Below are 56,495 nucleotides of genomic sequence, written 5' to 3'. Positions count from 1 at the left end.
GAGTGAAGCGCTCTTCCTATCATCGGCCTTGCATTCCAGTCCATACCCAAACCTAGAGGAGACAAGATCATGGAAGCCAAGTACAACAAGGCAGACCTCCCGGCGACGTCGAGCCAGCGCCGCCAACTGCTCAAGACCGGCGCCCTCATGGCCGGCACGGCTGCGCTGGGCATGCCCGCCTGGGTGGGCGCGCAAGCGGGCCCGATCAAGATCGGCCACCTCACGCCCATGACGGGCTTCCTCGGCGCGCTGGGCGAGTACGCCGCGCAGGGCATCAAGATGGCCGCGGAAGAGATCAACGCCGCCGGCGGCGTGATGGGCCGCCCGCTCGATGTGTTGAGCGAAGACTCGGTCAACCCGCAGACCGCCGCCACCAAGGCGCAGCGCATGATCGAGCGCGACAATGTCACGGTGCTGATGGGCGAGATCAACTCCGGCTCGGCGCTGACCATCTCGCAGGTGGCCGCGCGCAACAAGAAGCTGTTCATGAGCATCGGCGCGCGCTCTGACGCGCTGCGCGGCAAGGACTGCAACCGCTACACCTTCCACGTCGACATCCCGGTCACGGTGATGGTGAATGCTGCCGGCGAAGCGCTGGTGCGTGAAGGCCTGGTCAAGGGCAAGAAGATTTTTGCCCTGACGGCCGACTACCTCTTCGGCCACGACCTCTCGCGCCAGGCCAAGCGTTTCTTCGCCGCCAACGGCGGCACGGTGATCGGCGACGAGCTGGTGGCCACCGACGTGACCGACTTCAGCCCCTATCTGCTCAAGATCCGCCAGGCCCGCCCGGATCTGGTCGCCACCAACCTGGCCGGCAACCAGGTGACCAACTTCGTCAAACAGTATTCGGAGTTCGGCCTGCCCTACCCGGTGGCCGGTTTCAACCTGAACACGGCCGACGCCTGGGCTGCCGGCGAAGGCAACCTGGGCGGCATCTGGCCCACCGTGTGGCACCACGAGCTCAAGACCCCGGGCTCCCAGGCTTTCGTGGCCAACTTCACCAAGAAGTACGGCCGCATCCCGGAGAACCACGCCTGGATCGAGTACGTCTCGCTCAAGATGCTGGCGCAGGCCATGAACGCCACCAAGTCCACCGACACCGAGAAGCTGATCGCCTATTTCGAGTCGGAGGCGCAGTTCGACATCCTGAAGGCGCGCAAGGCCTACTTCCGCAGCTGGGACCACCAGCTCATGCAGGAAGCCTACCCCTTCACCGTCAAGCCCAAGGGCCAGGCCAAGAACAAGCAGGACTTCCTGCTGTTTGGTGAAGCCGTGCCCGCCGCGAACCAGCCGCTGGACCTGCTGGCGCCCCCGAAGGCGGAGAGCGCCTGCAAGATGTAAGCGAAACCTGAGCTGAGCGAGCCGGCACCGCACTCTGGGTGCCGGCGCCTTTTTCACTCTCCCGGATCCCCATGGAAATCTTGTTCTTGCTCGAGCAGGTCGTCAACGGCCTGGTGCTCGGTGGTTATTACCTGCTGCTGGCCCTGGGCCTCTCGCTGATCTTCAGCGTGGGCGGCATCGTCAACCTGGCACACGGCGCCTTCTACGCGCTGGGCGCCTACGTCTCCCTGGAAGTGATCAAGCACGCAGGTTTCACCGGCAGCATCTTCATCACGCCCGCCCTCGTCGGCCTGCTGGGCATCCTGTTCGAGCGCTACCTGCTGCGCCGTTTCTACACGGCCGACCCCATCCTGAGCCTGCTGGTGACCTTTGGCCTGGCGCTGGTGGCCGAGCAGGCCCTGCGCATGGCCTGGGGCTCGGCGCCGCTGGCCTCCACCATGCCGCCCGAATTCAAGGGCCAGCTCATCATGGGCGACATGATGTTCTCCAAGTACCGGCTCTTCATCCTGGGCGTGGTGACCGTGGTGATGGTCGGCATCTGGCTGCTGCTGCACAAGACCTCCTTCGGCCGGGTGGTGCGCGCCGGCGTGCAGAAGCCCGACATGGTGGCCGTGCTGGGCATCAAGCTGCAGCCCTATATGACGGCCATCGTCATGCTGGGCGTGGCCACGGCCGCGCTGGGTGGTGTGCTCTTCGGCCCCATCACCATCGTGCACCCGGCCATGGGCACAGAGATCATGACCGTGGCCTTTGTCGTCGTGGTGATCGGCGGCCTGGGCAGCTTCTGGGGTGTGGTGCTCGCGGCCCTGCTGGTGGGGGTGGTGCGCGGCATCACCATCCATTTCCAGCCGGCGGCCGGCGAGGCCTCCATGTACGTGCTGATGTTCCTGGTGCTGATGTTCCGGCCGCGCGGCCTGCTGGGTGAGCGCATCGAGCGTTTCGAGTGAGTACAAGAACAATGAATGCTCTGTTGAATTCCAAGTACCGGCCCCTGTGGGTCGGCCTGGCGGCCCTGGTGCTGCTGCCCCTCGTGTTCCAGGCCATCGGCCTGACGCTGGACGCCGCCACCGTGGTGGTCATCCTGGCCATAGCCGCCATGGGCCTGAACCTGCTGGTGGGCACCACGGGCCTGGTGTCCTTCGGCCACAGCGCCTGGTTCGGCATCGGCGGCTACGCGGCCGCGCTGGCCCAGCTGCACTGGTTCAAGGACCAGACCGTGCTGCCCTTCGCCTTCTCCATCGTCTTCACGGCCACGCTGGCGCTGGCGGTGGGTTTCCTGATCCTGCGCCGGCGCGGGGTCTATTTCTCGCTGCTGACACTGGCGTTGTGCGCGCTGACCTTCGCCATCGCCTTCCGCTGGACGGCGCTGACGGGAGGTGAGGGCGGGCTGGGCGGCATCGAGCGGGGCTCCATCGGCCCGATCGACCTCAACGGCCACCTGACCTATTACGTGTTCACGGCCCTGATCGCCTTCGCCGTGCTCTACGGCCTGCTGCGTGTGGTGCGCTCGCCTTTTGGTCATGTGCTGGTGGCCATCCGCGAGAACGAGCAGCGCGCCACCTTCCAGGGCTACGACATCGACAAGTACAAGCTGCTGGCCTTCGTGCTCTCGGCCACCATCACCGGCCTGGCCGGCGCGCTGGTGGTCTTCCTGCACCGCCTGGCGGCCGCCGAGTCGACCACGGTGGCCTTCTCGGGTGAGCTGCTGGCCATGGTGGTGATCGGCGGCATGCGCAGCTTCCTGGGCCCGGCCCTGGGCGCGCTGTTCTTCCTGCTGTTTCGCGAACTCTTCTCCATCTACACCGACAACTGGCTGCTCTACTTCGGCCTGATCTTTGTCGCTTTCATCATCTTCTCGCCCGCGGGCCTGACCGGCATCTGGGCCCAGCTCCAGCGCCGTTTCCGCCCCGCGCCCGAAGATGGCGCAGCCATGAGCAAGCGCAAGATCTACGAAGGCCTGCCCCTGCCCGAGTTCCTGCGCCCCAAGCGCGTGGAAGGCGCTGTACTCGAAGCCCAGGGCATCAGCAAGCGCTTTGGCGGCATCCAGGCCGTGCGCGAGAACAGCCTCACTGTGCAGGCCGGGCAGATCCACGCGCTGATCGGCCCCAACGGCGCCGGCAAGACCACCACCTTCAACCTGATCTCGGGCATGTTCATGCCCGACACCGGCACGGTGCGCCTGCACGGCCAGGCTGTGCAGCATCTGGCGCCGGACCGCATCTGCCAGCAGGGCCTGGCGCGCTCTTTCCAGATCACCAACCTCTTCAAGGGCCTGAGCATCTACGAGAACCTGCGCCTCTCGCTGCAGGCGCGGCACAGCGCGCGCTTCAATTTCTGGCGCGACATCGACAGCTACCCCGAGATCCACGCCGAGGCCGCCGAACTCATGAAGTTCCTGGGCCTGCAGGGCATGGAGCAGGTGGGCGGGGGTGACCTGTCCTACGGCGGCCAGCGCCTGGTCGACTTAGGCATCGCCCTGGGCTCCAAGCCTCAGGTGCTGCTGATGGACGAGCCCCTGGCTGGCCTGGCCGCAGCCGAGCGCGAGCGTGTGTCCAACCTGGTGAAGACCATCGCCAGCAACATCCCCGTGCTCATCGTCGAGCACGACATCGACCGTGTGCTGTCCTTCTCGCACCGCGTGACCGTGATGAACCAGGGCGAGGTGCTCATGAGCGGCACACCCGACGAGGTGCGCTGCGACCAGCGCGTGCAGGAGATCTACACCGGCACCGGCACGCCGCCGGTCACGGGCCGCACCGGCATCGCCACCGGCGACCGCCCCCTGGTGCTGGACTTCGACAAGGTCAACGCCTTCTACGGCAAGAGCCACATCCTCAACGACGCCAGCCTGCAGGTGCGCGAGGGCGAGATCGTGGCGCTGCTCGGGCGTAACGGCGCAGGGAAATCAACGTTGCTGAAAAGCCTGGTGGGCCTGCTGCCGCCGGCCAGCGGGCGTGTGGTCTTCAACGGCCGCGACATCGCCGGCCAAAGCGCACCCGACATCGCGCGTCTCGGTATCGGCTACGTGCCGCAAGGCCGCGGCCTGTTTGCCGGCATGACGGTGAGCGAGAACCTGGCCCTGGGCAGGCTGGCCCGGCCCACCGACGGCAAGACCGGTGTGGTCTGGGACGAGGCGCAGATCCTCGAATACTTCCCGCGCCTCAAGCAACGCATGAACGTGGCGGCCGACTACCTCTCGGGTGGCGAGCAGCAGATGGTGGCCGTGGCGCGCGCGCTGTCGGGCAACGTCAAGCTTCTGCTGCTGGACGAGCCCTTCGAAGGCCTGGCGCCCACCGTGGTGCAGGAGCTGTTCACCGTGTTCGACCAGCTGCGCCAGCACGTGTCCATCGTCATCGTCGAGCACAACCTCGACCTGGTGCTGGCCCTGGCTGACCGCGCCTATGCCCTGGAGCGCGGCGCCGTCTTCCACGAAGGCCCGGCCGAGCCGCTGCTGACCGATCTCGACTACCGCAAGAAGATTCTCTGGCTCTGAGTCGCTGCAACACACAAGGAAGGAATGACCATGAACAAGAAACCCGAGCTGCGGCTCCTGCTGGAAAAGATGGCCAACATGCCCTGGAAGGAATACCCGGGCCACTTCGGCGGCGCCCTGTCCAAGGAGCTGGCCGGCCCCACCACCACCGGCAGCTCGCGTGTGGACTTCCGCATCTCGCGCTACGCACCCGCCGCCTATGTGGGTGAGCACGTGCACAAGGTGCAGGAGCAGGTCTATTACGTGCTCGAAGGCGAGGGCATCCTCACGCTGGACGACACGAAGAACCTGATGCGCCCGCACGACTACGTCTACGTGCCGCCGGGCGTACGCCACAGCTTCACCAACACCGGCACCGATGGCCTGGTGTTCCTGGTCATCACCACCCCGGCCGACGACGAAGAGGAGACGCGCTGATGGACCGCAAGGTATCTGCCGTGATCGACACGGCCACGTCCGCCGCTCCGGCTGTCTACGGCCTGCTGGTCAACGGCCAGTGGATCGCCGGCACGGGCCCGCGCGTCGCCGTGCGCGACAAGTATAAATTGCAGCCCTGCGCGACGGTCACCACCGCCGATGCGGCACAGGTAAGACTGGCCGTGGAGGTGGCGCACGCCGCCTTCCGCCAGGGCGCGCCCGTGGCCTACGAGCGCGGTGTGGTGCTGGACCGCGCCGCCCAGCTGCTGGAGGCGCGCAGCGAGGAGTTCGTGCGCGCCATGCAGCTGGAAGCCGGTTTCACGCAGAGTGATGCGGCGGGCGAAGTGCGTCGCTGCATCCAGACGCTGCGGCTCTCGGCCGAGGAAGCGCGCCGCCTGGCCGGCGACGTGATCCCGCTGGCCGGCGCCCCCGGCGCGGCCGGCCGCCTGGGCTTCACCCTGCGCGTGCCCCTGGGTGTGGTGGCCGCCATCACGCCCTTCAACTCGCCGCTCAACACGGTCACGCACAAGGTGGCACCGGCCTTTGCCGCCGGCAATGCCGTCATCCTCAAGCCCTCGTCCTTCACACCCATCACGGCCTGCCTGCTGGCCGAGGTGCTGCTGGACGCCGGGATCCCCAAGGGTTTTCTCAGCGTGCTGCATGGCAGTGCCGAGGTGGTGCAGGCCCTGCAGGCCGACGAGCGCGTGCGCTTTTTCGCCTTCACGGGCAGCACCGAAGTGGGCCGCAAGATCCAGCAGGCCGCCGGCCTGCGCCGCACGCAGATGGAGCTGGGCTCGATCGCCTGCACCATCGTCTGTGACGACGCCAAACTGGACGCCGCCCTGCCCAAGATCGTCAATGCCGGTTACCGCAAGGCCGGCCAGGTCTGTACCTCGGTGCAACTGCTGCTGGTGCACGAGTCGCTGCTGGCCGAGGTGGAGACCCGCCTGGCGCAACTGGTCAAGGCGCTGTCCTATGGCGACCCGCAGGACTCCACCACCTTTGTCGGGCCCGTGATCAGCGAAGACAACGCCATCCGCATCGAGGCCTGGATCGACGAGGCGGTGGCGGCCGGCGCGAAACGCCTGGCCGGAGGCCCAAGACGGGGTGCCGTGGTGCCGCCCACGCTGCTGACCAATATCCGCGACGACATGCGCGTGGGCTGCAACGAGATCTTCGGCCCCGTGGTCTGCATCGTGCCCTTCAAGACCCTGGCCCAGGCCATCGCGCGTGTGAACGCCACACCCTTCGGCCTGGCCACGGGCCTGTTCACCAACCGCCTGGGCGATGCGCTGGCCGCGGCCCAGCAGCTGGAGGTGGGCGGGGTGCACATCAACGAGACCTCGAGCTCGCGCGTGGACCTGATGCCTTACGGCGGCTCCAAAGACAGCGGCTTCGGCCGCGAAGGCCCGCATTACGCGGTCCACGAAATGACCGAAGAGCGTATCGTGACGTTCACCGCGGTCTGACACCTGCTACCCGAGATTAGAAAGAACTGAACATGGCCAAGATGAAAGGTGGCGAACTGATCGCCCAATACCTGGTCCAGGAGAAAGTGCCGTACATCTTCGGCATCTGCGGCCACGGCAACGTGGGCATCCTGGACGCGCTGTACGACGTGAAGGACGAGCTCAAGCTCATCTCGCCGCGCCACGAGCAGTGTGCCGGCCACATGGCCGATGCCTACTTCCGCGTCAAGCACCAGCCGGTGGCCACGCTGACCTCCACCGGCCCGGGCTCGGCCAATATGGTGATGTCCTGCGCCACCGCGCTGTCGGATTCGTCCGCCTTCCTGTGCATCACGTCCAACGTGCCGACTTCGCAGCACAACCGCGCGCCGTTTCAGGAGCTGTACAAACACAACCAGGCCGACTTCGCGCAGGTGATGCGCCCGGTGGTCAAGCGCGCCTTCCAGCCCACGCGCGTGGACATGCTGCCCCTGGCCCTGCGCCAGGCCATGGACACCATGGTCACGGGCCGCCCCGGCCCGGTGAACCTGGACATCCCCTACAACGTCTACCAGGAAGAGGCAGACGTCGAGTTGCCGCCGGCCTCCCACATCCACCGCGCGCACCGCCCCGGTGCCAATGACCTGGACGTGGCCGCCGCGCTGGACCTGCTCGCCGCAGCGCACCAGCCGGTGCTCTTCATCGGCCACGGCGCCACCCTGTCCGAGGCCGGCCCCGAGATCACCGAACTGGCCGAGCGCTTAAGCATCCCCGTCATCACCTCGCCCAATGGCATGGGGGCGATCCGCGGCGACCACCCGCTGGCGTTGGGTTTCATCGGCCGCAACGGTGCCTACCCGGCCAACGAGGCCGGCCGCCGTGCGGACCTGGTGATCACGCTGGGCACGCGTTTCGATGATCGCAGCTCCTCGAGCTGGTTTGAGGGCTATTCCTGGAACTTTCCCAAGACCCAGCTGGTGCACGTGGACATCGACCCGCAGGAGCTGGGGCGCAACTACGCCCCCACGCTGGGGGTGATCGCCGACGTGAAGGTCTTCACGCGCCAACTGCTCAATGCGCTGCCGGCTCGCAAGGACATCACGGCCCCGCGTTACGCGCCCTGGCTGGCCCAGGTGCAGGGCTGGCAGGCGCAGTGGGAAGCCTTTGTGCGCCCGCACTTCGGCGACTCCACCAGCCCGCTGCGCCCCGAGTTCGTGGTGGGCACGCTGCAGAAGGTGCTGCCCGACGACGTGATCCTCGCGCTGGACTCGGGCGTGCACCACAACTGGTTCATGCAGTTCTGGCAAGCCAAACGGCCGCAGAGCATGCTCAACAGCTGGGGTTACTCCAGCATGGGCTTCGGCGTCTGCGGCGTCATGGGCGCGGCACTGGCCGCGCCCGATCGGCCCTGCGTGGCCGTGGTCGGCGACGGCGGTTTCACCATGGCGCCCTATGTGCTGTGCACCGCGGTGGAATACAACCTGCCGGTCGTCTGGATCATCTGGAACAACTTTGCCTGGGGGGCGATCCGTGACCTGCAGTACGGCTTGTTCGACGGCCGCGAGATCGGCACGGCCTTCTACCACGGTGAAACCGGCGCACGCTACAACCCGGACTTCGCGGCCTGGGCTCGCGCCTGCGGCGCCGACGGCTACACCGTCACGCGCCCGCAGGACCTGGGTGCCACGGTGCAGCAGGCGCTGAAGAACAAGCGTCCCTGTGTGATCGACGTGCACGTGGACGCCGAGGTGCGCCCACCGTCGACGGGCACCTGGCAGCTCCCCCCGATCCCCTACAAGGAACCCATTTACGGCAAGCCGTACAAGGCCTGACCTTTCACTCGAATCAATCAAGGATTTCCCATGAGCAAGAAGATCGCCCTCGTTTTCGGTGGCACGCGCGGTATCGGCGCGGCCACGGTGCAAAAGCTGGCCGAAGGTGGCTACGACGTGGCCTACACCTATGTGAGCAGCGCACCCAATGTGCCGGCCAGGATAGGCAGCGCCAGCACCAAGGGCTACAAGGTCGACATCCGCGAGCCGGCCCAGGTCGCGCAGGTGTTCACCGATGTGGCCAAGGACTTCGGCAGCATGCCCCATTGCGTGGTGGCCAATGCCGGCATCAACGTGCCGCCGGGCCCCATCGCCACGTACGACCCGGATAACTTCCGCAAGGTCGTGGAGGTGAACCTCATCGGCGCCTTCAACGTGCTGAGCGCGGCCGCCAAGAACGTGGTGGACGGCGGCAACATCATCGGCCTGACCACCTCCATGGTGCGTGTGGCCGTGCCCGGCGGCGGGGCCTACACGGCCACCAAGGCCGGTGTCGAAAGCCTGCTGCGCTCCATGTCCAAGGAGCTGGCGCCGCGCAAGATCCGGGTCAACGGCGTGGCCCCGGGCCCGGTGGACACCGACCTGTTCCGCGCCGGCAAGGACGAGGCCGCCATCGCCCGCTCGGCCGGCATGAGCCCTTTCAACCGCGTGGGCCAGCCCGAGGAAGTGGCCGAGGTCGTGGCCTTCCTGGCTTCGGACAAGGCGTCGTGGGTGCACGGCCAGATCATCCAGCCGAATGGCGGCATGGTCTGAAGCATGTGGCCCCCACGGTTGCTCACTGCGTGTAGCTCCCTATGGGGCCGCGCCGGAGGCTGCGGCTCTTCGGCCCGTCCAAGTCTGCGCAGGCAGACTTGGAGCCGCGGGCCTCAGCCCCCCGAGGGGGCCGCGTTTTACCTTTCGGTGCTGGCCGCCAAGCGGCCCAGAGGCCTTGGGGCAGCCCGGCGGCAAAACATGCTGATCACGCAAGCTGAATCATGAGACTCGCGGTCTTCACCAAGAACTACACGAACCCGGCGTATGGCGCGGCGCGCCTGGGCGCGGAGCGCGCTGCGACCGTGTTTGGTGACGAGGTGCTGCACTTCGTGCCCGGCAAAGGTGACGACCCGGTGGAGCAGAGCGCGCTGATCGCGCAGGCGCTGGCATTGAACCCGCGCCCCGATGCCTTCGTTTTTTCGCCTGTGCATGCGAGCAAGGTGGATGCAGCGATCGGCCAGGTGGTGGCCGCTGGCATTCCCATGATCGGCTTCGTCAACCCGATCGCGGCCGCGCCCATGGTGAGTTATGTCAGCTCGGACGATGAGCAGCTGGCGCGGGCGATCGCAAGCTACCTGTTCAGACATCTGCAAGGCAAGGGCCGGGTGCTCGTGGTGACGGGCCCCGAGGAGTCCTACACCAGCCTGGAACGCCTGCGCGGTTTCCGCGAAGCCGCGCGCGCCCTGCCCGGCATCGTGCTGGCAGGTCAGATCGCGGGTGACTATGTGCGCGAGACCGCACGGGACCGCACGGCGGCCTGGCTGCAGGCGAACGCCGCACCCGACGCGGTGCTCGTCGCCAACGACATCATGGCCATCGGCGTGCTGGATGCACTGGACGCCGCGGGCCAGACCGCGGCCGTGGTGGGCGTGAACGCCATCCCCCAGGCCATCGAAGCCATAACCGCCGGCCGCATGCTGGCCACGGCCGATTTCAACGCCATGCAGATGGCCTATCTGGCGGCCGAATGCGCGGCGCGCCACCTGCGCGGCGAGAGCGTGCCGGCCACGGTGGAGTTGCCCGTGCAGATCGTGGACCGAGGCAATTGCGCGCAGTGGAACCTGCCGTACGAGCAGCGCCCCGTCATCACCTTGGAACAACTGAGGAGCAGAAAATGAAACGCAACTTCCTGAAGCAGGTCCTGGGCGGACTGCTGCTGGCCACACTGGCCGGCGGTGCCATCGCGCAGGACTACCCGAACAAGCCCATCCGCCTGGTGGCGCCGTTCGCGCCGGGCGGCGCGGTCGACATCCTGGCGCGCATCATCGGGGAGCGCCTGAGCACCCAGTACGGCCACAACGTGATCGTCGACAACAAGCCCGGCGCCAGCGGCCACCTGGGCGCGCAGATCGTGGCCAAGGCGCCCGGCGACGGCTACACCCTGATGGTGGGCACCATCGGCATCCACGCCGCCTACGCCAGCTACAGCAAGCTGACCTACAAGCCGGCCGAGGAGTTGCGGCCCGTGCTGATCATCGGCGAGTCGCCCAATATCGTGGTGGTGCCGGCGAACTCCAGGTACAAGACCTTTGCCGACTTCCTGGCCGATGCGAAAGCGAATGCCGGCAAGATCAACTACGCCACGGCCGGTGCGGGTTCCTCGGTGCACATGGTCACCGAACTGTTCCAGCTGGCCATCGGCCAGCGCATGAACCACGTGCCCTACAAGGGCAGCGGCCCGGCCCTGATCGACCTCATCAGCGGCCAGGTCGACGTGATGTTCGACAACATGTCCTCCGGCATACCGCACGTGCAAAGCGGCAAGCTGCGCGTGCTGGCCGTGACCGGTTCCAAGCGCGACCCTCGCCTGCCGGAGGTGCCCACCATCGCCGAGGCCGGCGTGCCCGGCTACAGCGGCACCTCCTGGTTCTCGCTGGCTGCGCCGGCCAGCATGCCGGCCGCGCTGGTGGCCAAGCTCAACCAGGACGTGCAGCGTGTGCTGGCCAGCCCCGAGGTGGTGGCGCGTTACGACAAGTTGGGCATGAACTACACACCCAACAGCCCTGCTGAAGCGACCGCATTTTTCAAGAGCGAAACCGAGAAGTGGACCCGCGTGATCGAAGCGGCCAGGATTCAACTCGACTGACCCCGGGAGACCAACATGCTGAAGCAACTGATCCATCCGCTGCTGGTGACCGGCCTGCTGGCCGCCAGTCTCTGTGTCCAGGCCCAGGACGTTTTTCCCTCCCGGCCGGTCAAGATCGTCGTGCCCTACGCGGCCGGTGGCCCGGCCGACCTGCTGGCCCGCGGCGTGGCCGAGAAGCTGGGCCCGCGCCTGGGCCAGCCCGTGGTGGTGGAGAACAAACCCGGGGCCGGCGGTCACACCGGTGGCGAGCAGGTGGCCAAGGGCCCGGCCGACGGCTACACCCTGGTGCTGGCCACCATCGCGCACAACGGCGCGGTGGCCCTGTATCCCAAGCTGCGTTACGACCCCCTGAAGGAGCTCACGCCGGTGATCCTGCTGGCCGAGGCGCCCAGCATCCTGATCGTCAAGCAGGACCTGCCGGCCAGGTCGGTGCAGGAGCTGCTGGTTTTGGCCCGGGCCCAGCCCGGCAGGCTGACCTACGGCTCGGCCGGCAATGGCTCGGCCATGCACATGGCGGCCGAGCTGTTTCGTTACATGAGCAAGGTGGACTACGTGCACGTGCCCTACCGCGGCGGCGCGCCGGCCATGGCCGATCTGCTGGGCGGCCAGATCGACATGCTGTTCGAGAGCCTGGGCACGGCCCATCCGCAGCTCAAGAGCGGCAAGGTGCGCGCCCTGGCCGTGACCGGCACGGCACGCAGCCCCAGCCTGCCCGATGTGCCCACGGTGGCCGAAGCCGGTGTGCCCGGCTACGCCTCGGTGCCCTGGTACACGCTCTCGGTGGCCAGCGCCACGCCGGCGGCCATCGTCGACAAGCTCAATGCCGAGCTCAACGTCGTGCTCAAGGACAAGGACCTGGTGCAGCGCTGGGACGGCCTGGGCATCATGGCCCTGGGCGGCACACCGGCCGATGCGCAAAAGCGCAACGAGGCCGAGACGAGCAAGTGGACGGCCGTGATCAATGCGGCCAACATCAAGCTGGATTGAGAACTCATGAATAAATCTACTGTGCGACCCGATCGCGGCGTTGGGCGGTGCTCGGAGTCCTCACGTACAGGAAGTACGTTCCGGCTCCTGCGCTCCGTCCGCCTTGCGCTCGGGCCGCTTGCTACGATTTCCTCACAAGTTCTGAGGAGTGGTGATTGACGCGGCAAGAGGAAATCTTTGACGTGGTGGTGGTCGGCGGTGGTGGTGCCGGCCTGGCCGCGGCCATCGAGGCGCGCGAGAGCGGGCGCAGTGTGCTGCTGCTGGAGAAGAACCCGGCCCTGGGCGGCTCCACCGCCTGGTCCATCGGTTCGGTGACGTCCAGCGGCACGCCGCACCAGAAGAAACGCGGCATCGTCGACAACCCGGCGGACCATTGGGCCGACATGCCGGGTTTTGCCGGTGAACTCGATGCCCGCGACAACCCCGAGCTGCGCCGCATCCTCTGCAACGAGATGCCCGCCACCTTCCAGTGGCTGCTGGATTCCGGCGTGCGTTTCATGGGCCCCATGCCTGAGCCGCCGCACCGCCAGCCGCGCATGCACAACGTGCTGCCCAATTCACGCGCCTTCATCTACCACCTGGGCCGGCGCGCGCGCCGCGCCGGTGTGGAGATCCGCACCGGCCTGCGCGTGACCGCCCTGGTGCAGGAGGGCGGGCGCGTGACCGGCGTCGACGCCGAGGGCGACATCGGCCTGATGCGCTACAGCGCGCGCGGTGGCGTGGTGCTGGCCGCGGGGGACTTCACCAACGGCCCCGAGTTCAAGGCCCGTTTCATGGGCCCGCAGGAGGCCAAGGTGGAAGGCGTGAACCTCACGGCCACCGGCGACGGCCAGCGCCTGGGCGAGACCCTGGGCGCGCGCATCGTCAATGGCGACCTGGCGCTGGGCCCCGAGATCCGTTTCATCGCCCCGGCCACCGAGACCTTCGTGCGGCGCCTGCCGCCCTGGCGCTGGCTGGCAGTCTTCATGCAGTGGTCGCTGGACCACCTGCCCCAGGCCCTGCTGCGGCCCTTCATGATGAAGTTCCTGACCACGGCGCTGGCACCGTCGACCACGCTGTTCGAGCAGGGGGCTATCCTGGTCAACCAGCGCGGCGAGCGTTTCGGCAACGAACTCGACAAGCCGGCCTGGCGCCTGCCCGACCAGCCCGGCAAGGTGGGCTACATCGTGATCGACCAGGCGCTGGCCCAACAGTTCTCGGCCTGGCCGCACTTCGTGTCGACGGCGCCGGGCATCGCCTATGCCTACATTCCCGACTACCGCCAGAACCGGCCCGACGTCTACGCCGAGGCCCCCACGCTGCCGGAGCTGGCGCGCCAGCTGGGCATGGACGCGGCGGTGCTGGCGAGCAGCGTGGCGGCGGCCCCGGTGCGCCCCCTGGGTGCAGGGCCCTACGTGGCGCTGGGCCCGGTGCGTTCGGTTTTCGTGCACAGCGAGGGCGGCCTGATGGTGGACCACCAGCACCGCGTACTGGACGCCCACGGCCTGCCCTGGCCAGGCCTGTATGCCGCAGGCTCCACGGGCCAGGGCGGCCTGCTGCTCAAGGGCCATGGCCACCACCTGGCCTGGGCCTTTGTCTCGGGCCGGCGCGCGGGCCGTATGGCGGCGCAGGCCGTGCGCTGACCCGCCGGCCATCACAACTTGTGATACCCCCTTGCGCCGCGGGGGCTCGCCCGGGCCGCATGCCCGGTATACAGTTCACATCCTCAGTTTTGTGGACACCCCCAACCATGGATTTGCAACTCAAGGACAAGACCGCCCTGGTCACCGGCGCCAGCGCCGGCATCGGCCGCGGCATCGCCAAGACCCTGGCCGCCGAAGGCGTGCGTCTGGCCATCACGGCGCGCCGCGTGGACAAGCTCAAGGAAGTCGCCGCCGAGATCGTGGCCGCCGGCGGCCACGCCCCGGTGCTGATCGAGCAGGACATGTACGCGGCCGATGCCGCCCAGAACCTGGCCCGGGCCGCCATCCAGGGCCTGGGGCACGTGGACATCCTGGTCAACAACGCCGGCGGTTCGCGCAGCTTCAAGGACCTGCATGTGAGCGAAGAACAGTGGCAGGAGGCGATCACGCTGAACTTCCACCGTCCGCGCCAGCTGGGCGACGCCCTGATCGACCAGATGATCGAGCGCAAGTGGGGTCGCATCGTCTGCATCACCGGCAAGAGCGAGCCCGAGCACATCAACGGCGCCTTCTGCGCCAAGGCCGGCATCCACAGCTGGGCCAAGGGCCTGTCGCGCATGGTGGGCCAGCACGGCATCACGGTGAACTGCGTGCCGCCCGGGCGCATCATTTCCGAGCAGATCATGCGCAACTACTCGCCCGAGTTCCAGAAATGGCAGTGCGAGAACGAGATCCCCGTGGGCCGCTACGGTGAGCCCGAAGAGCTGGCCAATCTGGTGACCTTCCTGGCCTCGCCGCGTGCCGGCTACATCACGGGCGCCGTCATCCCCGTGGACGGCGGCCTGCGCAAATACCAGTTTTGAAGCGCCCCCTTAGGCGGCCCGAAGGCCGCCTAAGGGGGCAACGCCAGCGGCCCGGCCAAGCCGGTCCCACGGCGTTCCACGAAAAGACCCGTTTCATGCGTCGCGGGTCGCGTACAACGCAATAAGGCAACTGATATGAGCCTGGATGTTCTGGTGATCGGCGGCGGCAATGCCGCGCTCTGTGCCGCCCTGATGGCCCGCGAGGCCGGGGCCAGCGTGATGCTGCTGGAGTCCGCGCCCAGGGAGTGGCGCGGCGGCAATTCCATCCACACGCGCAACCTGCGCTGCATGCACGATGCGCCGCAGGACGTGCTGCAGGAAGCCTACCCCGAAGAAGAGTTCTGGCAGGACCTGCTCAAGGTCACCGGCGGCCTGACCAACGAGCACCTGGCGCGCCTGACCATCCGCGCCTCCTCCACCTGCCGGCCCTGGATGATCAAGCATGGCGTGCGTTTCCAGCCTTCGCTCTCGGGCACGCTGAGCCTGTCGCGCACCAACGCCTTTTTCATGGGCGGCGGCAAGGCCCTGGTCAACGCCTACTACCGCAGCGCCGAGAAGCTGGGCGTGCAGATCCGCTACAACGCGGCCGTGGATCGCCTGGACATCCAGGACGGGAAGTTCCAGGCGGCCTACATCGGTGACGAGCGCATCGAGGCCAAGGCCTGCGTGCTGGCCGCCGGCGGCTTCGAGTCCAATCGCGAATGGCTGCGCGAGGCCTGGGGCCAGAACGAGCGCGGCGAGTGGCCGGCTGACAACTTCCTGATCCGCGGCACGCGCTACAACCAGGGCGTGCTGATCAAGGACATGATGAAGCATGGTGCCGACATGATCGGCGACCCCTCGCAGTCGCATTGCGTGGCCATCGATGCACGTGCGCCCGAGTACGACGGCGGCATCTGTACCCGCATCGACTGTGTGTCCCTGGGGGTGGTGGTCAACCGCGATGGCCAGCGTTTCTACGACGAGGGCGAGGACTTCTGGCCCAAGCGTTATGCCATCTGGGGCCGCCTGGTGGCGCAGCAGCCGGGGCAGATCGGTTATTCCATCATCGACAGCAAGGCCGTGGGCCGGTTCATGCCGCCGGTGTTCCCGGGCGTGAAGGCCGACAGCCTGCCCGAGCTGGCCCGCAAGCTGGGCCTGAACGAGGCGGCCTTCATGCAGACCCTGAACGCCTACAACGCGGCCTGCCGTGTCGGCACCTTCGACCACACGGTGATGGACGACTGCCACACCGAGGGCATCACGCCGGCCAAGACGCACTGGGCGCTGCCCCTGGACACAGCGCCCTACACCGCCTACGCCGTGCGCCCGGGCATCACCTTCACCTACCTCGGCCTCAAGGTCGACGAGCGCGCCGCCGTGCACTTTGGCGGCGTGCCCAGCGACAACCTCTACGTCGCGGGCGAGATGATGGCTGGCAATGTGCTGGGCAAGGGTTACACGGCCGGCGTGGGCATGTCCATCGGCACGGCCTTCGGCCGGATCGCCGGTACCGAGGCGGCGCGTGCCGCCCTGAACCTGAAAAAGACGGAGCAAGAACGTGTTGCAGCTTGAGACTCTGACCCGCGAAGCGCGCGCCCTGGCCAACGGAGAAGCGGTGCCCGGCAGCCCGGAAGCCGAGGTGGCGCGCCAGCTGCAGATCTGCAACGGCTGCCGTTACTGCGAGGGTTTCTGCGCCGTCTTCCCGGCCATGACACGCCGGCTGGAATTCAACCCGGCCGACATCCACTACCTGGCCAACCTCTGCCACAACTGCGGCGCCTGCCTGCACGCCTGCCAGTACGCGCCGCCGCACGAATTCGCCATCAACGTGCCGCAGGCCATGGCCAAGGTGCGCCTGCAGACCTACACGGACTTTGCCTGGCCCCGTGCGCTGGGCAAGCTCTACCAGCGCAATGGCCTCACGCTCTCCCTGGCCACGGCGGGGGCCCTGGCCTTTTTCATGATGCTGACCCTGTGGCTCAAGGACACGCTGTGGCGCGTGCCGGCCTCGGCCGACTTCTACGGCATCTTCCCGCACAACCTGCTGGTGAGCCTGTTCGCCCCGGTCTTCCTGTTCGCCGTGCTGGCCCTGTCCTTGGGGTTGCGCCGCTTCTGGCGCGAGGTGACGCCGGGCCGCGACTATGAGGCTCCGGTCATCGCGGCCGTGCAGGGCGGTGCGGCGCTGGAGGCCACGCACGACGTGCTGCGCCTGAAGTACCTGGACGGCGGCCACGGCGAGGGCTGCCACAACGAGGACGACGCCTGGACGAAAAAGCGCCGTGCCTTCCACCACGCCACCTTCTACGGCTTCATGCTGTGTTTCGCCGCCACCAGCGTGGCCACGCTTTACCACTACCTCTGGGGCTGGGTCGCGCCCTATGACCTGCCCAGCCTGCCCAAGGTCCTGGGCGCCATCGGCGGCGTGCTGCTGCTGATCGGCACGGCGGGGCTGTACCGGCTCAACCTGCGGCGCCACCCGCAGCATGGCGACGCGGCACAAAAACCCATGGACCGCGGCTTCATCGCCCTGCTGTTCTTCACCTCGCTCACGGGCCTGGGCCTGTGGGCTGCGCGTGGCACGGCGTTCATGCCGGCCACGCTGGCCCTGCACCTGGGGTTCGTGATGGCCCTGTTCCTCACGCTGCCCTATGGCAAGTTCGCGCACGGTTTCTTCCGCAGCGCGGCCCTGCTCAAGTGGGCCATCGAAAAACGCCTGCCGAGCAAGCTCAAGGTGGGTGACGAGTAAGCGCTCGACGCCAAAAATTAACGATGCATTGCCACGGCCTTGCATCGGCTGTCATCAGACATCAACAGGAGAGTATTGCCATGGTGCAAGAGACGACCGGCCCGACCGGCGAAACCTGGGACGAGACCCTGGTCCGCGTCTTCAAGGCGAACGAGATCAAGCTCATCACCTATGTGCCCGACAAGGTGCTGGCGCCCCTGATCAAGCGCCTGCATGCCGACGACTACTTCACCGTGGTCTGCCCGGCGCGCGAGGAAGAGGCCGTGGGCATCGTGACCGGCGCCTATATGGGCGGCCTGCGCGGCATCGTGCTGATGCAGACCAGCGGTTTTGCCACCCTGCCCAATGCCCTGGCCTCGCTGACCGTGCCCTACCAGATCCCGCTGCTGATGCTGATCTCCGAACGCGGTACGCTGGGCGACTTCCAGCTCGGCCAGGTCATCGTCTGCCGCACCATGCGCCCCATCCTGAATTCGCTCAACATCGAGAACTACGCCATCGAGCGCCAGGACGATGTGGAGTTCATCGCCGACCGTATGATCAAACAGGCCTACGCCACCCAGGCGGCCGCGGCCATGATCCTGTCGCCGCTGCTGACCGCACGTGTGAAGAAGAACTGAGGTGTATGTCATGAACGCACAACTGCTCGAATCCGTGGGCCGCGAAACGGCCAAGGTCATGAACCGCTCCGACCTGACGCGTCGCCTCGTGGCCAGACTCAAACACGAGGAAGCCGTGGTCGGCGGTATCGGCCACACCCATTTCGACCTCTGGGCCGCCGGCCAGCGCCCGCAGAACTTCTACATGCTGGGCACCATGGGCCTGGCCGCACCCATCGCCGTGGGCGTGGCCCTGGCCCAGCCGCAGCGCAAGGTGTTTGCGCTGGAAGGCGACGGCTCCCTGCTGATGCAGCTGGGCACCCTGGGCACCATCGCCAACCTCAAGCTCAAGAACCTCGTCGTCATCGTCTGGGACAATGGCTCCTACCAGATCACCGGCGGCCAGCCCACGCTGACGGCCACCCATGTGGACCTGATCGCGATCGGCAAGGGCTCGGGCCTGGTGCAGAGCGTCTGGGCGCGAGACGAAGCCCACTTCGAAGCCCTGGTCGAGGCGGCGCTCACAAGCGACGGCCCGCTCTTCATCTGCGCGCGCACCGACAACGCGCCGCCAGCCGGCGTGACCGAACGCGACGCGGCCAAGATCCGCAACAAGTTCATGGAAGGCCTGAAGGTCAACACCCGCGGCAACCAGCAGACCTACGCCGGAGCCGCATGATGAAACAGCTGCTGATCGGCGGGCAGTGGGTGGCCGGTGTGTCCAGCCAGGCCCTGCGCGACAAGTACGACGGCCAGGTCTACGGCGAGATGGCCGTGGCCTCGTCCGAGCAGGTGACGGCCGCCGTGGCCGGCGCCGTGGCGGGTCAGCAGCAGTCCACGCTCACGCCCTACCAGCGCTACAAGATCCTGCTGGCCGCAGCGCGCATCGTTGAGAGCCGCATGGAGCCGCTGATCGAGCTCATGCGCCACGAGGCCGGTTTCACCCGCGCCGACGGCGACAACGAGGTGCGCCGCTGTGTGCAGACCCTCGAGCTGTGCGCCGAGGAAGCCAAGCGCCTGAACGGCGAGATGGTGCCCATGCAGGCGGCGGACGGCGTGAAGAACCGCGTGGGTTTCACTCTGCGTTCGCCGCGCGGCGTGGTGTGCGTGATCACGCCCTTCAACTCACCGCTCAACGTGCTCATGCACAAGGTGGGTCCGGCCCTGGCCGGCGGCAACGCCGTGGTGATCAAGCCTTCGGAGTTCACGCCGCTGACCGCGGTGGAGCTCTGCAAGATCCTGATCGAGGCCGGCCTGCCGCCCACGCTGCTGGCCCTGGTGCACGGCGACGGTGCCGTGGTCGGCCCGCAGCTCTGTGCCGACCAGCGCATCGCCTTCTACGCCTTCACCGGCAGCACCCGTGTGGGCCGCGAGATCCAGCGCGCGGCCGGCCTGCGCCGCACGCAGATGGAGCTCGGAAGCATCGCCAGCACCATCGTCTGCCATGACGCCGATATGGACCTGGCCATTCCCAAGATTCTCAACGCGGGTTTCCGCAAGGCGGGCCAGGTCTGCACCTCGGTGCAGCGCCTGTATGTGGACCGCCGCATCGCCGCAGCCTTCGTGCCCAAGTTGGTAGCCGCCGCGCAGAAAATGAAGGCCGGCGACCCGGCCGATGCGGCCACCATCATCGGCCCCATGATCAGCGAACACCATGCGAAGCGTGCACTGTCCTGGGTGGACGAGGCCGTGGCGGCGGGCGCACGCCTGCTGACCGGCGGCCAGCGTGTCGGTAATGTGATTCCCCCCACCATCCTGAGCGGTGTGAATCCGGAAATGAAGGTGGTGTGCGAGGAGATCTTCGCGCCCGTGATGTCGGTGATCGAGTTCGACGGCATTGATGACGCGGTGGCCCAGGCCAATGCCCAGCCCTTCGGCCTCTCGGTGGGCCTGTTCACGGCCGACCTGCACACGGCGTTCATGGCAGCCAAGGCCCTGCGTTTTGGCGGCGTGCACGTGAACGAGGCATCGAGCGCGCGCATCGACGCCATGCCCTTCGGCGGCGTCAAGGATAGCGGCTTCGGCTGGGAAGGACCGGCCTACGCCATCCGCGAGATGACCGAAGAACGCCTGATGACCATCAGCTACTGAAGCTCGATAAGCAAACACCATGATCGTCGACCAACTCGCCGAGTACGCCCAGCGCGAGTCGGCCCGCCCCCTGCCCGCCGAAGTCACGCACCATGCCAAGCGCGCGCTGATCGACTGGTTCTCGGCCCTGTTCCCGGGCATCGCCCTGGCACCGGGCCCGCAGCTCATGCGCACCCACGCGGACGAGCTGGGGCACGGCAAGTCCAGCCTGCCCGGCCAGCGCACCACGGCCTTTGCGGCCACGGCGGCCTGGATCAACGGGAGCATCTCGCACGCGGCCGAGTTCGACGACATCTTCCGCGATGCGGTCTACCACCCGGGCTGCCCGACCATCGGTGCCGCCCTGGCCGTGGCCGAGGAGCGGGGCAGCAGCGGTGCTGACCTGCTCAAGGCCATCACCATCGGCTACGAGATCTCCACCCGCATCGGTGTGGCCGTGCAGCCTTCGCACTACCGCTATTTCCACACCACGGGCACCATCGGCTGTTTCGGCGGCGCGGCGGCCACGGCTGCCCTGGTCGACGGGACCAAGCCGGACGTGATGCGCCATGCGCTGGCGACCGCGGCCACCTTTGCCTCGGGTCTGCAGCAGGCCTTCCGGTCGGACGCCATGACCAAGTGCCTGCACGCGGGCCACGCGGCCTGGGTGGGTGTGACCGCCGGCAAGGGCGCGGCCCAGGGCATCACGGGCGCGCTGGACATCCTCGAAGGCGCCGCAGGTTTCGGCGCCGCGCTGTCGCTCAACCCGAACTGGGCCGAGGCCACGCGGGACCTGGGCACGCGCTACAACATCCAGGTCATCACGCAGAAAAACCATGGCTGCTGCGGCCACACCTTCGCGGCCATCGACGCCATGCTGGACATCCGCCAGCTGCAGACCGTGGACCCGGCGCAGATCGCGTCCATCCGCATCGACACCTACCAGACCGCCCTGGACGTGACCGGCAACTTCGAGCCGCGCACCGCCTTCGAGGCCAAGTTCAGCCTGCCCTATGTGGTCGCCCATGCGTTGCTGTACGGCGCGGTGCGCCTGAACGCCTTCGAGCCGCAGCGCCTGGCCGACACCGGCCTCCGCGCCCTGATGGCCAAGACGACACTCGTGGCCGACCCGCGCTTAAGCGCCGGTTTCCCGGCCCTGCGCGCCGCGCGCATCGTCATCACCCTGACGGATGGCCGCGTGATCGAGCAGTACGCGCCCTGCCGCAAGGGTGACCCGGAAGCGCCGCTGAGCGACGCGGACATCAACGACAAGTTCACCGAGCTGGCCGTGCCCGTCATCGGCGCCGAGGCGGCAGCCCGGCTGCTGGCGCAGCTCTGGCAGATGGAGCGGCTGCAGGTCGCGGACCTGCGCCTCACCAGCCTCTGAGCATGAGCGCCAGCCTCCTGATCTCCCGGCAGATGGCCGTCGAGCACGCGGCGGCCCTGGCGCAGATCCTGGCAGCGGCGCCACGCCGGCTGGAGCTGCTGCACTTCGAGCCGGACGCGGACTACACGGCGCAGCAGATCGCCAGCATCGAGGTGGCCTTTTATTCGCGCGACATCTGGGAAGGCACGCCGGCCAAGCACCGCAGCCCGCAGGGGCAGGCCTTCTGGTCCCTGGTCGACGCGGCACCTGGCCTCAAGTGGTTGCAGCTGGTGTCCGCCGGGCTGGACCATGCGGTCTACCAGCCTTCAAAACAGCGCGGCATCCGCATCAGCACCGCCGCGGGCACCAACGCCGAGCCGGTGGCCCTGAACGCGCTGACCGGCCTCCTGATGCTCGCGCGCGGCTTCCCGCACTGGCTGCGGGCGCAGCAGCAGCGCGAGTGGGCGCCCATCCGGGACCAGGACCTGGCGCCGGACCTGGGCGGGCAGACCGCCGTGATCGTGGGTGTGGGCCACATCGGCACGCGGATTGCCCGCGGGCTGCAGGCCTTGGGGGTGCGCACCATCGGCTTGCGTCGGCAGGCGCAGCCGGCGGAGTTTTTCGACGAGGTGCTGGGCCTGGACGCGCTCGACGGCCTGTTGCCGCGCTGCGACTGGCTGGTGCTGGCCTGCCCGCTCACCGAGCAGACGCGCCGCCTGGTCGACGCGCGCCGCCTGGCCTTGTTGCCGCGGGGTGCGGGCCTGGTGAACATCGCACGTGGGGAGATCGTCGACGAAGCGGCGCTGATCGAGGCGCTCACGCGTGGCCATCTGTTGGGGGCCTACCTGGATGTGTACGCCAGGGAGCCGCTGCCGCCCGAGTCCCCGTTGTGGACGATGCCCCATGTGCTGATGACACCGCACAGCGCCTCCGCCTCTCTGGGAACGCGCCGGCGCGGGGCAGAACTGTTCCTGCGCAATCTGCGCGCCTGGCTGCAGGGCGCGCCGCTGGAAAGCGAAGTCCCGCGCAGCTGAGGGTGGGGGTCCCTCAGCGCTGCAGCAGCTGGACCGTGGGGTCGGTGTAGACCGACGCCAGCGGATAACGCTGGCCGCGCAGGTGGTCTTCCATGCAGCGCACGAGCAAGGGGCTGCGATGGCGCGCGCCGCTGGCGCGGATTTCGTCCGGCGTCAGCCAGAGCGTGCGCACGATGCCTGTGTCCAGCTGGCGGCCCGCCACCACCTCACCCAGCTCGCCGGTGTAGGCAAAACGCAGGTAGGTGATGTCCTCCACGCCGCCGTCGGGCTGCGGGCGCTGGAAACGCGACAGGTAGATGCCCAGCAGATGCGTGGGTTTGAAGCGGTGCGTGGTTTCCTCCAGCGCCTCGCGCGCGCAGCCGTCGGCGGGGGACTCGCCCGGGTCCAGGTGACCCGCCGGGTTGTTGAGTTTCAGGCCTTCAGGGGTCTCTTCCTCGACCAGCAGAAAGCGGCCTTCGCGCTCGATGACGGCGGCCACGGTGACACTCGGTTTCCAGCGCATATTCATGGACATGGATTATGAATCGGCCCCCAAATAGTTATACGGCTTATTCCTGGGCGGAATGGATTTCTCAGTTAAGCTTTCGTGATGTGCGGGCAGCGCCCTGGGGTAGGGCCTGCTTGACCGTCATGACAATCGAGTTCAGGAGATGATTTATGCAAGCTGGCACAGCTCAACCGGCGCAGCGCATCGGCGTGCCGCGGGAGATCTTCCCGGGTGAAAAACGCGTGGCCACGGTGCCTGAGGTGGTGGAGAAGCTCACCAAGCTCGGCTTCACGGTGGCCGTCGAATCCGGCGCCGGTGATGCCGCCAATTTCAGCGACGAGGCCTATCGCGCCGTGGGTGCCGAGATCGTCCAGGGCGCTGCGGCCCTGTGGGCGGGCGCTGACATCGTGTTCAAGGTGCGTCCCCCGAGCCAGGACGAAGTGGCGCTCATGCGTGAGGGCGGTGCCCTGGTCGGCTTCGTCTGGCCGGCCCAGAACCCTGAGCTGATGCAGCAACTGGCGGCCAAGAAGGCCACGGTGCTGGCCATCGACGCGCTGCCGCGCACGCTCTCCCGCGCCCAGAAGATGGACGCCCTGACCTCCATGGCCGGCGTCAGCGGCTACCGCGCCGTCATCGAGGCGGCCAACGCCTTCGGCCGTTTCTTCAACGGCCAGATCACGGCCGCCGGCAAGGTGCCGCCGGCCAAGGTCTTCATCGCCGGTGCTGGCGTGGCGGGTCTCGCGGCCATCGGTACCGCGGCCAGCCTGGGCGCCATCGTGCGCGCCAATGACACCCGCGCCGAGGTGGCCGACCAGGTCGTCTCCCTGGGCGGCGAGTTCGTCAAGGTCGACTACGAGGAAGAGGGCTCGGGCGGCGGCGGTTACGCCAAGGTCATGAGCGAAGGTTTCCAGGCCGCGCAGCGCGAGATGTACGCCAAGCAGGCCCGCGAGGTGGACATCATCATCACCACCGCCCTGATCCCGGGCAAACCCGCGCCCAAGCTCATCACCGCCGAGATGGTGAAGTCCATGAAGCCGGGCAGCGTGATCGTGGACATGGCCGCCGAGCAGGGCGGCAACTGCGAGCTGACCGAGCCGGGCCAGGCCGTGGTGAAACACGGCGTGACCATCGTCGGCTACACGGACCTGGCCTCGCGCCTGGCCAAGCAGTCCTCGACCCTGTACGCCACCAACCTGTTCCGCGTTGCCGAGGAGCTGTGCAAGGCCAAGGACGGTGTCGCCAACGTCAACATGGAAGACGATGCCATCCGCGGCCTGACGGTCGTCAAGGACGGCAACGTCACCTGGCCGGCCCCGCCCCTGAAGCCCGCGGCCGCACCCGCGCCGAAGGCGGCCGCCGCGCCGGTGGCCGAGAAGAAGGGTGGCCACGGCCATGGCAGCAGCGCCCCGCTGCCGGCCAAGACGCTGGCGATCATCTTTGCCGTGGCTGCGCTGGCCTTCTGGTTCATCGGCGCCTATGCGCCGGCGGCCTTCCTGGGCCACTTCACGGTCTTCGTGCTGGCCTGTTTCATCGGCTACATGGTGGTCTGGAACGTGACCCCGGCCCTGCACACGCCGCTGATGAGCGTGACCAACGCCATCTCCAGCATCATCGCCATCGGTGCGCTGGTGCAGATCCTGCCGCCGGAAGCCGGTACGGGCGGACGCCCGGACGCGCTGATCCGCTGGCTGGCTTTTGCCGGCATCATCCTGACGGCCGTCAACATGTTCGGCGGCTTCTCCGTGACCCGCCGCATGCTCGCCATGTTCCGTAAATAAAAAAGAGAAGAAAGACAACCATGTCCCAAAGTCTCGCTACGGTGGCCTATCTGGGCGCCGCCATTCTTTTCATCCTGAGCCTGGGTGGCTTGTCCAACCCTGAGACCTCGCGCCGCGGCAACCTGTTCGGCATGGTCGGCATGGCCTTGGCCGTGCTGGCCACGGTGTTCGGCCCGCGGGTCAGCCCGGCCGGCATCCCCTGGATCATCGCTGCGCTGGTGGTCGGCGGCAGCATTGGTCTGTACGCCGCCAAGGTGGTGAAGATGACGCAGATGCCCGAGCTGGTGGCGCTGATGCACAGCCTGGTCGGCCTGGCGGCCTGCCTGGTCGGTTTTGCCAGCTACGTCGACACCTCGATCCAGTACCAGGGCGTCGAAAAGGTCATCCACGAGGTGGAGATCTACATCGGCATCCTGATCGGCGCGGTGACCTTCTCCGGCTCGCTGATCGCCTTCGGCAAGCTCAACGGCAAGATCGGCGGCAAGCCGCTGCTGCTGCCCGCACGCCACTGGCTCAATCTGGTCGGCCTGCTGGTCGTGATCTGGTTCGGACGCGAATTCATCCACGCGCCCACTGCGGCCGAGGGCATGACGCCGCTGATCGTGATGACGGTCATTGCCCTGCTGTTCGGCGTGCACATGGTGATGGCCATCGGCGGCGCCGACATGCCGGTGGTGGTGTCCATGCTCAACAGCTACTCGGGCTGGGCCGCCGCGGCCACCGGCTTCATGCTGTCCAACGACCTGCTGATCGTGACCGGCGCGCTGGTGGGTTCCTCCGGCGCCATCCTGTCCTACATCATGTGCAACGCGATGAACCGCAACTTCATCAGCGTCATCGCCGGCGGCTTCGGCTCCGGTGCGGGCACCCCGGCCAAGTCGGGCGCCGCCGCCGAGCCGCAAGGTGAAGTCGTGCCAGTGACCGCGGCCGACACCGCCGAGCTGCTGCGCGACGCCAAGAGCGTGATCATTGTTCCGGGTTACGGCATGGCGGTGGCCCAGGCCCAGCACACGGTGAACGAGATCACCAAGACCCTGCGTGACAAGGGTGTCAAGGTGCGCTTCGGCATCCACCCGGTGGCGGGCCGCATGCCGGGCCACATGAACGTGCTGCTGGCCGAGGCCAAGGTGCCCTACGACATCGTGATGGAGATGGACGAGATCAACGAGGACTTCCCGGACACCGACGTGGCCATGGTCATCGGTGCCAACGACATCGTGAACCCGGCCGCCCAGGACGACCCGACCAGCCCCATCGCCGGCATGCCGGTGCTGGAGGTCTGGAAGGCCAAGACCTCCATCGTCATGAAGCGCTCCATGGCCTCGGGTTATGCCGGCGTGGATAACCCGCTGTTCTACAAAGAGAACAACCGCATGCTGTTCGGCGATGCCAAGAAGATGCTCGACGAGGTCCTGGGCGCGCTCAAGGCCTGACGAGGCATAATTTCCTGCCCGTCCAAAAAAGCACGACCGTGCCGGGTGATACCCGGCACGGTTTTTTTTTCGCCGCAACGCCACAAAATTATCAGGAGATCCGACCATGACCGACCGCATCTGGCTCAAGAGCTACCCCGAAGGGGTGCCGGCCGATCTGCCGCCCTCGCCCTACGCTTCGCTGGTGGCCCTGATGGAAGAAAGCTTCCGCCAGTACGCCGACCGTCCGGCCTACAGCTTCATGGGCAAGGAGATGAGCTTCGGCGAGACCGACCGCCTCAGCCGTGCTTTCGCTGCCTACCTGCAGGGCCTGGGCCTGGGCCAGGGCGACCGCGTGGCCATCATGATGCCCAACGTGCCGCAGTACCCGGTGGTGGTGGCCGCCATCCTGCGCGCCGGTTACGTGGTGGTCAACGTCAACCCGCTGTACACGGCGCGCGAGCTGGAGCACCAGCTCAAGGATTCGGGCTCCAAGGCCATCGTCATCATCGAGAACTTCGCCCACACGCTGGAGAAGTGCATCGCCGCCACGCCGGTCAAGCACGTGGTGCTGTGCGCCATGGGCGACCGCCTGGGCCTGCTCAAGGGCACCCTGGTCAACTTCGTGGTGCGCAAGGTCAAGAAGCTGGTGCCCCCCTTCAACCTGCCGGGCGCCGTGCGTTTCAACGACGCCATTGCCAAGGGTGAGCGCGGCACGCTGCGCCAGCCCGCGATCAAACCCGACGATGTGGCCGTGCTGCAGTACACCGGCGGCACCACCGGCGTCTCCAAGGGCGCGGTGCTGCTGCATCGCAACGTCATTGCCAACGTGCTGCAGTCCGAGCTCTGGAACAGCCCGGCCATGAAAAAGGTGCCGGCCGGCCAGCAGTCCACGGGCATCTGCGCCCTGCCGCTGTACCACATCTTCGCCTTTACCGTGGGCATGATGCTGTCCATGCGCACCGGTGCCAAGCTGGTGTTGATCCCCAATCCGCGCGACCTGCCGGCGGTGCTCAAGGAGCTGTCCAAGCACACCTTCCACACCTTCCCGGCAGTCAACACCCTGTTCAATGGGCTGGCCAACCACCCCGACTTCAACAAGGTGGACTGGAGCAACCTCAAGGTCTCGGTCGGCGGCGGCATGGCCGTGCAGGGCGCGGTGGCGCAGAAGTGGTTCGAGAAGACCGGCTGCCCGATCTGCGAAGGCTACGGCCTGTCGGAGACCAGCCCCTCGGCCAGCTGCAACCCGGTGACGGCGACCGAATACACCGGCACCATCGGTGTGCCGATCCCCGGCACCTGGATGAAGATCATCGACGACGATGGCCGCGACGTGGCCCAGGGCCAGCCCGGCGAGATCGCCATCAAGGGCCCGCAGGTCATGGCAGGCTACTGGCAGCGCCCGGACGAGACCGCCAAGGTCATGACGCCCGACGGCTGGTTCAAGAGCGGTGACGTGGGCATCATGGACGAGCGCGGTTTCTTCCGCATCGTCGACCGCAAGAAGGACATGATCCTGGTCAGCGGTTTCAACGTCTACCCCAACGAGATCGAGGACGTGGTGGCCAAGCTTGCCGGTGTGCTGGAATGCGCCTGCGTCGGTGTGGCCGACGAGAAGACCAGCGAAGCCGTCAAGCTCGTGATCGTCAAGAAGGACCCGACCCTGACCGAAGAGCAGGTGCGCGCCTACTGCAAGGAAAACCTGACCGGCTACAAGCAACCCAAGGTGATCGAGTTCCGCACCGATCTGCCCAAGACGCCCGTGGGCAAGATCCTGCGCCGCGAACTCAGGGACGCCAAGTAAAGCCCAGCTGCGCATGACCACGGCCATCCTCAGTGCGCTGGCCGAGGAGCAGCAGGGGCTGATCGATCTGCTGCACGAACCCCGGCGCGTCGCACGCGCCGGGCGCGAGTTCTGGCTGGGCGAGCTGCATGGCACCCCCGTCGTGCTGGCGCTCTCCCGCATCGGCAAGGTGGCCGCGGCGACCACGACCACCACCCTGATCGAGGCCTTTGGCGCGCAGCGCCTGGTGTTCACCGGCGTGGCCGGCGGCATCGGCCCCGGCGTCCAGGTGGGTGACGTGGTGGTGGCCCGCGAGTTCGTGCAGCACGACATGGACGCCTCGCCCCTGTTCCCGCGTTACCAGATCCCCCTCTACGATCGCGAGCGTTTCGCCTGCGACATCACCCTGGGCGACGCGCTGCTGGCGGCAAGCCGTGCCGGTCTCCAAAGCCTGGCCTTGCCAGCCACGGTGCACCACGGCCTGATCGCCAGCGGCGACCGTTTCGTCTCGGCCGCCGGTGAGGCGAGGGCCCTGCACGCCGCACTCAGCGCGGCCGGCCACCCGCCCCTGGCCGTGGAAATGGAAGGCGCCGCCGTGGCCCAGGTCTGCCACGACTACGGCATCCCCTACGCCGCCGTGCGCACCATCTCCGACCGCGCCGACGACACGGCCCACGTGGACTTCCCCCAGTTCGTCACCGAAGTCGCCAGCCGCTACGCCCTGGCCATCATCGACGAGTTCATCCGCGAACTGAAATAACGCTGGCTGGACGGGCTCGATGCGGGAACGCCGTGGAACCGGCTTTGCCGGGCCGCTGGCGTTGTCCCCCTCAGGGGGAGAGGGCCGCTACACGCAGTGAGCGGTCAACAGGGGGAGGCTACTTCAACCAGCCGCGACGCCGGAAGTACCACATGGGCACCAGCGCACTGGCCACCATGAGCGCCAGCGCATAGGGGTAGCCCCAGGTCTGCGACAGCTCGGGCATGTACTGGAAGTTCATGCCGTAGAGACTGGCGATCAGCGTGGGCGGCAGCAGGGCGACGCTGGCCACCGAGAAGATCTTGATGATCTTGTTCTGGTTGATGTTGATGAAACCGACGGTGGCGTCCATCAGGAAGTTGATCTTGTCGAACAGGAAGGCGGTGTGCGAATCCAGCGAGTCGATGTCGCGCAGGATCTGGCGCGCCTCCTCGAACTGTTCGGAATTGAGCATCTTGCTGCGCATCATGAAGCTGACCGCGCGGCGCGTATCCATGACGTTGCGGCGGATGCGGCCATTCAGGTCTTCCTGGCGGGCGATGGCGCCCAGCACCTCGCCGGCCAGGGCGTCGGTCACGTCGCCCGAGAGCACCAGTTTGCCGGCTTTTTCCAGTTCGTCGTAGATGCCCTCCAGCGTGTCAGCCGAGTATTCGGCGTCGGCATCGAAGAGCTTGAGCAGCACTTCCTTGGCGTCCTCGATCAGGCCCGGGGCGCGGCGCGCGCGCATGCGCAGCAGGCGGAACACCGGTACGTCCTCGTCGTGGATGGAGAACAGCACGCCGCGGCTGCGCAGCCCGGTGTTGTGCTGGTTCAGGATGAAGGCCACGCGCACGGTGCGCGGTTCGGCGTCGTCGGCGATCAGGAAGTCGCTGCGGATGTGCAGTTCGCCGTTGTCTTCCTCATAGAAGCGGGCGGATTCCTCGATGTCCTCGTCCATCGCGTCTTCCGGGATGGACAGGCCATAGTACTGCTTGACCCAGCGCTTCTCTTCGAGCGTGGGCGATTCGAGGTCGACCCAGATGGGTTGGAACCTGGAAAGCTCTTCCAGCGACTCGATCTCTTCCTGGAAGAGCCGGCCGTTGGCGAGCGTGAAGATGTTGAGCATGGCTCACTCCCTCTTGGTTGGGGCATCGGGCGGGTAGGGGTGGGGCGTGGCTTCCAACCCCCGATGCCGGGAGTCGAAAGCTACCGACTAGGGCAGGTTTCCAAGGAGCGATCTCCAGAGTGACGACAGGCGCAATTATGGCACCGTGCCGGCTTGAGGAAGCGGGGGATTGCGCAGGGCTGCAGGGCCGTGGCCAAGGCTCGCGAAGGGTGCGAGAAGCTGCTGCAATCCAGACATTCTGCACCGGTGTCTGCGGGCTGGCAAGCCCCTGCGCGACGGGCGGGATTCAAGGGGCGAAGTCCGCAAAAAACTTGTGCGGCATCAAGGAAAAGGGATTGCATTTCGAGCGGCCCGGGCGCATAGTGAATTGGCCTGCAGCAGCGAAGTCCGAAGTCGTCGTCGGGCTTCGCAGGTGCGGGCGGACGTTCCAATACGAGAGCAACAGGAGGCTACTCATGAACCTGACGATCAGCGGTCATCACCTCGAAGTCACCCCAGCCCTGCGCAGTTATGTCACGACCAAGCTTGATCGAATCACCCGGCACTTTGACCAGGTTGTCGATGTCAAGGTGCTACTCACCGTTGAAAAACAGAAGGAAAAGGAACGACGGCAACGCGCCGAATGCAATATCCACGTCAAGGGCAACGACCTGTTTGCGGAAAGCTCCCATGAGGACCTGTACGCTGCCGTGGATGAGCTGGTCGACAAGCTCGACCGCCAGGTGGTGCGGCACAAGGACCGCCTCCAGGACCATCATCACGACGCTGCCAAGCGCCTGATGCAATAGCCGGACGGCCGCAGGGACCGGGCTGCGTGCCCGTCCTGCCCCAAGCAGCCGCGGAGACCCCGCGGCTTTTTTGTTCCCGCGCCATCCCCGGGCCGCCCGGGGGCGACCCGCGCCAGCGCAGAGGGCGTGGGAGGCGTTTTGTGTGCATAATCTGCCCACTCGAACATCATGAATCGTCTAGCGTCCATCCTGCCGACCGCACAAGTGCTTGTGCATGTCGATGCCACGAGCAAAAAACGCGCTTTCGAGGAAGTGGGTCTGCTGTTCGAGAACCTGCATGGCCTCAATCGCGCCCTGGTGACCGACAGCCTGTTTGCGCGCGAGCGCCTGGGCTCCACCGGCCTGGGCCACGGCGTGGCCATCCCGCATGGCCGCATCAAGGGCCTGAAGGCGCCGATGGCCGCCGTGCTGCAGCTGGCCCAGCCCATCGGCTTCGACGCACCGGACGAGTTGCCGGTCAGCCTGTTGATCTTCCTGCTGGTGCCCGAGGCGGCCACGCAGAAGCATCTGGAAATCCTGTCCGAGATTGCCGAGCTGCTGAGCGACACCGCGCTGCGCGCCAAGCTCAACAGCAGCGCCTCCGCCATCGAACTGCACGCGCTGATCGCCAGCTGGCGCTCGGCCCAGCCGGCCTGAGCCTGGCCGCTCGCCTGACATGAGACCCACCGTCGTCAGTGCCGAGGTCCTGTTCGAGGAGTTCCGCGGCAAGCTCAAGTGGGAGTGGGTCGCCGGCCTGGGGGCTTCCGAGCGCCGCTTCGACGAGGTGGCCGTGCGTGCCGCCAACTCCGGCGCCGACCTGGTCGGTCATCTGAACTACATCCATCCCTATCGTCTGCAGGTGCTGGGCGAGCGCGAGGTGGCCTACCTGACCAATGCCACGCCGGAAGACTGCGAGCGCCGGATCTCGCGCATCACGACACTGGAGCCGCCGGTGCTGGTGCTGGCCGACAACCAGAAGGTGCCGCCGGCGTTGCTGGCGATGTGCGAGGGTGCCAATATCCCGATGTTCTCGTCGCCCGAGTCCTCGGCCTATGTCATCGACGTGCTGCGCAGCTACCTGTCGCGTCACTTCGCGGACCGGGCCTCCATGCACGGCGTGCTGATGGACATCCTGGGCCTGGGCGTGCTGATCACCGGCGAGTCGGGCCTGGGCAAGAGCGAGCTGGGGCTGGAACTGATCTCGCGCGGCCACGGCCTGGTGGCCGACGACGCGGTGGACCTCTACCGCGTGAACCAGGACACCATCGAGGGCCGTTGCCCCGAACTGCTGCGCAACCTGCTGGAAGTCCGCGGCATCGGTCTGCTCGACATCCGGGCGATCTTTGGCGAGACCGCCGTGCGCCGCAAGATGCGTCTCAAGCTCATCGTGCACCTGGTGCGCCGCGAGACGCTGGAGCGCGACTACGAGCGCATTCCCTATGAGCCGCTCACGCAGGATGTGCTGGGCATCCCGGTGCGCAAGGCGGTGATCCAAGTGGTGGCCGGTCGCAACCTAGCCGTGCTGGTGGAGGCCGCGGTGCGCAACACCATCCTGCAGCTGCGCGGCATCGACACCTACCAGGAATTCGTGGAGCGCCACCGCAAGGCGATGGGCGAGAGCTGAGGCCGACGCCCCGGTTCAGTGGCCGCCGCCGGGCCGTCCCAAGGCGACGACGGTCCCCTCGGGGGGCACGGCTACGCGCAGTGAGCAAGCGCGGGGGGCGCTATTTCGTGCGGTTCGGGCATTTTTCCTTGGTGCAGTGGGCATAAAGGCTGAGCGCGTGCTCGGCCAGCTCGAAGCCGCGTGTCTTGGCCACGGCGTTCTGCCGGCTCTCGATCTCGGCATCGAAAAATTCCTCGACCTTGCCGCAGTCCAGGCAGACCAGGTGGTCATGGTGCTGGCCTTCGTTGAGTTCGAAGACGGCCTTGCCGCCTTCGAAGTTGCTGCGCGTCAGGATGCCGGCCTGCTCGAACTGGGTCAGCACGCGGTAGACGGTGGCCAGGCCCACGTCGGAACGATCCTCCAGCAGCACACGGAACACGTCCTCTGCGCTCATGTGGCGCTGGGCGCCCTTCTGGAAGATTTCCAGCACCTTCAGGCGGGGCAGCGTGGCTTTCAGGCCGGTGCTCTTGAGTTCGTCGATGGTGTTCATGGGCGTATTTCCAGAGGGGACAGGGCCGGGCGGCAGCAGGTCCAGCCGCTACAATGGGCCGATCATATCGCTAGCGCCAGTTTCATGTTCATTTTCCATCGTGCCCTTGGCCGTCTGGGGCTGGCCCTGCTCCTGGGCGCCACCCTCTCGGCCTGCAGTTTTCTGCAGCCCTACCGTGTCCCGGTGGTGCAGGGCAATGTCGTCACGCGCGAGCAGGTGGGGGCCTTGCGTCCGGGCATGAGTCGCATCCAGGTGCGCGACATCCTCGGTACGCCGTTGCTGGCCAGTGTTTTTCACGCGAACCGCTGGGACTACGTCTTTACCTTGAATCGCCAGGGCGCCGAGCCGCAGGCGCGCCGTGTCACCGTCTATTTCCAGGGCGAGACGCTCGAGCGCTTCGAGGCCGATGCCCTGCCCAGCGAGACCGAGTTCGTCTCCACCCTGGGCCGCCGTGAGCCGCCCAAGGTGCCGGTGCTCGAAGCCACGCCCGAAAAGCTGCAGGAATTCCCGGCCCCGGTCCCGGCGCCCGAAGCCAAGCCCCTGCCGCCCCTGCCTGCCAGCTACCCGCCGCTGGAGCCCACCCGCTGAGATGGACCCCACCATGAACCTCCACACGCCCCATCCGATCGCCATCGCCGGCGCTTCCGGCCGCATGGGCCGCATGCTGATCGAAGCCGTGCACGCGGCCGAGGACTGCCGGCTCGCCGGTGCCCTGGACGTGGCAGCCAGCCCCGCTATTGGCAGCGATGCCACCGCCTTCCTGGGTCACGCCAGCGGCGTACACATCACGGCCGACCTGAAGACCGGCCTGCAGAACGCCCGCACCCTGATCGACTTCACGCGCCCCGAAGGTACGATGGCCCACCTCAAGGTCTGCCGCGAGCTGGGTGTGGCCATGGTGATCGGCACCACCGGTTTCACCGACGCGCAGAAGGCCGAGATCGCTGCTGCCGCCAAGGACATCGCCATCATGCTGTCGCCCAACATGAGCGTGGGCGTGAACGTCACGCTCAAGCTGCTGGAGATGGCAGCCAAGGCCCTGTCCACGGGTTATGACATCGAGATCATCGAGGCACACCACCGCCACAAGGTCGACGCCCCCTCGGGCACGGCGATCAAGATGGGCGAGGTGATCGCCGGCGCGCTGGGTCGCGACCTCAAGGACTGTGCCGTCTACGAGCGCTACGGCCATACGGGCGAGCGCGATCCGTCCAGCATCGGGTTCGCCACCGTCCGCGGCGGCGACATCGTGGGCGACCACACCGTACTCTTCGCCGGCATCGGCGAGCGCATCGAGATCACGCACAAATCCGCCAGCCGCGTGACCTACGCCCAGGGCAGCCTGCGCGCCGTCCGTTACCTGGCCGGGCGCCAGGGCGGCCTGTACGACATGTTCGACGTGCTCGGGCTCAAGTGAACTGAAGCTGTCAGCCATGCAAGACAAATACCAACACCTCGAGGTCGAGAAGGCCGCCCATAGCCACTGGGTGGCACGTGACGCCTACCGCGTGACGGAAGACGCCGGCAAGAAGAAGTTCTACGCCTGCTCCATGCTGCCCTACCCCAGCGGCAAGCTGCACATGGGCCATGTGCGCAACTACACCATCAACGACATGCTCACGCGCTACCTGCGCATGAACGGCTACAACGTCCTGATGCCCATGGGTTGGGACGCCTTCGGCTTGCCGGCCGAGAACGCGGCGCTCAAGAACGGCGTGCCGCCGGCCAAGTGGACCTACGAGAACATCGCCACCATGAAGGGCCAGATGCAGGCCATGGGCCTGGCCATCGACTGGAGCCGAGAGGTCGCCACCTGCGACCCCACGTACTACAAGTGGAACCAGTGGCTGTTCCTCAAGATGCTGGAGAAGGGCATCGCCTACCGCAAGACCCAGGTCGTGAACTGGGACCCGGTAGACCAGACCGTGCTGGCCAACGAACAGGTCATCGACGGCCGCGGCTGGCGCACCGGTGCCCTGGTCGAGAAGCGCGAGATCCCGGGTTATTACCTCAAGATCACCGACTACGCGCAGGAGCTGCTGGACCACGTGCAGATCGGCAACGACAAGGCCACGCTCAACGGCTGGCCTGAGCGCGTGCGCCTGATGCAGGAGAACTGGATCGGCCGCAGCGAAGGCGTGCGCTTCGCTTTCACCCATGACATCAAGGGTGGTGACGGCCAGCTGATCGGCGATGGCCGCATGTACGTCTTCACCACGCGCGCCGACACCATCATGGGCGTGACCTTCTGCGCCGTGGCGCCCGAGCACCCACTGGCCCAGCATGCGGCGAAATCGAATCCCAAGCTGGCAGCCTTCATCGAGGACTGCAAGAAGGGCGGCACCACCGAGGCCGAGCTGGCGCTGCGGGACAAGGAAGGTATGCCGACCGGCCTGTTTGTGAAGCACCCGCTGATCGACGAGCAGGTCGAGGTCTGGGTCGGCAACTACGTGCTCATGAGCTACGGCGACGGCGCCGTCATGGGCGTGCCGGCGCACGACGAGCGTGACTTCGCCTTTGCGCTGAAGTATCAGCTGCCGATCCGTCAGGTGGTGCACGTCGACGGCGAGCACTACGACTACAAGCAGTGGCATGAGTGGTACGCCGACAAGGCCAGGGGCGTGACCATCAACTCCGACACCTTCAGCGGCCTGGGCTACCAGGAAGCGGTGAACGCCGTGGCCCACGCCCTGCAGGTGCGCGGCCTGGGCGAGAAGAAGACCACCTGGCGTCTGCGCGACTGGGGCGTCAGCCGCCAGCGCTACTGGGGCACGCCGATTCCCATCATCCATTGCGAAGAGCATGGCGCGGTGCCGGTGCCCGAGAAGGACCTGCCCGTGGTGCTGCCGCAGGACTGCATCCCCGACGGGTCCGGCAACCCGCTGCACAAGCATGCAGGCTTCCATGCCGGTGTGGTCTGCCCGGTCTGCGGCAAGCCCGCGCGGCGCGAGACCGACACCATGGACACCTTCGTGGATTCGTCCTGGTACTACATGCGTTACTGCGACCCGACCAACCCGGACCAGATGGTGGCCGAGGGTGCGCAGTACTGGATGCCGATGGACCAGTACATCGGCGGCATCGAACACGCCATCCTGCATCTGCTGTATGCGCGCTTCTGGACCAAGGTCATGCGCGACCTCGGGCTGGTCAAGATCAACGAGCCCTTCACCAAGCTGCTGACGCAAGGCATGGTGCTCAACCACATCTACTCGCGCCGCACCGACAAGGGTGGCAAGGAGTACTACTGGCCGCATGACGTGGAGCATGTGCTCGATGCCGGCGGCAAGATCACGGGCGCCAGGCTGAACAAGGCGGTGGGTGGCCTGCCTGCGGGCACGGCCATCGACTACGAGGGCGTGGGCACCATGTCCAAGTCCAAGAACAACGGCGTCGACCCGCAGGACCTGATCGAGAAATACGGTGCCGACACCGCGCGCCTGTACACCATGTTCACCGCGCCGCCCGAAGCCACGCTGGAGTGGAACGATGCCGCGGTGGAAGGCAGTTATCGCTTCCTGCGCCGGGTCTGGAACTTCGGCGTCAAGCTGAGCGGCCTGGACCACGCCACTGCGCTGGCCAGTGTGGCCGGTGTGAAGGACCTCAGGGAGGTGAGCTTCGGCAAGGAAGCCCAGGCCCTGCGCCTGGAAATCCACAGCGTGCTCAGGCAGGTCGATTACGACTACCAGCGCATGCAGTACAACACCGTGGTCTCCGGCGCCATGAAGCTGCTCAATGCACTGGAGGACTTCAAGGCGACCGGCACGCCCGGCGCCGAAGTCGCGCTGATCGAAGGTTTCGGCATCCTGCTGCGCTGCATCTACCCGGCCACCCCGCACATCACGCACGTGCTGTGGAGCGAGCTGGGCTACGCAGGCGTGCTGGGCGAATTGCTCGACGCACCCTGGCCCCAGGTGGACGAGTCCGCCTTGCAGCAGGACGAGATCGAGCTCATGCTGCAGATCAACGGCAAGCTGCGCGGCGCCATCCTGGTGCCGGCCGGAGCCTCCAAGGAAGCCATCGAGGCCATCGCCGTGGCCAGCGAGCCGGTACAGACCCAGGCCCAGGGCGGGGCGATCAAGCGCGTCATCGTGGTGCCGGGCCGCCTGGTCAACGTGGTGGTGTGATGACTAGGCGCCTGGCAGCCTGGCTTTCTTGCACGCTGCTGCTGGCACTGGCCGGCTGCGGTTTCGGGCTGCGCCAGCCAGTCAGCTTTGCCTTCTCTTCTCTCTACAGCGGCGTGGCGCCGAATTCGCCACTGGGCGTGGAGCTCAAGCGCCAGCTGCAGTCCAGCGGGCAGCTGGAGTTCATCTCCGATGCCTCTCGCCAGCAGGAGGCGCAGGCCGTGCTCGATATCCTCACCGAGCAGCGCATCAAGACCGTGGTCGGTGTCAGCGCCACGGGCCAGGTGCGCGAGTTCCAGCTGCGCCTCATCCTCAAGTTCCGCCTGCGCACGCCGCAGGGCAAGGAACTCATTCCCGAGACCGAGCTGGTGCAGCAACGCGCGCTCAGCTACGACGAAGTCTTTGCCTTGGCCAAGGAGGCCGAGGAGGTGCTCCTTTACCGCAACATGCAAAGCGACATGGTGCAGCAGATCCTGCGCCGCCTTGCGGCGGTGAAAGAACTCTAGGCCTCAGCGCCGGCATCACGACCGCCGCCCAGCACCATGCAAGTCGCCGCCGTCCAGATCTCCGCCCAGCTGCAGCGCGGGCTCAAGAGCCTGTACACCGTGCACGGCGACGAGCCGCTGCTGCAGCAGGAAGCGGCCGACGCCATCCGCGCCGTGGCGCGCACCCAGGGCTACACCGAGCGCACGGTGCACACCGTGGCCGGGGCGCATTTCGACTGGAGCGAGGTGCTGGCTGCCGGCGGTTCGCTGAGTCTCTTCGCCGACAAGCAGATCGTCGAGATCCGCATCCCTTCGGGCAAGCCCGGCAAGGACGGCAGTGTCGCCCTGCAGCAGCTGGCCGAAGCGGCCCAGGGCAACGACAGCACGCTCACGCTGGTGCTGCTGCCGCGCCTGGACAAGGCCACCAAGACCGGGGCCTGGTTCGGCGCGCTGGAGAGCTTTGGCGTGACGGTGCAGGTCGAGCCCATCGAGCGCCGGGCCCTGCCGCAATGGATCGCGCAGCGCCTGGGCGCCCAGGGCCAGCGCGTGACCGGTGGCGAGGAGGGGCAGCGCACCCTGCAGTTCTTTGCCGACCGGGTCGAAGGCAATCTGCTGGCCGCCCACCAGGAAATCCAGAAGCTCGCCCTGCTTTATCCCGAGGGCGAGTTGAGCTTCGAGCAGGTCGAAGGCGCGGTGCTCAACGTGGCGCGGTATGACGTCTTCAAGCTGTCCGAAGCCGTGCTGGCCGGCCAGGCGGCGCGCGTGCAGCGCATGCTCGATGGCCTGAAGGCCGAGGGCGAGGCCGAGGTGCTGGTGCACTACGCCCTGAGCGAGGACATCCGCGCCCTCAAGCGTGTCAAGGATGCCATCGCCGCCGGTCGTCCCCTGCCCATGGCGCTGCGCGAGCAGCGCATCTGGGGCCTGAAGGAGCGCCTGTACGAGCGCGTACTGCCCCTGCTGACGGCCGCCGACCTGTCCCATCTGCTGCAGGCAGCGCATCAGGTCGACGGCATCGTCAAAGGGCTCAAGGTGCCCGGTTGGCCGACGGATGGTTGGCAGGCCCTGCAGCGCCTGGCCCTGCAGCTGTGCGGGCACTGTGCCACCGTTCCCGCAGGGACGGGGTCCAGAGCCCGCGCCGTGCGCGGCGTGGATTTTGCGGGATGAGCCGCAAGGCGCAAAACCCAAGGCAAGCCTGGACGGCTTGCCTGGTTTTGCAACGCAGCGTCACGCATCCGCTTGGCGGATGCGTTCGCAGTGCGCCCCATGGGCCGGCACGGCCGACCGGCCGTGCTTGGCCCGCAAAACCACGCCCCGTCGGGTTCGAACCAAAACGGGCCCTTTGCCCACCAAACCCCTTGCGTGTGCTGCAGCACACGCTGCGAGGTGTTGGCGGTCAAATCATCCCGTTTTGGACTCGAACCGCGTATGGCGGGGGCTCTGGACCCCGTCCCACCGCGGGCGTGAGAAAATGAAGCCATGAACGCGCCCGACGCCACTGCCCGCATCACCGAGACCACCCGCATCCTGGGCCGGCAGGCGCGCGCCGCCGCGGCCCTGATGGCCAAGGCCGGTACCGCGCAGAAGAACGCCGCCCTGCGACGCCTGGCCGAATTGCTGCGTGCCAGCACCGCTGCGCTGGCGCAGGACAATGAGAAAGACCTGGTGCGTGCCCAGGCGGCCGGCCTCGCAGCCCCGATGGTGGACCGTCTGCGCCTGACGCCGAAGGTCATCGAGACCGTGGCGCTGGGCTGCGAGCAACTGGCTGCGATGGGCGACATCATCGGCGAGATCATCGGCATGAAGCAGCAGCCCAGCGGCATCCGCGTGGGCCAGATGCGCGTGCCCATCGGCGTGTTCGGCATGATCTTCGAGAGCCGGCCCAACGTGACCATCGAGGCGGCCAGCCTGTCCATCAAGAGCGGCAACGCCTGCATCCTGCGCGGCGGCTCCGAGGCCATCGAATCGAACAAGGCGCTGGCCCGGCTGGTACAGCAGGCGCTGACCGAATCCGGCCTGCCGGCCGAGGCTGTGCAGCTGGTGCAGACCACGGACCGTGAGGTGGTGGGCCAGCTCATCACCCTGCCAGAGTACGTGGACGTGATCATCCCGCGCGGTGGCAAGTCGCTGATCGAGCGCATCAGCCGCGAGGCCAAAGTGCCCGTCATCAAGCACCTGGACGGTAACTGCCACACCTATGTCGACGATCCCTGCGACATCGACATGGCCGTCAAGGTGGCCGACAACGCCAAGACCAACAAGTACAGCCCTTGCAACGCGACCGAGAGCCTGCTGGTGGCGCGCGGCGTAGCCGCGGACTTCCTGCCGCGCATCGGTGCCGTGTTTGCAGCCAAGGGCGTGGAGATGCGCTGCGACCCCGAGGCTTGGGCCATCCTTGAAGGCATACCTGCCGCCAACCTCAAGGTGGCGAGCGAGCAGGACTGGTACGAGGAGTACCTGGCGCCCATCGTGGCCGTCAAGGTGGTGGCCGGGCTGGACGAGGCGATTGCCCACATCAACAAGTACGGCAGCCACCACACGGACGCCATCCTCACGCGCGATCACATGCATGCGCAGGCCTTCCTGCGCGAAGTGGACTCGGGTAGCGTGATGGTCAATGCCAGCACGCGTTTTGCCGATGGCTTCGAATACGGCCTGGGCGCCGAGATCGGCATCAGCACCGACAAGTTCCACGCCCGTGGCCCGGTCGGCCTTGAAGGCCTGACCTCCTTGAAATACGTCGTTTTGGGCCAAGGTGAAGTAAGAAATTAGCAACAACCCAGCGCTTGTTCGAGGATGCGCGGCGCCGGCCTGGCCGGACCGCTGCATCGCCCTCCGTGGAGGGCGGCGGCCGCAGGCCGCATCGGTGCGCATGCAAGGACATTATGGTTCCCCACCTCATCACGGCCCTGACCGGTCCCATCAACGAACTCGAGCAGCGTATCCTCGACTCTATGCCAGCCATCGAGCGCTGGTTCCGCCTGGAGTGGATGGAGCACACGCCGCCTTTCTACACTTCGGTGGACATCCGCAATGCCGGCTTCAAGCTGGCGCCGGTGGACACCAATCTCTACCCCGGTGGCTGGAACAACCTCACGCCCGAGATGCTGCCGCTGGCCGTGCAGGCCGCCATGGCCGCGATCGAGAAGATCTGCCCCGAGGCGCGCAACCTGCTGCTGATCCCCGAGAACCACACGCGCAACACCTTCTACCTGAGCAATGTGGCGCAGCTGCGGCGCATCTTCCACATGGCCGGCCTGAACGTGCGCATTGGCTCGATCAGCCCCGAGATCAAGAAGAACACCACCATCGAGCTGCCCGGCGGCGAGACCGTGACGCTGGAGCCGGTGATCCGCAGCAAGACCCGCCTGGGCCTCAAGGATTTCGACCCCTGCACCATCCTGCTCAACAACGACCTCTCGGCTGGCATCCCCGGCATCCTGGAGGACATCCATGAACAGTACCTGCTGCCGCCGCTGCACGCCGGCTGGTCGGTGCGCCGCAAGAGCAAGCATTTCCAGAGCTACGAGGAAGTGTCCAAGCGCTTCGGCAAGCTCCTGGGCATCGATCCCTGGCTGATCAACCCCATGTTCAACCAGTGCGGCCAGGTCAACTTCGCCCAGAGCAGCGGCATGGAGTGCCTGACCAGCAACGTCGATGCCTTGCTGTCCAAGATCCGCAAGAAGTACAAGGAATACGGCATCAAGGAAAAGCCCTTTGTCGTCGTCAAGGCCGACAACGGCACCTACGGCATGGGCATCATGACCGTGCGTGACGCCAAGGAGCTCGAAGACCTGAACCGCCGCACGCGCAACAAGATGAGCGTGATCAAGGACGGCCAGGAGGTCAGCGAGGTCATCATCCAGGAAGGGGTGCTGACCAACGAGCGCATGCACGACGCCGTGGCCGAGCCCGTGGTCTACATGATGGACCGTTATGTGGTGGGCGGTTTCTACCGCGTGCATGCCGAGCGCGGCGTGGACGAAAACCTCAATGCGCCGGGCTCCAGCTTCGTGCCGCTGGCCTTCGACCAGAGCACCCGCCTGCCCCAGCCTGGCGCCAAACCCGGCGCCAGCGCGCCCAACCGCTTCTACATGTACGGGGTGATCGGCCGCCTGGCCATGCTGGCGGCCAGCTACGAGCTGGAGGCCACGAACCCCGAGGCTGAGGTCTACGAATAAGCGGGCACCAGCCTGAGTTGCTGCGCTGCAACAATCCGGGCTGCCGGCAGGCTGGCCGAGCGGCATCGTTTGGCGCGCCGGGGCGGTCGGAGCACAATAGCGCATCTGCATAGCTCGAACCCCGCCCTCGAAGACGGGGCCCCTTTGTGTCCGCATCTAAATCCTCGCTCGCGGCCCTGACCCTGGGCGCCATCGGTGTTGTCTACGGTGATATCGGCACCAGCGTCCTGTACGCCGTCAAGGAGGTGTTCGGTTCCGGGCACGTGCCTTTCACGCCGGACAACGTCTACGGCATCCTCTCCATCTTTTTCTGGACGTTGACGGTCATCGTCTCGCTCAAGTACGTCACGCTGGTGCTGCGGGCGGACAACAACGGCGAAGGCGGGCTGGTCGCCATGCTGGCGCTGGCCTCGCAGTCGGTCAAGGACAAGCCGGCATTGCGCCGTGTGCTGCTGCTGGTGGGCATCTTCGGCACCTGCCTGTTCTACGGCGACGGCGTCATCACCCCGGCGATCTCGGTGCTGTCGGCGGTGGAAGGCCTGGAGGTGGTGTCGCCCACCTTCAAGAGCGCTGTCATTCCGCTCACCCTGGTGATCCTGTTCGGGCTGTTTGCCGTGCAAAAGCGCGGCACGGCCGGCATCGGCAAGTTCTTCGGGCCCATCACGGTGGTCTGGTTCGCGGTCATCGCCGTGCTGGGCGTGGGGCACATCGCCGGCAACCCGGCCATCCTGTGGGCGCTGAGCCCGCACCATGCCCTGGGCTTCATGTGGCACAACCCGGGCACCACCTTCATCATCCTGGGCGCCGTGGTGCTGTGCGTGACCGGCGGTGAGGCGCTGTACGCCGACATGGGCCACTTTGGCAAGAAGCCGATCCGCCTGGCCTGGTTCTCGGTTGTGATGCCTGCGCTCACGCTGAACTATTTCGGCCAGGGCGCGCTGCTGCTCAAGAACCCCGAGGCTGTGAAGAATCCCTTTTTCATGATGGCGCCCGACTGGGCCCTGCTGCCTCTGGTGGGCCTGGCCACCATGGCCACCGTGATCGCCTCGCAGGCCCTGATCTCCGGGGCCTTCAGCGTGACCAAGCAGGTCATCCAGCTGGGCTACCTGCCGCGCCTGCAGGTGCAGCACACCAGCGTCAAGGACACAGGGCAGATCTACATGCCCTTCGTGAACTGGGGCCTGTTCGTGGCCATCGTGCTGGCGGTGCTGATGTTCCGCTCCTCCAGCAACCTGGCGGCGGCCTACGGCATCGCCGTCACGCTGGACATGCTGATCACCACCGTGCTGACCTTCTTCGTGCTGCGCTACGGCTGGAAGTACCCGCTCGCACTGTGCCTGGCGGCCACCGGCTTCTTTTTCGTGGTGGACCTGGCTTTCTTCAGCTCCAACCTCATGAAACTGCACCATGGGGGCTGGTTCCCGCTGGCCATCGGCGGCGCTGTCTTCATGCTCATGACCACCTGGAAGCAGGGGCGCTCCCAGCTCAACGCGGCCCTGCGCCAGGATGCGCTGGACCTGCCCGGCTTCCTGGAGGCGGTCTTCGTCAGCCCGCCGGTGCGGGTGGAGGGCACGGCCGTCTTCCTGACCGCCGAGGCCGGCAGCGTGCCCAATGCCTTGCTGCACAACCTCAAGCACAACAAGGTGCTGCACGAGAACAACCTCTTCGTCACCGTGCGCAACCACGAGGTGCCCTGGATCGGGCTGGACAAGCGCATCGCCATCGAACCCCTGGGGCACGATTGCTGGCAGGTCACCGTGCACTACGGCTTCAAGAACGATCCCGATCTGCCCAGCGCGCTGGAGCAGGTCCGCACCCAGGGCTGTGCGCTCAACCCCATGACGACCAGCTACTTTCTCTCGCGCGACATCGTCATCCCCACCATGGGGCGTGGCATGTCGCCCTGGCGCGAGAAGCTGTTCGCGCAGATGCACCATAACGCGAGCGCGGCGGCGGAGTTTCTGAACTTGCCGAACAATGCGGTGGTGGAGTTGGGGTCGAAGATCGAGATCTGATTCTCTTTGTCTTGTTTTGGTTTGATTTCGTGGCATTGCCGGGATGTGCCCCCGGCAGGGCAGTAACTTTCTTTTGCGTCGCCAAAAGAAAGTCACCAAAGAAAAGGCGAGCCGGATTCGTCGACCCTCCGCTGCGCTGCGGGCACGCTGCGTTGCTCGGTCTGAGCGGGGTGCGCGCAAACTCGCTGCGCTCAAACATGCGCGCCCCTTTTCCGCTCAGCCCTGTGCTACTCGCCTCCTCATGACGGCGGGGAAACCCAATGCCAAATAACCAAATCCCCAATACAACAAGGACGCGCCATGGCGCGTCCTTGTGGAGTTCGGCTGTGGTGGGGATTCGGTTGTCCGGTTCCCTATGCCGTGTGGCAGGGCTGAGCAGCGCAGCAGCGGGCAGATCAGGGCGGGCGTTGTTTGAGCGCAGCGAGTTCAGCCCGACCCCGCCCGATGCGAGCAGCGCAAGGAACCCCGCCGGGGCGAGACCCGGCTTGCCACGCATACAACCCCGGATCTAGAAAAAGAAAAGCCCGCTCGAAAGCGGGCCTCGGCAAAAGAAGGCAAGAGAAGGATCAACGACCCTTGCGCACTTCCCCCACCAGATAATCCACCACCTGCAGCGAACGCTCCATATTGCGCGTCAGCGTGCCGTCGGTGTAGAAGCGGCCGGCCACGCCCATGGCGGGCACGCCTTCGACCTTGTAGGCGGCGGTCAGCTGGCCGGCGCGGGTGACCTTGGAGGCCACGGTGAAGGAGTTGAACTGTTCCATGAACTTGGTCTTGTCGACCCCCTGGCTGGAAATCCATTCGGCGATGACTTCGGGGTTTTCCAGGCGCTTGCGCTCGCCGTGGATGGCCTGGAAGACCTTGCCGTGGATCTTGTCGACCAGGCCCATGGCTTCCAGTGTGTAGTACAGGCGCTGCTGGCCCTGGTAGGCGCTGCTGAAGGCCACCGGCACGCGCCGGATCACCACGTCCTTGGGCGCGCGCTTGATCCAGGCTTCCAGTGCGGGCTCGAAGGCGTTGCAGTGCGGGCAGTTGTACCAGAAGAACTCGACCACCTCGATCTTGCCGTTGGGCGTTTCGATCGGGGCCGGCTTGTCCAGCGGCAGGTAGTCCTTGCCGGCGTCGAAGCGCTGCTGGGCGAAGGCGGGCAGCACGGTGGCGCCGGCCAGGGCAGCGCCGCAGGCGCGGGAAAAGTCACGACGTTTCATCATTTGCGTTGGCTCCATGAAGATGCCGGGGTGGGACACGCCCCGGCGGTACAAGTTCCGTTCAGACGAATCAGCGCTGCACGCGCACCAGGGCGGTCTCGTGGCCGGCGGCCTCGATCTGGCCCTTGACCTTCTCGGCCTCTTCCTTCTTGTCGTAGGGGCCGACGCGCACGCGGTAGATCTGGCGTCCCGCCTGCTCGCGTTCGGTGACCTTGGCTTCCACGCCGGTCAGCGAGAGCTTGGCACGCTGGGCTTCGGCATCCTCGGGGGTGCGGAAGGCGCCGACCTGGATGAAATAGGCAAAGGGATCGGCAGCACCCGCCTTGGCCTTGGCCAGGTCGCCCAGCGGGTCGGCCGAGGGTTTGCTGTCGGCCTTGGTCGGCGTCTTGACGGCCGGTGCTGGCGTCGCGGGCTTGGCGGCGGCCTTGGGGGCCGAGGCGGCCGCGGCCGGCGGCTTGGTCTTGCCGTAGAGCGGGGCGTTCGGGTCCCAGTCCTTGTTGCGTTTTTCCTCGGCCGCGTCCTGGTCGGGCGTGCGATTCTGTCCCTTGTTCAGGAAGGGCACCGGGGTCTTGGTCACGTAGAGGGCGACGACCAGCGCCACGGCCAGGCCGATGACGACGCCGATGATCAAGCCCAGGATGGTTCCGCCGCGTTGCTGTTTCATGCCTAACCTTTGTCTCGCCTATCTGGATGTCCGATACCGCATCGCAGCCGGCTACATCTTCTCCGGTGCGCTCACACCCAGCACCGCCAGGCCATTGTGCAGTACCTGCGCCGTGGCAGCCACCAGGGCCAGCCGTGCGCGCTTGAGTGCCTCGTCTTCGACCAGGATGCGTTCGGCATCATAGTAGCTGTGGTAGCTGGCGGCCAGCTCGCGCAGGTAGAAGGTCACGTCGTGCGGCGCGAAGTCCTGCGCGGCGGCCGTGAGCATTTCGGGGTACCTGGAGAGCTGTAGCATCAGGCCCTGGGCGGCCGGGCTGTCCAGCAGGGACAGATCGGCGTCCTTGAGCGTGCTGCGGTGGCCGCCTTCCTTCTCGCGCCAGGCGTTGATCACCGAGCAGATGCGCGCATGCGCGTACTGCACGTAGTAGACCGGGTTCTCGTTGTTCTTCTGCACGGCCAGGTCGACGTCAAAGGTGTATTCGGTGTCGGGCTTGCGGCTCAGCAGGAAGAAGCGCACGGCGTCCTTCGAGGTCCACTCGATCAGGTCGCGCAGGGTCACGTAGCTGCCGGCGCGTTTGGAGATCTTCACTTCCTGGCCGCCGCGCACCACGCGCACCATGGTGTGCAGCACGTAGTCGGGGAAACCCTGAGGGATGCCCAGGCCCACGGCCTGCAGGCCGGCGCGCACGCGCGCGATGGTGCCGTGGTGGTCCGTGCCCTGGATGTTCACGACCTTCTCGAAGCCGCGCTCGAACTTGGTGATGTGGTAGGCCACGTCCGGCACGAAGTAGGTGTAGCTGCCGTCGCCCTTGCGCATGACGCGATCCTTGTCGTCGCCGTACTCGGTGGTCTTGAGCCACAGGGCGCCGTCCTGCTCGTAGGTCTTGCCGGCCTCGCGCAGCCGCTGCACGGCGGCGTCGACCTTGCCGCTGGTGTACAGGCTGGACTCGAGGTAGTAGTTGTCGAACTTCACCTCGAAGGCCTTGAGGTCCAGGTCCTGCTCGTGGCGCAGGTAGGCCACGGCAAACAGGCGCATGCCGTCCAGGTCGTTCACGTCGCCGCTGCCGGTGAATTCCCGGTCATCGGACTTGACCGTCTTCTTCGCCATGAAGTCGGCCGCGATGTCGGCGATGTAGTCGCCGTTGTAGGCGGCTTCCGGCCACTCGGCATCGCCTGGCTTGAAGCCCTTGGCGCGCAGCTGCACGCTGTTGGCCAGGGTGCCGATCTGCACGCCGGCGTCGTTGTAATAGAACTCGCGGCAGACCTCCCAGCCCTGGGTCTGGAACAGGTTGCAGATCGCGTCGCCCAGGGCGCCCTGGCGGCCGTGGCCCACGTGCAGCGGGCCCGTGGGGTTGGCCGAGACGAACTCGACCATCATGCGCCGGCCCTTGGCTTTTTGCTCACCGTAGTGCCGGCCCTGCGACAGCACCTCGCGCACCACCTGCTGCTTGGCCGCGGGCTTGAGGCGGATGTTGATGAAGCCGGGCCCGGCGATCTCCACCGCTTCGACCCAGGTCGAGAAGGCCGGGGTGGCCAGCAGCGCGCTGCGCAGGCTCTCGGCCACCTGGCGCGGGGGCTGTTTCAGGGGTTTGGCCAGCTGCATGGCCGCCGTGGTGGCCAGGTCGCCGTGCTCGGCAATCTTGGGGGATTCAAAGGCCGCGCGCGCGCCGGCGCCGGGCAGCAACTGCTCCAGCACGATGCCGAGGGTCTGGAGCAGTTCGTTTTTGACAGTCAACATGGGGCTTGATTCTACTGACCGGGGCTGCGCCGTCCGCCGATGCGCCGCCCATCCCGGGGTAACCGTTTGTCAGCAGGATTGCGGGCTGTCCCGTTGTATGCTGGAATCGGGCTGCGATTCACCCACCCCAAACCGTTCATAACTTGGAGGAGACACCATGAAGAAACTGCTTTCCCTGCTCGCCCTCGGCCTGTGCCTGAGCCTTGGCGTTGCGCACGCCGATGAGGAGAAGAAGGCCCCCACCGCCCAGCAGAACAAGATGGGCATGTGCAACAAGGAGGCCGGCGACAAGAAGGGCGACGAGCGCAAGGCCTTCATGAGCGAGTGCCTCAAGGCCAAGCCGGCTGCCGCTACCGCCAAGGCCACGCCCCAGCAGGAGCGCATGAAGAAGTGCAACGCCGACGCCACCGGCAAGACCGGCGACGATCGCAAGAAATTCATGAGCCAGTGCCTGAGCAATAAATAAGCACCAGCGCTGCTGGTAGACAACCCCGCGCGGCCGACCGCTCGCGGGGTTTTTTCATGGGCCGGGCGCCGGTCCGCTGCCTCAGCGGCGGACCTGCCAGAAGCCGGGCTGGCCGTAATGGTGCTTGAGAAAGTCCACCCACAGCCGCACGCGCAGCGGCAGGTGCTTGCGCTGCGGGAACACCGCATAGATGCCGTTGGGCGGTGCAGCGAACTCCTCCAGCACGGCCACCAGGCGGCCTTCGGCAATATCCTCTTCCACCTCCCAGGAGCTGCGCCAGGCGATGCCATGACCGGCCAGGCACCAGTTGTGCAGCACCTGGCCGTCCGAGCAGTCCATGGGGCCGCTGGGGCGCAGGTGCATGACCTCGCTGTCGTTGCCGCTGGCAGACGCCGCGCCCGACAGGGCGCTTTCATGTTGCCGCCCCTGGGCGTTACGCGGAACACGAAACGCCCACCCGCGGGTTTGCGAAGCGTCGCTGGACAGCACCAGGCAGTCGAAGCGCGTCAGGTCCTGGGGCACCAGGGGCGTGCCGTGGCGCTTGAGAAAGTCGGGCGTGGCCACGCACAGGCGCCGGTTGTCGGCCATGCGCACGCTGACCAGGGACGAGTCCGGCATGTCGCCCACGCGCACCGCGCAGTCATAACCCTCGCCAGCGATATCCACCACGCGGTCGCTGAGGTTCAGGGAAATCGTCACATCGGCATGCAGTTCGCGGAATTTCGGGATCAGGGGCGCCACATGGCGGCGGCCGAAACCGGCCGGTGCCGTGATCCGCAGATGGCCGCTGGCCTTGACACCGCCGGCCGAGACACTGGCTTCGGCATTGGCCACATCAGTGAGCAGGCGCTGGCAATCTTCCAGGAAGGCGCTGCCTTCGTGGGTCAGACTGATGCGGCGCGTGGTGCGCACCAGCAGTTTCACGCCCAGGCGTTCTTCCAGCGCGTCCAGCCGCCGGCCCATGATGGCGGGGGCCACGCCCTCGGCGTGGGCGGCCGCGGTCAGGCTGCCGCGGGTGGCCACCGAGACAAAGGACTCCATTTGCTTGAGCTTGTCCATCGGTCAATTATGTCTCTGCATGCGTCTAATTGAGGAAAAACAAGACGGATTTGTTCATTTTTGAGAAAATCCGGGAACAACTTCTGCGGCGCCCGTGAACACCTCACCTGCCTCGATGTATCCCGAAAGCCTGCCCCGGCTGGAGGAAGAGGCCATACAGATGCGCATGATGCGCGAGCTCTTCGCGCGCACGCGTGAATCGGCGCTGGTGGGTTTCCTGCCGGTATTCCTGATCGTCTGGTCGCACTGGACGGCCCAGCCGCTCGGGCAGTTGCTGCTGTGGGCCGCTTGTGCCCTGCTGGTGCTCGCTTTTCGCGTCCTGCTGGCCCATGTTTTCCTGTCGGTCCTGCCGCAGACCCAGATCGTGCACGGGCGGTTGTGGTTCGGCCTGGAGTGGCTGGGCTCCATCGGCCTGGCCGCCGTCTGGGTCGGCAGCATCACCATGGTGGGCACGGGCCAGGTCGATGCGCTGTTCTTCCTGCGCCTGATCTTCATCGTGGCCCTCGTGGCCTTCCTGCTGAGCGCGCTGGGCATCGAGATGCGGCTCTACGCCAGCTTCATGACCGCCATCGTGGCCGGCACGGTGTGGCAATTGCACCGGCACTACCCGGGTTTTGTCCAGGAGCTGCCGGTGGTGAACTGGGCTTTCGTGGTCTATGCGGTCATGCTGCTGGTGCGCAGCCGCGGCGAGCACCGGCGCACGCGCGAATGGGTGCGCGCGCGCCTGACCCAGCGCAAGCTGCTGGACCAGCTGCACCAGAACATCCAGCACGAACTGCAGATGCATGAGCTGCTGCGCAGTCGCACCCAGGAGCTGGAGGCCACCAACCGCAAGCTCGGTGAACTGGCCATCCGCGACGGCCTGACCGGTGCCTTCCGCCGCGGCCACATCGAGGCCGAATTGCGCCGCCAGGTCAAGGCCTGGGAGCGCCAGCCCGAGGACTTCTCCATCCTCCTGCTGGACATCGATTTCTTCAAGCGCGTCAATGACACGCATGGCCACGCCGTGGGTGACGACGTGCTGCGGCGCCTGGCGACGCGGGCCCAGGAAACGCTGCGAGGCAGCGACATCTTTGGCCGCTGGGGTGGGGAAGAGTTCATCGTGTTGCTGCCGGCCACGCCCTTGTCGCAGGCCGTGGAGGCCGGCGAACGCGTGCGCCTGGCCATCGCCGACCTGGCGTTCACGGGCGAGGGCGGGCGCCACTTCGGCATCACCGTTTCGGTCGGGGTGGCCCAGCTGGCGCCCGGCGAAACGGCCGAAACCCTGACCCAGCGCGCCGACAAGGCGCTCTACGCCGCCAAGACCGCCGGGCGCAACCGTGTGCTGGCCTACGAGCCCGGGCAGACCCAGTTCAGCCCGCTCTGAGGAACGCGTTAAGGGCCGCCTAACAGGCCCTTGCGCAAATGCAAATGGCGCCCGGCCGGTGGCGGGCGCATGATGGGCGCCCATGAACACCCCCGCTTCCACCCCCACCCTGGCGCTGGAGACCTTGCGCGACTGGATCGGCCTCAGCGAATCCCGCGAGGACCAGCTCACCGCCACGCCGGTGGCCGCCCTCTCGGCGACGCTGGACCGTGAGGACCCGGCCCCCGTGCCCGGCACCGCGCTGCCGCCCCTGTGGCACTGGCTGTACTTCACGCCGCTGACGCGCCACAGCGAGATCGGCGAAGACGGTCACGCCAAACGTGGCGGTTTCCTGCCGCCGGTGCCGCTGCCGCGGCGTATGTGGGCTGGCGGGCGGCTGGATTTTCTGCAGCCGCTGCGCGTGGGCGAGCGCGTGACACGCGTGTCGACCATCCAGGACGTGACGGTAAAGGAGGGCCGCAGCGGCGCCCTGGTCTTCGTCTGCGTGCGCCATGCATTCAGCAACGCCCAGGGCCTGGCGCTGAGCGAAGAGCACGACATCGTCTACCGCGACGCGCCGGCTCCCGGCGCGCCGCAGCCGGCCCCCACGCCCGCGCCGCGCGACGAGCAGTTCAGCCGCGAGATCGTGCCCGACCCCGTGCTGCTGTTCCGTTACTCGGCGCTCACCTTCAACGGCCACCGCATCCACTATGACCGCAGCTACGTCACCGGTGTGGAGGGCTATCCCGGCCTCATCGTGCACGGCCCGCTGATCGCCACGCTGCTGCTGGACCTGCTGCGCCGTCACCAGCCCGATGCAAAAGTCAGGCGTTTCAGCTTCAAGGCCGTACGCCCCACCTTCGACATCCATCCCTTCACGGTCTGCGGCAAGGTCGAAGGCAGGACGGTATCCCTCTGGAGCCGTGACCACGAAGGCTGGCTGACCATGCAAGGCACGGCGGAAATATGAAGCACCCCCGAGACGCTGCGCGTCTCCCCCTCAAGGGGGCGCAGCCAGTGGCCCGGCAAAGCCGGTTCCACGGCTGCCACGCACGGCCGGCTGCGCGGCCTTGAATTTCCATACACACAACATATGAGCACGAACGACATTTACCAGGACATCCGCGATGCGGTGCGCGCCCTCTGCGCCCAGTTCCCGGACGAATACCACCGCAAGATCGACGAGCAGCGCGGCTACCCCGAAGCCTTCGTCGATGCCCTGACGAAAGCCGGCTGGATGGCTGCGCTCATCCCCCAGGAATACGGCGGCTCGGGCCTGTCCATGGCCGAGGCCTCCGTCATCATGGAGGAGATCAACCGCTCGGGGGGCAACTCCGGCGCCTGCCATGGCCAGATGTATGTGATGAACGCCATCGTGCGCAGCGGCTCCCAGAAGCAGAAAGAGCAGTTCCTGCCCAGGATCGCCGCCGGCGAGCTGCGCATCCAGTCCATGGGTGTGACCGAGCCCACCACCGGCAGCGACACCACCAAGCTCAAGACCACAGCCGTGCGCAAGGATGGCCGCTGGGTCATCAACGGCCAGAAGGTCTGGATTTCGCGCATCCAGCACAGCGACCTGATGATCCTGCTGGCACGCACCACGCCGGCGGACCAGGTGCAAAAGCGTTCCGAGGGCCTGTCCTGCTTCCTGGTCGACCTGCACCAGGCCGTCGGCAAGGGGCTCACGGTGCGCCCCATCCTCAACATGGTCAACCACGAGACCAATGAGCTGTTCTTCGACAACCTGGAGATCCCCGAGGAAAACCTGCTGGGCGAGGAAGGCAAGGGCTTCAAGACCCTGCTCGACGGCCTGAACGCCGAGCGCACGCTCATCGCCGCCGAGTGCATCGGCGATGGCTACTGGTTCATCGACCGCGCCAGCCGCTACGCCAAGGACCGCGTGGTGTTCGGTCGGCCCATCGGGCAGAACCAGGGCGTGCAGTTCCCCATTGCCGAGGCCTTCATCGAACTGGAGGCGGCCAACCTGATGCGCTGGAAGGCCTGCGAGAAGATCGACGCACACGAGAACGCCGGCGCCGAAGCGAACATGGCCAAGTACCTGGCGGCCAAGGCCAGCTGGGAGGCGGCCAATGTCTGCCTGCAGACGCACGGCGGTTTCGGCTTTGCCTGCGAATACGACATCGAGCGCAAGTTCCGCGAGACACGGCTCTACCAGGTGGCGCCGATTTCCACGAACATGATCTTCTCCTACGTGGCCGAGCACATCCTCGGCCTGCCACGGAGTTTTTGATGCACCCCCTGAGCGGCTGCGCCGCTCCCCCCTCAAGGGGGGCGCTCCCAGCGGACTGGCAAAGCCAGCTCCGCGGGAGCCCTGGGTTGAAGCCCTGGCGCGTGGACACTGAAATTTCGCGAATCAAACCATGAAACCTCTATCTGGCATCACCGTCGTCACGCTCGAACACGCCATTGCGGCGCCTTTCTGTTCGCGCCAGCTGGCCGACCAGGGCGCGCGTGTCATCAAGGTCGAGCGCCCCGAGGTCGGTGACTTCGCGCGGGGTTACGACAGCCGTGTGAACGGCCTGTCTTCGCACTTCACCTGGACCAACCGCTCCAAGGAAAGCCTGGCGCTCGATCTCAAGCACGCCAGGGCCGGCGAGATCATGGACAGGCTGCTCAGCAGCGCCGATGTGCTGGTGCAGAACCTCGCGCCCGGCGCCGCCGCGCGCATGGGCCTGTCCTTCGACGCCCTGCACGAGACGTACCCCCGGCTCATCGTCTGCGACATCTCGGGTTATGGCGACAGCGGCCCCTACCGCGACAAGAAGGCCTACGACCTGCTGATCCAGAGCGAGGCCGGTTTTCTCTCGGTGACGGGCTCGCCCGACGAGCCTGCCAAGGCCGGCTGTTCGATTGCCGACATCGCCGCCGGCATGTACGCCTACACCAACATCCTCACATCTCTGATCCAGCGCAGCAAGACGGGGCTGGGCCGGCGCATCGACGTCTCCATGCTGGAGAGCATGGCCGAGTGGATGAGTTTCCCCATGTACTACGCGTATGACGGTGCCGCTCCGCCGCCGCGCGCCGGCGCCTCGCACGCCACCATCTACCCTTATGGCCCGTTCGCGGCCGGCGATGGCAAGAGTGTCATGCTGGGCCTGCAGAACGAGCGCGAGTGGGCCGTGTTCTGCGAGCAGGTCCTGCAGCAGCCCGCACTGGCGAAAGACGCGCGTTTCGACGCCAACGCCAAGCGTTCGGCGGCGCGCGCCGAAGTCCAGGCGCTGATCGAAACCGCCTTTGGCAAGCTCAGCGCGGCCCAGGTGATCGAACGACTGGAAGCGGCCGGCATCGCCAACGCCCAGGTCAACACCATGGCCGATCTGTGGGCGCACCCGCAGCTGGCCGCGCGCCAGCGCTGGACCGAGGTCAGCACCCCCGTCGGCCCGGTGCCTGCGTTGCTGCCACCCGGTGCACCAGACGCTGCCCATGTGCGTATGGACGCCATCCCCGCCGTGGGCCAGCACAGCGAGGCCATCCTGCGTGAGCTGGGCCTGAGCGCTGCAGACATAGAACACCTCAAGAACGACAAGGCCATCTGACACCATGACCGCACCTTCCTCCCAGGCGCTGGCCGAATTCGCCGCCACGCTGCAGTTCGAATCCATTCCCGCTCCGGTGATCCGCCGCACCGAAGACCTGCTGCTGGACTGGTTCGGCTCTGCGCTCGCCGGCAAGAACGCGCGCGCCGTCGAGATCCTGGCCACCTTCGTCGAAAGCATGGGGCCCAGCGACGGCCCGAGCGAAATCCTGATCCACCGGCGCAGCAGCAGCCCCCTGCTGGCCGCCATGGCCAATGCGGCCGCCTCGCACGTGGCCGAGCAGGACGACGTGCACAACGGTTCGGTCTTCCACCCGGCCACGGTCGTGTTCCCGCCCGCACTGGCGGTGGCGCAGGCCCTGGGCCGCAGTGGCAAAGAGTTGCTCACGGCCTGTGTGGCGGGTTACGAGGTCGGCATCCGCGTCGGTGAGTTCCTCGGTCGTTCGCACTACAAGGTCTTCCACACCACGGGCACGGCCGGCACGCTGGCGGCGGCCGCAGCCGTGGGTCATTTGCTCAAGCTGAACCCGGAGCAGATGCTGAACGCCTTCGGTTCGGCCGGCACGCAGTCGGCCGGCCTGTGGGAGTTCCTGCGCGACGCGGCGGACTCCAAGCAGTTGCACACCGCCCATGCGGCCGGCGCCGGCCTCACCGCGGCTTACCTTGCGCAAAAGGGATACACCGGCGCACGACGCATCCTCGAAGGCCCGCAGGGCCTGGCGGCCGGCATGTCCAGCGACGCGGATCTCAGCAGGCTCACCGATGGCCTGGGGACGCGCTGGGCCACCGCCGAAACCTCCTTCAAGTTCCACGCCTCCTGCCGCCACACGCACCCGGCGGCCGACGCGCTGCAGCAGGTCTTGCGCGAACACCAGCTCAAGGCCGGCGATGTGAAACGCGTGACCGCGCTGGTGCACCAGGGCGCCATCGACGTGCTGGGCCCGGTGACCGATCCGCAGACCGTGCACCAGAGCAAGTTCTCCATGGGCACGGTGCTGGGGCTGGTGGCCGTTCTGGGCCGCGCCGGCCTGAGTGAATTCGACGCCAGTTTCAAGTCCGGTGAGGTGACGGCCTTCCACGACAAGGTGGTGATGGAGCTCGACCCCGAGGTGGACGCGGCCTACCCCGCGCGCTGGATCGGCAAGGTGCGCGTGGAAACGGCCGACGGCCGCCTGTTGCATGGTCGTGTGGACGAGCCCAAGGGCGACCCGGGCAATACCCTGAGCCGTCCCGAACTCGAAGACAAGGCCCTGCGCCTGGCCCTGTACCACGGCGGCGCCAGCGAGGCCGAGATGCGCGCCGCCATGGCCCGGCTCTGGGCCATCGCCGACGCACCACAGGTGGGCCGGCTGCTGTCCTGACGCACCGGCGTGGCAAATCCCCAGGACCCATGGGCCTTAGGGATGACCCGGCTTGTTCGTACGCCGTATCTGAACGAGCATAGGCACCATAAGAAGGAAAAGGGAGTTCCCCATTCATCCAAGCTACGAGGACGACACACCATGAAACTGAACCGCAGAATTTTCACCGCCGCCGCCGTGGCCTCCACCCTGGCCCTGGGCAGCAGCCTGGCCCAGGCGCAGGCCTACCCGGCCAAGCCGATCAGCCTGGTCGTTCCTTTCTCGGCCGGCGGCCCCACCGACATCGTGGCGCGCACCCTGGCCGCCACCATGACCAAGTCCCTGGGCCAGAGCGTGGTGGTCGAGAACAAGGTCGGCGCGGGCGGCACCATCGCCGCCAGCCTCGTGATGAAGGCCGCGCCGGACGGCTATACCTTCCTGATCCACCACAACGGCATGGCCACTGCGCCGGCCCTGTACCGCAAGCTGGCCTACAACCCCGTGACCGATTTCGAGCACGTGGGCAACGTCGTCGACGTGCCCATGACCATGATCGCGCGCAAGGACATGGCTGCCAAAAACATGGGCGAGCTGGTGAGCTACATCAAGGCCAATGCCGACAAGGTCAACCTGGCCAACGCCGGCCTGGGCGCGGTCTCGCACCTCTGCGGCACGCTGTTCCAGCAGGCCCTGGGCGTGACGGTGACCACGGTGCCTTTCTCGGGCACGGGCCCCGCACTCAACGCACTGCTCGGCGGCCAGGTCGACCTGTTGTGCGACCAGACCACCAACACCGTGCCGCACATCAAGGCCGGCACCGTCAAGATGTACGGCGTGACCACCAAGCAGCGCATCAAGGCCCTGCCCGATGCGCCCACCTTGAGTGAAGGCGGCCTCAAGGACTTCGAGGTCATCGTCTGGCACGGTGTCTACGCGCCCAAGGGCACGCCGGCGGCCGTGGTGCAGAAGTTTGGCGACGCCATGCGCGACGCCCTGAAGGACCCGGCTTTCGTGAGCCGCATGGCCGACCTTGGCGGTGAGATTCCCCCGGCGGGGCGCCAGTCCTCCGAAGGCCAGCGGGCCTGGCTGACGGCCGAAGTCGACAAGTGGGGCAAGGCCATCCGCGCTGCCGGCCAGTTCGCCGACTGACCGCGACGGCATGTGCCATGCAAAACGCCGGGTCCGCCCGGCGTTTTGCATGGATGCCCCCGGGCCTTGCGGCAGGAGTAGCATCGCCTCTGGATTCCCCGTCAAGCAGCCCGCCACACCATGACCGATCTCGTTGTCCGCCGCCTCCTCGTCGACATGGACGCCCCGATGGCGCGTCACTGGTGCGCCGACGATCCGTTCCGTACCGCCTTCTTCAACGCCTTGTCCATGAGCTTCCCGGTGGGGGAGCAGTTCTTCATCGATGCCGTGCGCCAGGGTTAC

49 protein-coding genes (1 of these 49 cut by a window edge) are annotated in these 56,495 nt (G+C 66.7%); 42 read left to right on the top strand and 7 right to left on the bottom strand.

The annotated features are described in order from the left end of the window. Positions 1 to 69: 69 nt before the first annotated feature. The 19 genes from AC1RRP_RS16000 (at position 70) to AC1RRP_RS15910 (ending at position 22,639) form a co-directional block, all read left to right on the top strand. Positions 70 to 1,341: an ABC transporter substrate-binding protein gene (locus AC1RRP_RS16000; RefSeq protein ID WP_493037901.1), complete on the top strand. Its 1,272-nt coding sequence runs from the start codon at positions 70 to 72 to the stop codon at positions 1,339 to 1,341. 71 nt (positions 1,342 to 1,412) lie between these two features. Next, complete coding sequence (locus AC1RRP_RS15995) at positions 1,413 to 2,288, top strand: branched-chain amino acid ABC transporter permease (protein ID WP_057674461.1); 876 nt, start codon at positions 1,413 to 1,415, stop codon at positions 2,286 to 2,288. Between the two features lie 11 nt (positions 2,289 to 2,299). Continuing rightward, positions 2,300 to 4,834, top strand: coding sequence for a branched-chain amino acid ABC transporter ATP-binding protein/permease (locus AC1RRP_RS15990; RefSeq protein WP_493037898.1), 2,535 nt, complete (start codon positions 2,300 to 2,302; stop codon positions 4,832 to 4,834). 30 nt (positions 4,835 to 4,864) lie between these two features. Continuing rightward, positions 4,865 to 5,251: a cupin domain-containing protein gene (locus AC1RRP_RS15985; protein ID WP_493037896.1), complete on the top strand. Its 387-nt coding sequence runs from the start codon at positions 4,865 to 4,867 to the stop codon at positions 5,249 to 5,251. Then, positions 5,251 to 6,720, top strand: coding sequence for an aldehyde dehydrogenase family protein (locus tag AC1RRP_RS15980; RefSeq protein WP_493037894.1), 1,470 nt, complete (start codon positions 5,251 to 5,253; stop codon positions 6,718 to 6,720). The genes AC1RRP_RS15985 and AC1RRP_RS15980 overlap by 1 nt, the downstream gene beginning before the upstream one ends. 32 nt (positions 6,721 to 6,752) lie before the next feature. Continuing rightward, the gene (locus tag AC1RRP_RS15975) at positions 6,753 to 8,531 is read left to right on the top strand and encodes a thiamine pyrophosphate-binding protein (RefSeq protein ID WP_493037892.1); all 1,779 of its coding nucleotides are present in this window, start codon (positions 6,753 to 6,755) and stop codon (positions 8,529 to 8,531) included. Between the two features lie 30 nt (positions 8,532 to 8,561). Beyond that, positions 8,562 to 9,284 carry an SDR family oxidoreductase gene (locus AC1RRP_RS15970; RefSeq protein WP_493037890.1) on the top strand — a complete coding sequence of 241 codons (723 nt, stop codon included), beginning with the start codon at positions 8,562 to 8,564 and terminating at the stop codon, positions 9,282 to 9,284. A gap of 221 nt (positions 9,285 to 9,505) precedes the next feature. Then, complete coding sequence (locus tag AC1RRP_RS15965) at positions 9,506 to 10,402, top strand: sugar ABC transporter substrate-binding protein (protein WP_493037888.1); 897 nt, start codon at positions 9,506 to 9,508, stop codon at positions 10,400 to 10,402. Then, complete coding sequence (locus AC1RRP_RS15960) at positions 10,399 to 11,370, top strand: Bug family tripartite tricarboxylate transporter substrate binding protein (protein WP_493037886.1); 972 nt, start codon at positions 10,399 to 10,401, stop codon at positions 11,368 to 11,370. The genes AC1RRP_RS15965 and AC1RRP_RS15960 overlap by 4 nt, the downstream gene beginning before the upstream one ends. 15 nt (positions 11,371 to 11,385) lie before the next feature. Continuing rightward, positions 11,386 to 12,357 carry a Bug family tripartite tricarboxylate transporter substrate binding protein gene (locus AC1RRP_RS15955; RefSeq protein ID WP_493037884.1) on the top strand — a complete coding sequence of 324 codons (972 nt, stop codon included), beginning with the start codon at positions 11,386 to 11,388 and terminating at the stop codon, positions 12,355 to 12,357. A 155-nt stretch (positions 12,358 to 12,512) separates the two neighbouring features. Next, complete coding sequence (locus tag AC1RRP_RS15950; protein WP_493037882.1) at positions 12,513 to 13,979, top strand: FAD-dependent oxidoreductase; 1,467 nt, start codon at positions 12,513 to 12,515, stop codon at positions 13,977 to 13,979. Between the two features lie 107 nt (positions 13,980 to 14,086). Further along, positions 14,087 to 14,842 carry an SDR family NAD(P)-dependent oxidoreductase gene (locus tag AC1RRP_RS15945; RefSeq protein WP_493037880.1) on the top strand — a complete coding sequence of 252 codons (756 nt, stop codon included), beginning with the start codon at positions 14,087 to 14,089 and terminating at the stop codon, positions 14,840 to 14,842. A 135-nt stretch (positions 14,843 to 14,977) separates the two neighbouring features. Then, the gene (tcuA, locus tag AC1RRP_RS15940; RefSeq protein WP_493037878.1) at positions 14,978 to 16,396 is read left to right on the top strand and encodes an FAD-dependent tricarballylate dehydrogenase TcuA; all 1,419 of its coding nucleotides are present in this window, start codon (positions 14,978 to 14,980) and stop codon (positions 16,394 to 16,396) included. After that, positions 16,383 to 17,570 (top strand): tricarballylate utilization 4Fe-4S protein TcuB, encoded by a 1,188-nt coding sequence (gene tcuB / locus AC1RRP_RS15935; protein WP_493037876.1) that lies wholly within the window; start codon positions 16,383 to 16,385, stop codon positions 17,568 to 17,570. Before tcuA ends, tcuB begins: the two co-directional genes overlap by 14 nt. Positions 17,571 to 17,650: 80 nt before the next feature. Further along, positions 17,651 to 18,190, top strand: a complete 540-nt coding sequence (locus tag AC1RRP_RS15930; protein WP_057674473.1) for a decarboxylase — start codon at positions 17,651 to 17,653, stop codon at positions 18,188 to 18,190. Positions 18,191 to 18,200: 10 nt separating this feature from the next. Further along, positions 18,201 to 18,848, top strand: coding sequence for a thiamine pyrophosphate-dependent enzyme (locus tag AC1RRP_RS15925; protein WP_493037874.1), 648 nt, complete (start codon positions 18,201 to 18,203; stop codon positions 18,846 to 18,848). Continuing rightward, on the top strand, positions 18,848 to 20,260 hold the full coding sequence (locus tag AC1RRP_RS15920) for an aldehyde dehydrogenase family protein (protein WP_493037993.1): 1,413 nt from the start codon (positions 18,848 to 18,850) through the stop codon (positions 20,258 to 20,260). Before AC1RRP_RS15925 ends, AC1RRP_RS15920 begins: the two co-directional genes overlap by 1 nt. 19 nt (positions 20,261 to 20,279) lie before the next feature. Further along, on the top strand, positions 20,280 to 21,626 hold the full coding sequence (locus AC1RRP_RS15915; protein WP_493037872.1) for an MmgE/PrpD family protein: 1,347 nt from the start codon (positions 20,280 to 20,282) through the stop codon (positions 21,624 to 21,626). Positions 21,627 to 21,628: 2 nt separating this feature from the next. After that, positions 21,629 to 22,639 (top strand): D-2-hydroxyacid dehydrogenase, encoded by a 1,011-nt coding sequence (locus AC1RRP_RS15910; RefSeq protein ID WP_493037870.1) that lies wholly within the window; start codon positions 21,629 to 21,631, stop codon positions 22,637 to 22,639. Positions 22,640 to 22,652: 13 nt separating this feature from the next. On the opposite strand, the gene AC1RRP_RS15905 is transcribed toward AC1RRP_RS15910, so the two are convergent. Beyond that, on the bottom strand, positions 22,653 to 23,147 hold the full coding sequence (locus tag AC1RRP_RS15905; RefSeq protein ID WP_493037868.1) for an NUDIX hydrolase: 495 nt from the start codon (positions 23,145 to 23,147) through the stop codon (positions 22,653 to 22,655). Between the two features lie 149 nt (positions 23,148 to 23,296). On the opposite strand from AC1RRP_RS15905, the gene AC1RRP_RS15900 reads away from it, so the two are divergent. From AC1RRP_RS15900 to AC1RRP_RS15885, 4 genes are all read left to right on the top strand, one after another. After that, on the top strand, positions 23,297 to 24,904 hold the full coding sequence (locus tag AC1RRP_RS15900; protein ID WP_493037866.1) for a Re/Si-specific NAD(P)(+) transhydrogenase subunit alpha: 1,608 nt from the start codon (positions 23,297 to 23,299) through the stop codon (positions 24,902 to 24,904). Between the two features lie 20 nt (positions 24,905 to 24,924). Beyond that, positions 24,925 to 26,337, top strand: coding sequence for a Re/Si-specific NAD(P)(+) transhydrogenase subunit beta (gene pntB / locus AC1RRP_RS15895; RefSeq protein ID WP_493037864.1), 1,413 nt, complete (start codon positions 24,925 to 24,927; stop codon positions 26,335 to 26,337). Between the two features lie 106 nt (positions 26,338 to 26,443). Then, on the top strand, positions 26,444 to 28,120 hold the full coding sequence (locus AC1RRP_RS15890) for a long-chain-fatty-acid--CoA ligase (protein ID WP_493037862.1): 1,677 nt from the start codon (positions 26,444 to 26,446) through the stop codon (positions 28,118 to 28,120). Positions 28,121 to 28,133: 13 nt separating this feature from the next. Beyond that, the gene (locus AC1RRP_RS15885; protein WP_493037860.1) at positions 28,134 to 28,859 is read left to right on the top strand and encodes a 5'-methylthioadenosine/adenosylhomocysteine nucleosidase; all 726 of its coding nucleotides are present in this window, start codon (positions 28,134 to 28,136) and stop codon (positions 28,857 to 28,859) included. A 118-nt stretch (positions 28,860 to 28,977) separates the two neighbouring features. Here AC1RRP_RS15885 and corA read toward each other — a convergent pair whose 3' ends face one another. Then, on the bottom strand, positions 28,978 to 29,964 hold the full coding sequence (gene corA, locus AC1RRP_RS15880) for a magnesium/cobalt transporter CorA (RefSeq protein ID WP_493037858.1): 987 nt from the start codon (positions 29,962 to 29,964) through the stop codon (positions 28,978 to 28,980). Positions 29,965 to 30,419: 455 nt separating this feature from the next. On the opposite strand from corA, the gene hpf reads away from it, so the two are divergent. The 3 genes from hpf to hprK all read left to right on the top strand — a co-directional run bounded on the left by hpf (position 30,420) and on the right by hprK (position 32,355). After that, a complete protein-coding gene (gene hpf, locus AC1RRP_RS15875; RefSeq protein WP_057674484.1) occupies positions 30,420 to 30,752 on the top strand; it encodes a ribosome hibernation-promoting factor, HPF/YfiA family in 333 nt (110 codons plus the stop codon). A gap of 168 nt (positions 30,753 to 30,920) precedes the next feature. Next, the gene (locus AC1RRP_RS15870) at positions 30,921 to 31,388 is read left to right on the top strand and encodes a PTS sugar transporter subunit IIA (protein ID WP_493037856.1); all 468 of its coding nucleotides are present in this window, start codon (positions 30,921 to 30,923) and stop codon (positions 31,386 to 31,388) included. Positions 31,389 to 31,407: 19 nt separating this feature from the next. Next, complete coding sequence (hprK, locus tag AC1RRP_RS15865) at positions 31,408 to 32,355, top strand: HPr(Ser) kinase/phosphatase (protein WP_493037854.1); 948 nt, start codon at positions 31,408 to 31,410, stop codon at positions 32,353 to 32,355. A gap of 100 nt (positions 32,356 to 32,455) precedes the next feature. On the opposite strand, the gene fur is transcribed toward hprK, so the two are convergent. Continuing rightward, entirely contained in the window at positions 32,456 to 32,884 is a 429-nt protein-coding gene (gene fur, locus AC1RRP_RS15860) for a ferric iron uptake transcriptional regulator (RefSeq protein WP_493037853.1), read from the bottom strand. Positions 32,885 to 32,968: 84 nt separating this feature from the next. Here fur and AC1RRP_RS15855 point away from each other — a divergent pair, with 84 nt between their 5' ends. The 8 genes from AC1RRP_RS15855 to AC1RRP_RS15820 all read left to right on the top strand — a co-directional run bounded on the left by AC1RRP_RS15855 (position 32,969) and on the right by AC1RRP_RS15820 (position 43,686). Continuing rightward, positions 32,969 to 33,472: an outer membrane protein assembly factor BamE gene (locus AC1RRP_RS15855; RefSeq protein WP_493037851.1), complete on the top strand. Its 504-nt coding sequence runs from the start codon at positions 32,969 to 32,971 to the stop codon at positions 33,470 to 33,472. Positions 33,473 to 33,485: 13 nt separating this feature from the next. Beyond that, complete coding sequence (dapB, locus tag AC1RRP_RS15850) at positions 33,486 to 34,301, top strand: 4-hydroxy-tetrahydrodipicolinate reductase (protein WP_493037849.1); 816 nt, start codon at positions 33,486 to 33,488, stop codon at positions 34,299 to 34,301. Positions 34,302 to 34,317: 16 nt separating this feature from the next. Then, positions 34,318 to 37,011 carry a leucine--tRNA ligase gene (gene leuS / locus AC1RRP_RS15845; RefSeq protein WP_493037847.1) on the top strand — a complete coding sequence of 898 codons (2,694 nt, stop codon included), beginning with the start codon at positions 34,318 to 34,320 and terminating at the stop codon, positions 37,009 to 37,011. Further along, entirely contained in the window at positions 37,011 to 37,514 is a 504-nt protein-coding gene (locus tag AC1RRP_RS15840; protein WP_493037845.1) for an LPS-assembly lipoprotein LptE, read from the top strand. Before leuS ends, AC1RRP_RS15840 begins: the two co-directional genes overlap by 1 nt. A gap of 36 nt (positions 37,515 to 37,550) precedes the next feature. Beyond that, positions 37,551 to 38,657 (top strand): DNA polymerase III subunit delta, encoded by a 1,107-nt coding sequence (holA, locus tag AC1RRP_RS15835; RefSeq protein WP_493037843.1) that lies wholly within the window; start codon positions 37,551 to 37,553, stop codon positions 38,655 to 38,657. Between the two features lie 312 nt (positions 38,658 to 38,969). Further along, positions 38,970 to 40,262: a glutamate-5-semialdehyde dehydrogenase gene (locus AC1RRP_RS15830; protein ID WP_493037841.1), complete on the top strand. Its 1,293-nt coding sequence runs from the start codon at positions 38,970 to 38,972 to the stop codon at positions 40,260 to 40,262. Between the two features lie 113 nt (positions 40,263 to 40,375). Beyond that, entirely contained in the window at positions 40,376 to 41,671 is a 1,296-nt protein-coding gene (gene gshA / locus AC1RRP_RS15825) for a glutamate--cysteine ligase (protein ID WP_493037839.1), read from the top strand. A gap of 146 nt (positions 41,672 to 41,817) precedes the next feature. Beyond that, positions 41,818 to 43,686 carry a potassium transporter Kup gene (locus AC1RRP_RS15820; protein ID WP_493037837.1) on the top strand — a complete coding sequence of 623 codons (1,869 nt, stop codon included), beginning with the start codon at positions 41,818 to 41,820 and terminating at the stop codon, positions 43,684 to 43,686. Positions 43,687 to 44,252: 566 nt separating this feature from the next. Here the strand turns inward: AC1RRP_RS15820 and AC1RRP_RS15815 are convergent. The 3 genes from AC1RRP_RS15815 to argS all read right to left on the bottom strand — a co-directional run bounded on the left by AC1RRP_RS15815 (position 44,253) and on the right by argS (position 47,295). Beyond that, positions 44,253 to 44,894: a thiol:disulfide interchange protein DsbA/DsbL gene (locus tag AC1RRP_RS15815; protein WP_493037991.1), complete on the bottom strand. Its 642-nt coding sequence runs from the start codon at positions 44,892 to 44,894 to the stop codon at positions 44,253 to 44,255. 70 nt (positions 44,895 to 44,964) lie between these two features. Continuing rightward, positions 44,965 to 45,558, bottom strand: coding sequence for an SPOR domain-containing protein (locus tag AC1RRP_RS15810; protein WP_493037836.1), 594 nt, complete (start codon positions 45,556 to 45,558; stop codon positions 44,965 to 44,967). A 51-nt stretch (positions 45,559 to 45,609) separates the two neighbouring features. Continuing rightward, on the bottom strand, positions 45,610 to 47,295 hold the full coding sequence (argS, locus tag AC1RRP_RS15805; protein ID WP_493037834.1) for an arginine--tRNA ligase: 1,686 nt from the start codon (positions 47,293 to 47,295) through the stop codon (positions 45,610 to 45,612). Between the two features lie 157 nt (positions 47,296 to 47,452). Between argS and AC1RRP_RS15800 the strand changes: the two genes are divergently transcribed. Beyond that, positions 47,453 to 47,761 (top strand): PsiF family protein, encoded by a 309-nt coding sequence (locus AC1RRP_RS15800; RefSeq protein WP_493037832.1) that lies wholly within the window; start codon positions 47,453 to 47,455, stop codon positions 47,759 to 47,761. 81 nt (positions 47,762 to 47,842) lie between these two features. Here the strand turns inward: AC1RRP_RS15800 and AC1RRP_RS15795 are convergent, their stop codons facing one another. Continuing rightward, positions 47,843 to 48,820 (bottom strand): LysR family transcriptional regulator, encoded by a 978-nt coding sequence (locus AC1RRP_RS15795; protein ID WP_493037830.1) that lies wholly within the window; start codon positions 48,818 to 48,820, stop codon positions 47,843 to 47,845. A gap of 94 nt (positions 48,821 to 48,914) precedes the next feature. On the opposite strand from AC1RRP_RS15795, the gene AC1RRP_RS15790 reads away from it, so the two are divergent. From AC1RRP_RS15790 to AC1RRP_RS15760, 7 genes are all read left to right on the top strand, one after another. Further along, on the top strand, positions 48,915 to 50,186 hold the full coding sequence (locus AC1RRP_RS15790; protein ID WP_493037828.1) for a GGDEF domain-containing protein: 1,272 nt from the start codon (positions 48,915 to 48,917) through the stop codon (positions 50,184 to 50,186). An 82-nt stretch (positions 50,187 to 50,268) separates the two neighbouring features. Continuing rightward, positions 50,269 to 51,135 carry an HTD2 family dehydratase gene (locus AC1RRP_RS15785; protein WP_493037826.1) on the top strand — a complete coding sequence of 289 codons (867 nt, stop codon included), beginning with the start codon at positions 50,269 to 50,271 and terminating at the stop codon, positions 51,133 to 51,135. A gap of 123 nt (positions 51,136 to 51,258) precedes the next feature. Continuing rightward, entirely contained in the window at positions 51,259 to 52,416 is a 1,158-nt protein-coding gene (locus tag AC1RRP_RS15780; RefSeq protein ID WP_493037824.1) for an acyl-CoA dehydrogenase family protein, read from the top strand. Positions 52,417 to 52,546: 130 nt separating this feature from the next. Continuing rightward, positions 52,547 to 53,725, top strand: a complete 1,179-nt coding sequence (locus AC1RRP_RS15775) for a CaiB/BaiF CoA transferase family protein (RefSeq protein WP_493037822.1) — start codon at positions 52,547 to 52,549, stop codon at positions 53,723 to 53,725. Between the two features lie 4 nt (positions 53,726 to 53,729). Beyond that, a complete protein-coding gene (locus AC1RRP_RS15770) occupies positions 53,730 to 55,085 on the top strand; it encodes an MmgE/PrpD family protein (protein ID WP_493037820.1) in 1,356 nt (451 codons plus the stop codon). Positions 55,086 to 55,226: 141 nt separating this feature from the next. Continuing rightward, entirely contained in the window at positions 55,227 to 56,213 is a 987-nt protein-coding gene (locus AC1RRP_RS15765; protein WP_493037818.1) for a tripartite tricarboxylate transporter substrate-binding protein, read from the top strand. A 120-nt stretch (positions 56,214 to 56,333) separates the two neighbouring features. Continuing rightward, positions 56,334 to 56,495 carry the beginning of a metal-dependent hydrolase gene (locus tag AC1RRP_RS15760; protein ID WP_493037816.1) on the top strand. Its footprint extends 657 nt past the window's final position, so 162 of the gene's 819 nt are visible here — the first part of the coding sequence; its start codon is at positions 56,334 to 56,336; the stop codon falls past the right edge of the window.

The organism is Hylemonella sp. GW821-FHT12C09, from assembly GCF_058807395.1.
Note: the sequence above shows the minus strand (reverse complement) of the source record. Positions and strands in the feature narration are given on the sequence as shown.

What these genes read in the sequence shown, in the direction of transcription:
- AC1RRP_RS16000 (WP_493037901.1), top strand. Translation starts at nt 70, where the DNA reads ATGGAAGCCAAGTACAACAAGGCAGACCTCCCGGCGACGTCGAGCCAG.
- AC1RRP_RS15995 (WP_057674461.1), top strand. Translation starts at nt 1,413, where the DNA reads ATGGAAATCTTGTTCTTGCTCGAGCAGGTCGTCAACGGCCTGGTGCTC.
- AC1RRP_RS15990 (WP_493037898.1), top strand. Translation starts at nt 2,300, where the DNA reads ATGAATGCTCTGTTGAATTCCAAGTACCGGCCCCTGTGGGTCGGCCTG.
- AC1RRP_RS15985 (WP_493037896.1), top strand. Translation starts at nt 4,865, where the DNA reads ATGAACAAGAAACCCGAGCTGCGGCTCCTGCTGGAAAAGATGGCCAAC.
- AC1RRP_RS15980 (WP_493037894.1), top strand. Translation starts at nt 5,251, where the DNA reads ATGGACCGCAAGGTATCTGCCGTGATCGACACGGCCACGTCCGCCGCT.
- AC1RRP_RS15975 (WP_493037892.1), top strand. Translation starts at nt 6,753, where the DNA reads ATGGCCAAGATGAAAGGTGGCGAACTGATCGCCCAATACCTGGTCCAG.
- AC1RRP_RS15970 (WP_493037890.1), top strand. Translation starts at nt 8,562, where the DNA reads ATGAGCAAGAAGATCGCCCTCGTTTTCGGTGGCACGCGCGGTATCGGC.
- AC1RRP_RS15965 (WP_493037888.1), top strand. Translation starts at nt 9,506, where the DNA reads ATGAGACTCGCGGTCTTCACCAAGAACTACACGAACCCGGCGTATGGC.
- AC1RRP_RS15960 (WP_493037886.1), top strand. Translation starts at nt 10,399, where the DNA reads ATGAAACGCAACTTCCTGAAGCAGGTCCTGGGCGGACTGCTGCTGGCC.
- AC1RRP_RS15955 (WP_493037884.1), top strand. Translation starts at nt 11,386, where the DNA reads ATGCTGAAGCAACTGATCCATCCGCTGCTGGTGACCGGCCTGCTGGCC.
- AC1RRP_RS15945 (WP_493037880.1), top strand. Translation starts at nt 14,087, where the DNA reads ATGGATTTGCAACTCAAGGACAAGACCGCCCTGGTCACCGGCGCCAGC.
- tcuA (WP_493037878.1), top strand. Translation starts at nt 14,978, where the DNA reads ATGAGCCTGGATGTTCTGGTGATCGGCGGCGGCAATGCCGCGCTCTGT.
- AC1RRP_RS15930 (WP_057674473.1), top strand. Translation starts at nt 17,651, where the DNA reads ATGGTGCAAGAGACGACCGGCCCGACCGGCGAAACCTGGGACGAGACC.
- AC1RRP_RS15925 (WP_493037874.1), top strand. Translation starts at nt 18,201, where the DNA reads ATGAACGCACAACTGCTCGAATCCGTGGGCCGCGAAACGGCCAAGGTC.
- AC1RRP_RS15920 (WP_493037993.1), top strand. Translation starts at nt 18,848, where the DNA reads ATGAAACAGCTGCTGATCGGCGGGCAGTGGGTGGCCGGTGTGTCCAGC.
- AC1RRP_RS15915 (WP_493037872.1), top strand. Translation starts at nt 20,280, where the DNA reads ATGATCGTCGACCAACTCGCCGAGTACGCCCAGCGCGAGTCGGCCCGC.
- AC1RRP_RS15910 (WP_493037870.1), top strand. Translation starts at nt 21,629, where the DNA reads ATGAGCGCCAGCCTCCTGATCTCCCGGCAGATGGCCGTCGAGCACGCG.
- AC1RRP_RS15905 (WP_493037868.1), bottom strand. Translation starts at nt 23,147, where the DNA reads ATGAATATGCGCTGGAAACCGAGTGTCACCGTGGCCGCCGTCATCGAG.
- AC1RRP_RS15900 (WP_493037866.1), top strand. Translation starts at nt 23,297, where the DNA reads ATGCAAGCTGGCACAGCTCAACCGGCGCAGCGCATCGGCGTGCCGCGG.
- pntB (WP_493037864.1), top strand. Translation starts at nt 24,925, where the DNA reads ATGTCCCAAAGTCTCGCTACGGTGGCCTATCTGGGCGCCGCCATTCTT.
- AC1RRP_RS15890 (WP_493037862.1), top strand. Translation starts at nt 26,444, where the DNA reads ATGACCGACCGCATCTGGCTCAAGAGCTACCCCGAAGGGGTGCCGGCC.
- AC1RRP_RS15885 (WP_493037860.1), top strand. Translation starts at nt 28,134, where the DNA reads ATGACCACGGCCATCCTCAGTGCGCTGGCCGAGGAGCAGCAGGGGCTG.
- corA (WP_493037858.1), bottom strand. Translation starts at nt 29,964, where the DNA reads ATGCTCAACATCTTCACGCTCGCCAACGGCCGGCTCTTCCAGGAAGAG.
- hpf (WP_057674484.1), top strand. Translation starts at nt 30,420, where the DNA reads ATGAACCTGACGATCAGCGGTCATCACCTCGAAGTCACCCCAGCCCTG.
- AC1RRP_RS15870 (WP_493037856.1), top strand. Translation starts at nt 30,921, where the DNA reads ATGAATCGTCTAGCGTCCATCCTGCCGACCGCACAAGTGCTTGTGCAT.
- hprK (WP_493037854.1), top strand. Translation starts at nt 31,408, where the DNA reads ATGAGACCCACCGTCGTCAGTGCCGAGGTCCTGTTCGAGGAGTTCCGC.
- fur (WP_493037853.1), bottom strand. Translation starts at nt 32,884, where the DNA reads ATGAACACCATCGACGAACTCAAGAGCACCGGCCTGAAAGCCACGCTG.
- AC1RRP_RS15855 (WP_493037851.1), top strand. Translation starts at nt 32,969, where the DNA reads ATGTTCATTTTCCATCGTGCCCTTGGCCGTCTGGGGCTGGCCCTGCTC.
- dapB (WP_493037849.1), top strand. Translation starts at nt 33,486, where the DNA reads ATGAACCTCCACACGCCCCATCCGATCGCCATCGCCGGCGCTTCCGGC.
- leuS (WP_493037847.1), top strand. Translation starts at nt 34,318, where the DNA reads ATGCAAGACAAATACCAACACCTCGAGGTCGAGAAGGCCGCCCATAGC.
- AC1RRP_RS15840 (WP_493037845.1), top strand. Translation starts at nt 37,011, where the DNA reads ATGACTAGGCGCCTGGCAGCCTGGCTTTCTTGCACGCTGCTGCTGGCA.
- holA (WP_493037843.1), top strand. Translation starts at nt 37,551, where the DNA reads ATGCAAGTCGCCGCCGTCCAGATCTCCGCCCAGCTGCAGCGCGGGCTC.
- AC1RRP_RS15830 (WP_493037841.1), top strand. Translation starts at nt 38,970, where the DNA reads ATGAACGCGCCCGACGCCACTGCCCGCATCACCGAGACCACCCGCATC.
- gshA (WP_493037839.1), top strand. Translation starts at nt 40,376, where the DNA reads ATGGTTCCCCACCTCATCACGGCCCTGACCGGTCCCATCAACGAACTC.
- AC1RRP_RS15815 (WP_493037991.1), bottom strand. Translation starts at nt 44,894, where the DNA reads ATGAAACGTCGTGACTTTTCCCGCGCCTGCGGCGCTGCCCTGGCCGGC.
- AC1RRP_RS15810 (WP_493037836.1), bottom strand. Translation starts at nt 45,558, where the DNA reads ATGAAACAGCAACGCGGCGGAACCATCCTGGGCTTGATCATCGGCGTC.
- argS (WP_493037834.1), bottom strand. Translation starts at nt 47,295, where the DNA reads ATGTTGACTGTCAAAAACGAACTGCTCCAGACCCTCGGCATCGTGCTG.
- AC1RRP_RS15800 (WP_493037832.1), top strand. Translation starts at nt 47,453, where the DNA reads ATGAAGAAACTGCTTTCCCTGCTCGCCCTCGGCCTGTGCCTGAGCCTT.
- AC1RRP_RS15795 (WP_493037830.1), bottom strand. Translation starts at nt 48,820, where the DNA reads ATGGACAAGCTCAAGCAAATGGAGTCCTTTGTCTCGGTGGCCACCCGC.
- AC1RRP_RS15785 (WP_493037826.1), top strand. Translation starts at nt 50,269, where the DNA reads ATGAACACCCCCGCTTCCACCCCCACCCTGGCGCTGGAGACCTTGCGC.
- AC1RRP_RS15780 (WP_493037824.1), top strand. Translation starts at nt 51,259, where the DNA reads ATGAGCACGAACGACATTTACCAGGACATCCGCGATGCGGTGCGCGCC.
- AC1RRP_RS15775 (WP_493037822.1), top strand. Translation starts at nt 52,547, where the DNA reads ATGAAACCTCTATCTGGCATCACCGTCGTCACGCTCGAACACGCCATT.
- AC1RRP_RS15770 (WP_493037820.1), top strand. Translation starts at nt 53,730, where the DNA reads ATGACCGCACCTTCCTCCCAGGCGCTGGCCGAATTCGCCGCCACGCTG.
- AC1RRP_RS15765 (WP_493037818.1), top strand. Translation starts at nt 55,227, where the DNA reads ATGAAACTGAACCGCAGAATTTTCACCGCCGCCGCCGTGGCCTCCACC.